Consider the following 49,032-nt stretch of genomic DNA (forward strand, 5'->3'; position numbering starts at 1 on the left):
CATAGCTACATCCTTTCAGCTTAAAAAGATGCGGCATCAAACCTGGGACGCTTCAAATCAGTTCCATCACCGCAGCGCTGAACAACGTCGCGCTGAGCTTACTCGATGACCATGTGCGCCACTGCGTCGTCCGTGCCGCGCAAACCGATGGGCCAGAAGCCGAAGAAAAACTCACCGAAGCCGCCGATGCCATCGCCCGGCTCGTTCGCTCCTAAAAATCGACCAGGGATCGTGGGGAACTTTCCTGCCTCCGCGGCCTGGGTGGACCCCAGCCATGGGTAAGAGCAGGTCAGCGGCTTGCTGACCTGCTCCCAACCTGAGCTGGCCCTGGCACCGACCCTCTGGGCGCTGGGCGCACGAAGGTGCGTTCAAAAAAGCCAAGACCGTGGGCGGCTGGGTAGAAGACATCTGGAGCAAAACAGTTCCCCTTGCTGCACCCCAAAGGTACCCTTGGGGGGGGTATGCCTATCGTGGACGCGGGGTCCTGCCCAGTCAGCTGCTCATGGCCCACAGCGCCCGACACACCAGACGTGGGAAGGTGCCATTTCATGACAAGAACACCATTTCAGCGCCGCATGCTGAATCTCATGGCGATTGCCGCCCTGGGGGCCGGTGTCGTCTCGTGTGCTGACCAGCCGCAAGACACCGCGATGACCGATATAGATGGGGTCGCGGTGACCGCCGGGGCGAATCAACCAGAAGAAGTCAACGGCGTGGATCTGCATTTTGTGGCGATGATGACTCCACACCATCAACAAGCCGTGGACATGAGTGAGATCATCCTGGCTGCCGAGGGCACCAGCAGCGCCACCGATGACCTAGCACAGCGAATCAAAGTCGGCCAGCAAGAAGAAATCGACCTCATGGTCGGCTGGGCTGATGCCTGGGACCAACACGAGCTGATGGCCCATCATGCCCCACACATTGCCAATGGCATGATCACCCCCGAGCAGATGGACCAACTAAAAACCCTGCAAGGTGATCAGGCCGACACCCGGTTTCTGCAATTGATGCATTTCCACCACGAAGGGGCCATTGCCATGACCCAGGACCAGATCGACAACGGCGGCTACCAGCCCCTAGTTGACCTAGCCCAACAGATGATTGAGATCCAAACTGCGGAGATGCGCGAAATGGAAGACCTCCTGGAGGCCAAAGGTGAGGGCCTGCTGGCCGAGTAACGCCCCGCCCCCACCGCGACGCGCAGCCTTGCAACCCTGGCTACTGCTGAAGTCTTTAATTTCCCCTTGTTGGATGCCCACCGCATAAGGAGTCTCCGGCGTGACCACACTGTCCAACGCTATCGCCATGACGAATAATAGTATTTTTGCAGAAATCGCCCTGGACGGCTCCATGCTCCTGGCGGTGCCGGTGGCCATCCTGGCAGGCCTCGTCTCATTTTCTCCCCCTGTGTCCTGCCCCTGGTACCAGGGTATCTGGGCTATGTCACCGGCATGTCCGGAGTCAACCTCGAAAACCAACAACGCGGCCGGATGTTTATTGGCATGAGCCTCTTCGTCCTGGGGTTCACCATCGTCTTTGTGCTGCTGGGCCTCGTGTTTTCCTCAGCCTTCATCTGGCTCCAAGGCGACGGCCAGTGGCTCACCCAAGTACTGGGCCTCGTCGTCATCCTCATGGGCGTGGTGTTCATGGGCGGACTCTCCAAACTCCAACGCGACCATCGCCTCACCTACCGACCCCAAGCCGGATTACTGGGCGCCCCCATGCTCGGGGTCATCTTCGGCCTGGGCTGGGCCCCCTGTATCGGCCCCACCATCTCAGCGGTACTGTTATTATCCTCCGCTGGCTCCCCCAGCCCCACCCGCGGCGGCCTCTTAGCATTTGTCTACTGCCTAGGCCTCGGCCTCCCATTTCTGCTCATCGCCCTCGGATTCAACAGATTTATGGGCACCATGGCCTTCTTCCGCCGACACCAACGACTCATCATGCGCCTCGGGGGCGGCCTACTGATCCTCGTCGGCGTGCTAATGGTCTCAGGCATTTGGAACCTCTGGGTCACAGAACTCCAAACCTGGTTCGCCAACGAAGTCCGCCTCCCCATCTAAACCTCAACACCACCGCACCTGAACAACATAATGTAGCGGCCCCACGGGTACACCCTCTCTGACACTCCCCACCTCGGATTTTTTCAATACCACTGCACATAGTCGCTGCTTCGCCTATACCCCTCTGGGGTATATTAGCCGCATGGGTATAGCACTACGGCGCAGCCGAGCATAATCACGCAACCACATGATGCACTGGGCACAGCCCCAAGAAGGCACGCTGACCTATGTGGCACTTGGTGACTCGGCTGGCGTTGGCGTCGGAGTGGATGAACCCGGTCAGGGCTATGTGGGCGTGATCGCCAGACGACTTGCGGAGGTCACCGGAGAAACAGTTCGCGTCGTGAATCTTTCGACCTATGGGGCAAAAGCCAAGAATGTGCTGGACGCGCAGCTACCAAAGCTTGCTGAGGTCATGGCACCGGATTTCGCGACCTGCGTGATCGGCAGCAACGATGTGGCCTGGTCACCAGCTTTCAAGGCTGACGACTTCGCGCGCGATATGACAGCGATCGCATCGAAACTGTCCCAGGGAACGGTGATGGGTCTGGTGCCGAATTTCCTACATTGGCCATACGACCGCCGCGCGAACAAAGCGAACCAAGCGATACTGTGACTTCGTCTGCTGAATGGCGGGGTTCTTCGGTCGCTTCGTGGCGGGGTCAGGTGACACCGATGACCAGGGTGCTCTGTGCGGCTTCGATGACGTCGTTGGTGATGGTGTCGAGTTCGTTGATCTTCAGGACCCGCTGGATCTGGGGGAAGAGGCGTTCGAGGAGCCGGAAGTTGCCGCGGGTGATCCGTGCGATGGCTTGGGCGTCGGTGAAGTCGTCGGGGTCGAGGGTCTTGCCGAGGGATCGCCAGTGTCGCTCGAGGACGAACAGCAGTTCGTCTTGTCCCAGGGGTCGGTACTGGTGGGCGAAGCCGACTCGGCTGTAGAACTGGGGGTAGTGGCTGAACTGCTTCTCCAGGCCGGGCATGCCGATCAGGATCAGGGCGATGTCGTCGCGGTCGTAGCGATCGCGCAGCAGTTCCAGAGCGGCGGGACGCAGTCGTTCGGCCTCGTCGACGATGATCAGCTCCACGTAGTTCCTGCCGTGTCGCCATCCCCAGGCCTCGGGAGTGGCCGTGCCGGGAGGTACGAGGTGCTGCTCGATGCACATGTTGGTGCGGGTGATGGCTTGGGTCAGCTCGTCCTTCAGGGTCCGCGGGGTGGTCAGCACGCTGGGGGTGTAGAGCACGGTGCGGCTCCGGTTCAAGGCGGCGTAGATCTTGGCGTCGTTGTCGGAGCGCGGCCCCCAGTAGGTCAGCAGGTCATGAGCCTTCTCGTAGTGTGCGTAGCGGCGCGCGGAGAGTGTCTTTCCTACGCCGGCTGATCCGAAGCACAAACCGATGGTGTGCCCGCGGCGCACGGCGTCGGCGAACTCGGTGAAGCGGCGGTGCTCCTTGGTGACGATGAAGCGCTGGCTCACCTGAGGTCCTCCTTGTAGATCTTCAACGCCGACCTCGGCGCCGGAGCCGGTGCTTCGGTGATCCGTGGCGTCTCGGTAGGTGCGGCCACGAGGGCGATGCGTTCGTTGATGCCGGCTCGCAGCGCCCGGCGGCGGGCGTTGCGCGCGGCCTGGATCTCCTTGAGGCTGACCTTCTGGTCGTGGTGCTCTTGGTTGACGGCCTTGCAGACGAATTCGTCGTGATCGAAGACGCGGATCTCGGTGATGTCGCGGGGGTCGTAGCGGATCACGACCGAGCGTCCGACGTAGCCGGCCAGAGTTGGCGAGACGTAGCGCAGGCCCTGGAAGCGGATGCCATCGCGGCGCACGACGCGGGTCTTGGCGACGGTCAACAGCAGTCTGTCAAGGTCTTCCAGGCTCTCGGGCATTCGGGGCAGCCAGCCATCGGCGATCCACGCGCTGCGCGGGGAGGTTCCGAGCTCGCTGTGCGTGCGGTCGTTGTAGGTGGCCACGAACGCCTCCAGGGCGCTATCGAGGGCGGCTAGGGACAGTTTCGGTGTCGGCCAGGGGTGCCCTTCGGTGATGTGTCCGGGCAGGGTGGCGAGTAGCTCGGTGTTGATGGTGCCGAAGAACCGCTCGATCTTGCCCCGTCCCTGGGGTCGGGCGACGGTGGAGTGGATCAGTCGGATGTGGAGGTCGACGGCAGTGTGGGCGAGCTGGTCACTGGTGAAGTCGCTGCCGTGGTCGACGTAGAGCACGTCGGGCAGGCCGCACATCGGCCAGGCCGGGTCGGTCTTGTGCCAGATCGCTTGGCGCAGCGCCAGGGCGGTGTTCATCGCCGACGGTGCGCCCAGGAAGACTGTGTAGCCGCAGACCGCCCGGGAGCAGTCGTCGAGGATCGTTGTCAGCCATGGCAGTGCGGGCTTGCCGTCGGTGCCCACCACCAGGATGTCGAGCATGGTGTGATCGGATTGCCACATCGCGTTGGGCAGCTCTGCTTGCCGGCGTAGCACCAGCTCGTGCTTGTCGCGGTAGGACGCTGCGCCCTCCAGGGCGAGGGTGACCATGCCGGGATCCAGGGTCCGCACGATGTCCCACACCACCGAGTAGGAGGGGACCGGCCACCTCCGGGCGGCGCAGATGCCCGTGACTTTGCGATGGATCGTGGCGATGGCCGGCCGCGGCTTGCTCAGTGCCAGGCCCTCGATCAGGTCGACGAGGTCGGGCGGAAGGCGGCGGGAGCCGGCGTCCGCCCGTGAGGCTGTCTCCAGTCCGGCGTAGCCGTCGGCGCGGTAGCGGGCGTGCCAGCGCTCCAGGGTCCGCAGCCCTACATCGGTCTCGCGAGCTAAGCGCGCGAGGGGCACCTGGTCCTCGACGTGGAGCTTGAGGATTCGCCACCGCGCTCGAGCGTCCACGGCGCACCTACTGCAAGGCGTTCTCGCGCCCGCGCTCGGCGCGCTGAAGGGCGCGGTAGACCGTGGAGCGGCCCACGCTGAACAGCTCGGCCAGCTCGCCCACGGTGTGCTCGTCGGCAGCATGTAGCTGGACGAGGTGAGCTTCTTGCCGGGGGGTGAGTTTCGGTGACTTCCCGCGCAGCCGGCCCTTGGCCTTGGCGACCTTCATCCCCTCGCGGGTGCGGGCACGGATGAGGTCGGCTTCGAACTCGGCGACCATCGCCAGCACGTTGAACAACAGTTTCCCCATCGGGTCGGTCGGGTCGTACACCGATCCGGCGATGCTCAGCTTCACTTCCCGCGCCGCGAGGTCGTCGGCGATCTGGTGGGCATCACGGACTGAACGCGCCAGCCGATCGAGCTTGGTGACCACGAACGTATCGCCGTCCCGGCAGGCAGCCAGCGCCTGCCGCAGGCCCTCACGGTCGGCGTTGCGGCCCGTGAGCCCGTGATCGACGTAGATGCGCTTGGGATCGACGCCGAACGCCGCGAGTCCGTCACGCTGCGCGGTCAGGTCCTGCTCGTCGGTGGAGACTCGGGCATAGCCGACCTTCAAGGGGGACATGCTCCCCAGTGTGTCATATAGCCTCCCTTCACCGGACAGTTCACCGGACGGGTCTTACGGGACAGCCCGCCAGGCGTGCCGTCGTTCCTCTCGATAAGTAGCGGTGGTGTCCGGTGAGGGTTCCCCATGCGGGACCCTCGGAAGTGTGCCGTCGAGGGACCGTCGCGAGGTGATCGATGGTGATCGGGTCACCGGCGGCGCGCAGCCGCAGCAACGGGACCAGCAGGGCGGTCTCCTCGGACCGGACGAGCCGGTCTGCCAGGTGGGTGGTCTGTCAGGTCGGTGGTGAGGATCGTCTCATTGAGTGCGTCCAGTTCTATTGGGGTGAGTGCGCGGTCAGGCGCAGCAGGACAGCTTCGAGACGTCGGTGGTGAAGGCCTTGGCGACGATGCGGATGCCTTCGGCCATGGTCAGGTATGGGGCCCACGCGTCGGCGACTTCTGCGATGGTCTTGCCGAGGATGTGGACGCCGGCGGCGGCGAGCTCGCCGGCGTCCTTGGCGACAGCGGTGAGACCGAGGATCTCGCCGGTGTCGGCGTTGGCGACCATCTTGATGAACCCACGCATGTCCCGGTTCACCAGCGCACGGGGCACGTACTCCAGTGGCAGGACGCGGCAGTCGCAGCGGATCCCGGCCGCGATGACCTCCTTCTCGGTCATCCCGACCGCGCCGATGGCGGGACCGGTGAACGTCACCCGAGGCATCCGTGTGTAGTCGACCGAAGTGTTGGCGTCGGTGAAGGCGTTCTCGGCGACGATCGTGCCGTGCCGGGCCGCGACATAGACGAACTCGGGGTGCCCGGTGACATCCCCGCCCGCCCAGACGCGGGGGTTGGCGGTCTGCAACTGGTCGGTGACCACGATCTGTCCGGCCTCGCCGGTCTTCACCCCCACGGCCTCGAGGTTGAGCCCCTCGGTGACCGGGCGGCGTCCGAGCGCGACGAGGATCTCGTCGGCACGGAACTCCTGCTCGCCGCCCGAGACCTCGGCCATGACGACGACCTGCCCGGTGACGGTATCGCGGGCAACGCGGGAGGGAACAGCGCGGCGGACCACCCGGATGCCCTCGTCGGCGAAGACTTCCTGCAATGATCTGGAAACCTCCGGCTCCTCCTTCGACGCCAGCCGAGAACGCACCAGCAGGGTCACCTTCGAGCCGAGCCGGGCGAACATCTGGGCCAGCTCCAGCGCCACGTAGCCACCGCCGAGCACCAGCAGCGAGTCGGGGCGCTCGGACAGTTCCATCGCCGACGTCGAGGTCAGGTACTCGACGCCGTCCAGCCCCTGGATGAGCGGGACCCAGGGACGGGTGCCGGTAGCGATCAGGTAATGGGCGGACTCGATGGTTTCCACGGTGCCTTCAGCGGCGGTGACCTCCAGCACAGGCGCATCCGGGGTGCCGGCGAAGGCCGCCTGGCCCTGGCGGACCGGCCAGCCGTAGGCTTCGGCCACGTCGAAGTACTTCTCACCCCGCATCGCCTCGACCAGGTCCTGCTTGCCACCCACCAGCCCGGGCATGTCGACCGCGCCCGCGGTGGCGGCGATCCCCGGGAACCGGGAGCCCGCGTCCGCGGCCACGTGGCGGGCCTCGGCGGCCGCTATCAGCGCCTTGGACGGCACGCACCCGGTGTTCACGCAGGTGCCGCCGAACGTGCCGCGCTCGACCATCACCACCGACTTGCCCAGCGTGGTGGCGCGGATCGCTGCGGCGAACGCCGCGCCACCCGACCCGATCACGGCCAGATCAATCTTCGACTGCATCCCGAACCCTCCCCGGACTGTTGAGAAATCCTCCTGATGCGGCGATACTAAAGCTTCCAGTACAGGGGAAGGTCAAGGGTGAGACCTGTGACACACGAGGGGTGAGGATGCGGATCGGGGAGCTCGCTGAAGCGGCCGGCACGACCACGAAGACTCTGCGGTTCTATGAAGACCAGGGGCTCTTGCCCCCGGCCGAGCGCACGCCCGGCGGCTACCGCGACTACACGACCGAGAGCCTCACCCGGATCGACTTCATCCACCGCGGCCAAGCCGCCGGACTCTCCCTCGCCCAGATCCGGCAGGTCCTCGACATCCGCGACCACGGCCAAGCTCCCTGCGATCACGTACGCGACCTGCTCGACGCACGCCTGACCGACATTGACCTGAAACTCAGACAGCTCCACGACCTGCGCGACACCCTCGCCGGGCTACGCGACCAGGCCGAGCACGTTGAGCCCGACACGTGCAGCTCCGACCAGGTCTGCCGGTACCTGTAGCCAAGCCCGACGCCGCACGGACACGCCATCGAGGGGTGGTGGTCGACCGAGCCCCAGCCGCACAGCTGGAACGTTCCGCCTCGACCTACTGACACGAAAGTGTCAGCGGCGTAGTGGGCATCGGAACTGCGCCCGAGGGACTCACAGCACGTATCGATCCGGGTGGGTCGACAGGGGTGAGGGTCGCCAACCCCGGTAGTCGTATGGGGATCCTCTTGCGGGACATTGTTCTTACTCCCAGCAAGCCTTGCCTGCGGGAGCGGAGACCGCCGCGGAGCGCCTGACGAACCCCGCCATTTAGCTCACAAAGTCACACGATACGCCACGCAGCGGGCTTGCAGAATCACGCCATTGCTGACCTTGACACTGCAACCAAAGCATTGTCGCTTCGCGAGTACCTAGGGACGTTCGCCGGCGACTACTTTCACCCCAACGCGACGGGCCACGCCCTGTATCTGGGAACAGCTCACCGACCAGCTCACTGCTTCTGCCTCATGATGGCCAGCTCAAAGACAAGATCTCACTAGCATCTGGGCAGCATAGCGTGCTAGCAGGTATACCCTCTTTTACGCGCGCATCTATCCGCCTTGGTCAGCTCCGGGACTCTAGGTGGTGCATTTGGGTAGCAAGAGTTAGGTGACAGGCAGGCCGCCACATGAAGCTGCGAAATCCCGCCAAACGAAGTTAACAGTCACACACTAAGGACGCCGATTACCGCTGCCGAAAAACCGCCACTTATCGTTGCGACTCACAGCCTGGGCGTTGAGCACCAGCGGATGAGCCACCGGCGTCTCCGCATACGGAATCAGGTCGCGATACGCCTCGGCGAAGCATCCGACCTGACGGGCTCGTCCTCCGCGGGCCATACGCAGCACCGCACGGAAACTGGCCGTGATGGGCACCTGCGGGAGCTCCTCCAACGCGGCCGTGACCTCCTCGAGGGCGTCTGCCATCCGCTCCGGCTCCACGGAGGCCAGCGCGGTGCCCAATCTGATGACACGCCTGAGACCCATCACCAGCATCAGCTCGCGGGCATGAGGCGTCGCCTCCCCCACAGGCGCGGACTGGTGCGCGGCAAGCGTCTGCTCCCGAGAGCTCAGCGCCGCGAGAACCTCCGAACGCACCGCAGTAATCCGATCCGGAAGCGCGCTCAGGGCGAGCATCACGTTCAGTTCTGCGACCGCTTGCCCCAGAATCAGTAGCCCATCCGGATCTGCATCGACGTTCCGGCACTGGTTGAGGGCCGCAACCGCTTCATCGAGCTCGCCGCGCTGCAGGGCGATCAAGGACAGCGCGCCCTGGCGCAGCGGGCCGGCCTCCCACCCGGAGATCTCGGTCTCGAACTCGGGAAACACCGTGATCTCGCCCACCGTCAGCGCGGTGACAAACAGGCGGATCAGCAGCCCGCGCGAAGGCTGCCAACGGGCGGCGGCGAGCAGGTGCTCCACGGCGAGCGGAAAGTCACTGCGCTCCAGCGCCTCATCCGCGTGGCTGACCAGCTCGGCCAGCAGGGGCTGGTGATCGGACTTACCTGGTACCAGCTGTGCCGCCCGCACTCGATGCTGCAGCGCCGCAGGGGAGTCCACGACGCCGGCGATGAGCTCGTGCACCATTGCTGCGTCTTCTTCGGAAGTCCGCGCCATCACGGCGCGGGCGACCGGTTGATTCAGCGCCTTATAGCCCAACCGGTTCGCGTCCCAGGTCACCAGGCCCGACTCCAGCAGCTCCGCCAGGTCCACCTGCCCCGAGAGCACGGTCTGGATCTGCGTCCTGCTCAGTGGCGCTCCCACGGCACACAGCAGAGCGACCGCGTTCTGCAGTGGCTCGTCGAGCTCCTGGATGCGCTCGGAGACCTCCGTGGCCAGCCGGCGCTGCGAGGGCCCATGGGCCACCGCGGTCAGGGCGCCAGAGAGATCGCGGTGTCCGATGGGAGATTCGCTCAGGTGCTCTGCCAGTTCCGACACCAGCCCTGGGTAGGCGCCGGTTTCGCAGACGACGAGGTTCAGCACCTCCTCGCCGACCGGTGTATGGATGCGTTGAGTCAGCAGCTCGCGGGTATCTCCGCGCGTCAGGGGCCCAACTCGATGAACGTTCCTGTGCTGCTCGTGCGCGCGAACCCGGCCATGCGGGCCACAGTGCTGCGGCGGGAGGGGCGGGCCGTGAGCACTGCCAGCAGGGGGCCTTGCTGCGCTGCTGTAGCGGCGTCGAGGAGCGCAGCGGCCGAGGCGTCGTCGGCTTTGTCGAAGTTGGCGAGTTTCAGGACCATCGGGCTGGTCTGGGACTCGGCCTCTTCCACAACCACCTGGACGAGTTCCTTGGAGGTCAGCCCGCGGACCTTCTCCGGGCGCAGCGCCATCAGGTGGCGCAGCAGCGAGCCGGCGTCATGCAGATGCCCCTCATCCAGTGCCATGCTGAAGTGGCGCCACCCGCTCAGCGGCCGCAGCGCCTCACGCACCAGCGCAGACTTTCCGATGCCCGCAGGGCCCTCAACGAAGACCACCTGAGGCCGGCCGTGGTAAGCCTGCTCCGCCGCCGCACGGATACGGTCGATCTCAGCCTGCCGACCTACGAACATATCCTCTGCGCCCGTTACGACTCGTCTCCCTCGGTGCCTCGTTGCGCCTGTCATTCCTGAAGAACGGTCTTCAGCTTACCCGCCAGAGTTCACCAGCCGGTTCACTGGGGATGACGAGTATGTTTCGTTACGGTGGACCCATGGGCACCGCGTTCTATCTCCTTCAGGGTCTCGCGCAGGACACCTCCGACTGGGACCGTGTCATTGAGCATCTCCCTGAGGACGTCGAGATTATGCGCGTCGATGTCCTCTCCCTCGGCTTCGACGGCGACCGCTTCAGCCTCAGCAGAGCGGCCGAGGAACTCCACCAGAAGCTTGGCCACTCTGAAGCCGTGATCTGCGGGCTCTCCTACGGGGCGGTGATCGCTGCCGAACATGCGATCTCCTACCCAGGTTCATCGCATCGGTATGTACTTGCCGGCCTCCAGACCAAGACACGCCGGGGCCCAGGCCGAATCCTGCGTATCGCGTACCCCCTCGTGCACCAGTTCATGCAGATGCGCAGCGGGCGCAGACTGTCCCGGGCTAAGGTCCGCAGCATGATGAGCATGTACGCGCGGCTGGACCTGCGCGACCGCCTGTCCCTCATCACCAGTCCCGTCCTGCTGATGACTGGGCGGCTGGATCGCGTGCACTTCCGTCCGGCCCGGGATGTCCTGGCGAGGGTGCCGCAGAGCGAGTTCGTCGATCTCGCAGCAGCCGGACATGAGAGCAACAAGAGCGCTCCCTAACAGCTGGTGCGCTTCGCCCGCCAGCCCCTGGTCTGAGGAGGATCACACTTCCGCTGTGCCGGTCCTGCGCCCACGGTGTCAGGCACAGCTCGTAGAATGGACACCTGCGCACTCGCTGCGCGCCCGACTGCACCCAGGCCCCGGAGATTTCATGCCCACTGTTTCCCCCTTCTCGGGAGCTGCCGGGCTCCGCGTCGTCATGCTGTCCCTGCACACATCTCCACTGGCCCAGGCGGGAACGGGCGACGCCGGGGGACTCAACGTTTACGTCAATGCGCTCTCCAAGGCGCTCGCCTCCCTGGGCGTCTCTGTGGACCTGGTGACCACTAATCTCGATCACCACGAATCCACGCAGGAGGACCGTTCCACGACACTGCCTGATGGCCGTCGCCTCCACGTACTGCGCGTGTGCCCGACGTGCCGGGAGGATAAGAACCGGCTCCTGGAGTGCCTGGAGGATTTGGCCGCCCGCGCTGTCAGCGCGGTGCAGGCCGCCGACCCTGCGCCTGTGCAGGTGATCCACTCGCACTACTGGCTCTCGGGCCTCGCGGGCCGCAGCATGGCTGCCGCCCTGGACGCGGTACTGGTTCACACGATGCACACCATCGGCGCAGTCAAACGAGAGCGGGATCCCTTCGCCCAGGAGGATCCGCGCCGAGACCAGTCAGAGGCGCTGATCGCGGCGGAGGCGGCCATGCTCACGGCCAACACCCCGCGCGAAGCGCAGGATCTTCAGCGGCTCTTCGAGATCCCCCCCAGTCGCATCCGATTGCTACGCCCCGGCACCGATCTGAGTGTCTTTCACCCGCCCGTCGGCGAAGATCCGCGTTCTGGGCCTCTGCAGGACCGCCCGCTGCGCCTGACCTATGCCGGACGCCTTCAGCCGCACAAGGGACCGCAGGTCGCCGTCGCCGCCGTGGCTCGTCTTCGCCAGCTCTACCCTGAGGTACCAGTGCAGCTGACGATCGCGGGGCGCCAGTCCGGCCCTGACGCTCTGGACATTGAGGACCTGACCGCCCAGCACGGAATCGCCGACGAGGTGGTGCTCTCTGAGCCGCTGCCCCACCCAGAGCTGGCTGAGCTCTTCCGCCGCAGCGACGCGGTGCTGGTTCCGTCCTACAGCGAATCGTTCGGGCTGGTGGCGCTGGAGGCGATGGCCTGCGGCACCCCCGTACTGGCGCACAATGTCGGCGGACTCGCGGAGCTGGTCCGGCACCGTCGCACCGGCCGGCTGATCGACACGTTGGACCCTGATCAGTGGGCACAGCAGATGAAGTGGCTCATTCTGCACCGAAAAGCATGGAGCCGTTACAGCACAACCGCTGCGCACCTGGCCCGACAGTACTCCTGGTCGGCCAGCGCCCAAGCGGCGCTCGGCGCGTATCGTGAGGTTTCGGCGCTCGTTCAGCACTGACCGGGGGTGAGGCCCCGCGTGCTCAGCGGAGCCTGGCAGCTACCCACTGGTGACCCGGCGCGGTGTAGAGCCACGGCGTCCACGGTCTTGCCCACACCAGCAGCAGCGTGAGCGCCAGCGTGCACAGGGTCAGCAGCATCACATGCGCACCCGGACCCAGCTCCAGCCGGGAGAAGACATAGTCGCGAAGCAGGACGATCACCGGGAAGTGCGCCACATAGACGACGATGGAACTGCGGCCCGCCCATTCGACAAACCGTACGGGCCCGACTCGGGGAATCCGTGGAGCGATCCACAGGATCACGGCGATCCCCAGGGCAGAGACCCCCGCCGCTTCGAAGGTTCCCACACGGAGGGCCCGTTCCTCGACACCCAAGTGGGCGAAATACGCGCAGGCAATCAGCATGGGCACCACGATGAGCCAATGCGCCTTCACCCACTTCTGCACATACCCCCCGGCCCACGCTCCGAGGAAGAAGAAGGATCCGTACCAGACCATGCTGGTGCGGAAGTCTTCGTGCTGAATGTAGAGGTAGACCATGAGCACGAAGACCCCCAGATAGAGCCACGTGTGGGTCTGCGGGAATCGCACCGCCAGGGGTTTGAAGAAGGACGCAATCAGGTAACAGGCAAGCAGCGCCATCAGGAACCAGAGATAGTCCCCGGTGATCCAGTACTGGGTCCCCTGCGGCCAGCTGATGCCGGTGCGCACAAAGACCCCGTAGAGCAGCAGCCACACGACCAGCGGCCAGCCGATCGCAGCGATTTTTCCCCAGGCATAGATCGGCAGAGGTTTCGCCAGGGAGCGCTGCAGGAGCATGCCCGAGAGAAACATCAGCAGCGGCATACGAAACGGGGTCAGATGCCGGTTAGCATCGGTCCACCACTGCACGGAAGCACCACCGTGAGTATTCACGTGCAGGATGACCACCAGGATCACCGCGAGCCCTCGCAGCAGATCCATCCACTGCATTCGCGAGGCGTTGCTGGTTTTCACAGGGTGCAAGGTTACTGCACTACCTCTCGAGACCAACGTACTCAGCACATTCGGCGTGGTGAGGCGTGCTGCCGTCCGCGTCGACACGGCGCATCACCCACAGGCCCTGCTCGTCGGCCAGCACGGGTTCGAAGCCGAGACGCTCCGCCCGCTCGAACGCCTCATCCGGGGTGAGCGGGTCGCTACCGCCCAGTTCGCGTTCGTGGGCGTCAATGATCATCCAGTTGACCCGATCATCGTCGAGTGTGCCGGCCAGCCCCACATAAGCCCGGTCCACCAGGTGCGGAGCGGCACTGTCCGCGGCCTCCACGCATGCCCCGTCGGGAATGAGCTCCACAGCCTGCCGATGTGCATCCGTACGCGCCGGCTCCGCCCAGCTCTGTCCCGTGTAGGTGAAGTGCAGCGGGAAGATGTGATGGTGTCGCGGGACGGTGAATTGCAGGACTGCGCCGCCGACCAGGCTCAGCACCAGAAGGCCGGCGGGCACGACGACGGCGACTCGGTTGGCAATGCGCGAACCGCCGCGCAGAGTTCTGACTCGGCGAAGCGTATCGAATGCCGCCAGCAGGAAGATGACCGCCAGGATCGCGTCATAGTGGTACACGAGCCCCCAGACCGTTAGCCGGTCATTGAAGAGTCGTGAGAGCAGGATCGGCAGACCGATCAATACATACGGTGAAGCCAGTGGCAGCAGCCACAGCGGCACAAAATGAGCCACCAGCAGCGCAATCTTCAACGGATGGTCCACCAGGACAGGCAGGGCATTCCAGGGCTGGGTCAGCAGGAAGACCGCCGCGGCGGAGGCGCTGGCGCCCAGTGCGCTGTACTCCCAGTAGCTGAACTCTCCGTCAGCGGCGAAGTACGGGATGATCACGTCCACGGCCAGCCAGAGACCCGCCGCACCGCACACTCCAAGAATCAGCGCCTGGACCCAGTGCCGCTTCAGCATCAGCACCAGTGCGATGGCCACCAGAGTGGCCCCCATGTCTTCACGCACTAGCAGCAGGACCAGACTCAGGGAGACAGCCAGCCACGGGCGCCGGCGCTCAACGGCCCAGATCACCCAGCCGATGAGCGGCACTCCGAAGGCGATTTCGTGGAAGTCCCAATTGATGAAGGCTTGGAACGGCCACCAGAGCAGCAGAGCCACCACGCTCAGCAGAGCCACCCGGTGGCTGAACCATCCGCGCACGACAAGATAGACGGGCACCGCCGTTGAAACCAGCAGGACTATCAGGGCCGCATTGAGCACACGGGGGTCATCCCACACCCAGTACAGCGGCGCCAGCGTGGCGACGATGGGATGGAAGTGGTCCCCAAGGATGTGGAAGTTCTCGCCCTTGATCGGCACATAGGGGGCGTTGAACCGGGCGTACTGGCGGACTGCCTGGTCAAAGATGCCCAGGTCATAGCCGAGCGCCTCAAAGTTTCGGAAGCGAAGCAGCGAGTGGGCCAGATACAGCAGCCCCGCCGTGGCCATCACCGCCGCCAGGGATGCGGCCTGTGACAGCGGCAGGCGCTTCACCCCCGCCTCCCGGGACCTGCAGGAGAGTCAGGTTCAGGTCTCTGGCGTGGCGCGCTGGTCTCATGCTCGGCGGCCCGGGCACCGTCCTCTGCCGAAGGCTGAGCGCCGGTGGGCGCCGGCACCTGCGGCATGGCACCGGAATGAAACTGCTCCGCCGTCCGCGGCGTCGTCGTCGCGGATTCCGGAAGGGGTGAGACTTCGAGCCTCACACGGTCATAGACGTGCAGGGTGAGCACCCGCTGGGTGCGAGGAATCCGCAGCATAATCGGCGAGGCCCACCATCCTCGCGTCCAGACCCACCGGCTGGAGGGAAGCAGCGCGATCACCAGCATCGCCACCACGGATGTTCCCAGCGATAGACGCAGCATCTCTTCATCCAGGTCCAGGAAGGACCAGACCGAGAGCTGGTCCTGAGCGCCGTAGCAGATGAAGAACCCGACGGTGAAGACGACCCACTTGGTCTGCCAGTCATTGCGGATGCCGATCACTGCAAACAGCGGCAGCAGCCACAGCAGGTACCAGGGGTGGATGATCGGTGAGAGGACCACCAGCGCGGTGAAGGCCCACGTCATACGGTGCAGGATGTGCTTATCGCGGCCCACGAACATGAGGATCAGCACGATGATCACTGAGAGCAGGCGTCCGATCACCCGTACGGTGTCCAGGGTCCAGGAGGCATCCAGCCCAAAGGTCTGCAGGATGGTGCTCAGCACATCGTCGATGATGCCCATCGGGGACCAGAAGGACTTGCCCGTGTCCCCCGTGCCGGCCAGGACCAGCAGCCAGCCGAAGCCGTAGCCATTGATCAGGCCCACGACGAGCAGAATCACACCGGAGATGCCCGCCGTGGCGAACCAGCACAGGAACCGCCAGAACCAGGCGTGGACCCCCGGGTACTTCCGGATCAGATGCGCAGCCCACAGCAGGCCGATGAACGGCAGCAGCACCATGGAGATGATCTTCATGCCCACCGAGACGGCGACCAGGACCGCAGCCAGCACCCCGCGCAGCCACGTCCTGTCCGCAGTGGCGGCGGCGTAGATGCCCGCCAGAGCGAAGCCCATCATGAGCGCGTCGTTGTGAGCGGAGGAGATGAAGCTGATGATGAACAGCGGGTTCGCCGCAGACAGCCACTGGGCCCGGCCGGGGTCCCCTCCGTAGAGCCGCGCCAGCTTGGGCACGTAGATCATGATGAGCACGACGCCGATCACGCAGGCCAGTCGAAACAGGAAGACCGCGGGATCGACCGCGAGGCCCGTCATGCGCATCACGGCGGCTTCGATCCACAGAAACATGGGACCGTAGGGCGTCTCCGAATGCGCCCACATCATGTCAGTGCCGAAGTGGAACCAGTTGTCCAGCTGGGAGACGCCGACCTGGTAGGGATCCTGCCCGGCCAGCACCAGTCGCCCCTGATTGACGTAGGCGTAGACGTCGCGGGAGAAGATCGGCACGCAGAACAGATGCGGCAGTGACCACACGGCGGTCGCGATGTTGACGATCCGCAGCGAACCGCTGCGCCAGCTGCGCTGCTCGGCCTCGCGTAGAGCTCGGCCGAGCAGTAGCCAGGCGTGGAACATCACCCAGCAGCCCAAGGTCAGCGCCACCGTGGAGAGGGCGACGCCGGCAGGTTCCGTGCGCAGCGGAATCACCCACCACGAGCGATTCAGCGCCGAGGCGTTGGCCAGCCAGCCGACGCCGAAAGAGCCGAAGAGCACCAGCATGGACCCCAGGAAGCCCTGGATCAGGGCGCGCGGGGTCCCCGGGCTGCTCAGGCGGGGACGCTCGGCGTCGACGGGGTCTTCCGAGGCAGGCTGACGGACAGCCGCGGTGGGCTGCTGAGGATCACGGGGCACCCGTTGAAAATATCACCGCCTCGGCGGTTGACCCCTCAGATCGAGGGGTATTTCGCCGGCTCGGACTGCGCAATGTGCTCCAGCACACGGACCACCTGAGCCGAGTAGCCGAATTCGTTGTCGTACCAGACGTAGAGAATGGCCTGGCTGCCATTGACGATCGTGGCGAGGCCGTCCACCACGCCGGCTGCTCGGGAGCCCACAAAATCGGTGGAGACCACCTCGGTGGAGTCGATGTAGTCGACCTGACTGTGCAGGGGACCTTCGAGGGACTCCTTGCGCAGGAACGCGTTGAGCTGCTCCTTGGACTCCACGGGACTGTTCAGCTCCAGGTTGAGCACCGCCATGGACACATCCGGGGTGGGAACGCGGATAGCGTTGCCCGAGAGTTTGCCCTGCAGCTCTGGAAGCGCCTTGGCCACAGCCTTCGCAGCCCCGGTCTCGGTGAGCACCATGTTCAGAGCCGCCGAGCGACCACGGCGTTCACCCTTGTGGTAGTTGTCGATGAGGTTCTGATCATTGGTGTAGGAGTGAACGGTCTCCACATGCCCGTGATCGATCCCGTAGACGTCCTGCATGAGCTTGACCACCGGGGTGATGGCGTTGGTGGTGCAGCTGGCCGCGGAGAGGATGGCGTCGTCGTCGGCGATGTCGGTGTGGTTGACCCCGTAGACGATGTTCTTGATGCTGCCCTTCCCCGGCGCCGTGAGCAGCACGCGTGAGGCGCCGTGGGCCTGCAGATGCTGTCCCAGCCCTTCTTCGTCGCGCCACTTTCCGGTGTTGTCCACCACGATGGCGTCGTGGATCCCGTGGGCCGTGTAGTCGACCTCCGTGGGATTGTTCGCGTAGATGACCTTGATGTAGGTCCCGTTGGCGATGATCGCCTGGTTCTCCTCATCCACGCGGATGGAGCCGGCGAAGGGCCCGTGCACCGAGTCGCGACGCAACAGCGAGGCACGCTTGGCCAGGTCGTTCTTGCCCCCACCGGGACGCACTACGATCGCCCGCAGTCGAAGCCCGGAGGCCGAGGAGGCGTGCTCCACGAGGATTCGTGCCAGCAGCCGTCCGATGCGGCCGAAGCCGTAGAGGACCACATCGCGAGGCTCTGCACGGCCCTCGCCCTTCTTCCCGACGACGTCGGCCAGCTCTGCGCGAAGAAACGCCTCCAGCGACTCGGCGTTGGAGGCCTTGTATCGGTTGTTCAGCCGTGCCAGGTCAATGCTGGCGGCCCCGAGATCCAACTGGGTGAGCGTCTGCACAATGGGCAGGGTCTCAGAGATGGGGAGTTCGTGTTCATCCACCTGGCGCGCAAATCGGTGGGCCTTGAGGATGTCGATCGCCGACTGGTTCACCAGGCGACGACCATAGATGCCGGTGACCACGTTGTTTTCCCGGTAAAGCCGACCGATCAGCGGAATCATGGCCTCCGCTTGGGCTTCGCGCTCGATCCAGCTGTTGAGGTGGTCACTCACAGGTGCAGACATTTGAGGGGCGGTTCCTTTCAAGACGTCGTTGTCTTTGCCGGTTCAGAGTCTACGGGGTGAGCTGGAGGAATTTCTCACGGGGTGTGTGCAAGGGGCGGGCCGGCCGGTAAGCCGGGTTCTGTCGTGGACCATCATCCATCTGGGTCCCGTGTTGCCACGGGCCTCAAGCAGCCAACCCGGATGCTCGGGCGGGCAGCCCTGATAGCGCATCCTGTTCGGCCTTGCTCCGAATGGGGTTTGCCGAGCCGCCGCAGTCACCTGCGGCGCTGGTGGTCTCTTACACCACCGTTTCACCCTTACCCGGTCTGGGACCAGCCGGGCGGTCTGTTTTCTGTGGCACTGGCCTGCGGATTGCTCCGAGTGGGCGTTACCCACCATCCTGCCCTGTGGAGCCCGGACTTTCCTCGACGCTGCGTGATCATCACGTGCAGCGCCGCGATGGTCTGGCCGACCCGTCCCTTGCGTCATCCATCCTACGCGCTGAGTTCCGTGGTCCCACGCCCTACCGGGCGCCGGGCACACGAGCATCAGAGGAGATCAGGCTCTGCTGGCGCAGATCCTCCCAGAAGGCAGCAGGAATCTCCTCCTTCAGGGCAGCCAGGACCTCAGCAATGCGCTCGGGTCGGCTGGCGCCGGGGATCACCGCGGCCACTGCGGGGTGGGGCGTGGAGAACTGCAGCGCTGCGGCTTTCAGGCTCACACCGTGCCGCTGGGCGATCTTGCTCATCACGGCGATCTTCTCGCGAACGTCGTCGGGGATCTCCTTGTAGTCGAAGTGGTCTCCGCCCAGGAGCGCGCCGGAGTTGAAAGGACCGCCCACAATGATCCGCGCACCGGTCTCCTGGGCCTTGGGCATCATCCGCTGGAGAGCGCGCTCGTGCTGCAGCAGCGTGTACTGCGTGGCCGAGAGGCTCATGGTCGGCGGAGTCTCCTCCAGATCCAAGGCGAGCTCGATGGGCTCGGTGGTGTTGACCCCCAAGCCCCACCCGGAGATCACACCCTCGGACTGTAGACGGGAGAGCACCCGGAAGGCCCCGGTGCGGGCCTGATCGAAGAGACTGATCCACGCGTCACCGTAGAAGTCACGCGAGGTGTCGTGAACGAAGACAAAGTCCAGCCTGTCAGTCTTCAAGCGCTCCAGGCTGTCCTGGATCGAACGCTCGGTGGCCTCGGCGGAGAAATCGGTGATGACCTTCTTCTGGTGTCGGAACGCGAACAGTCCTTCCTTGGTCTCATGCTCGTCCGTGACCAGACGCCCGACCTTGGTGCTCAGCACGAACTCATCGCGGTTCTTCTCGGAGAGCACCTGCCCCAGGCGCTCCTCCGCAAGTCCCGCGCCGTAGAACGGTGCCGTGTCGAAGTAGCGGACCCCCTGATCCCAGGCGGCGCGAACAGTATCCAGAGCCTCCTCCTCGGGAATCTCCCGGAACATATTGCCCAACGGGGCCGTCCCGAATCCGATCTTGTTCTGCAGCAGCTCGTTGAGATCGCCCGTGATGTCTGCTCCTTAGCTGTTAGGGGGCGGTGCCGGAGGGTACAGCGGCACCACTGACGGCAACGACGCCCGTGAGGGTTTTCTCCGTCGTCGACCGTGACGTTGGGCACCGGAGGTCGACGACGTTGTTAGGGTGTTGCGGTGCTGATTTTCCTGCCGCCCTCCGAAGGCAAGACCGCCCCCGACGACGACGGCTCCAGGCTGGAGCTGACTGACCTGTTTCTGCCGGAGCTGGCCCCGGAGCGGGACGCGGTGATGGAGGCACTGATCTCCGTCAGCGCCTCCGAGGACGCCCAAGCGGTCCTGAAGGTCGGGGCAAAGGTCATGGGTGAGGTGCGGGCCAACACGGGCCTGCGCCAGGCACCCACGGCGCCTGCATGGCAGGTCTACACGGGGGTGCTCTTCGACGCCCTGCAGGCCGAGACTCTGAGCAGGGCACAGCTTCAGCGCGCCGCCTCCCAGGTGTTTGTCTTCTCGGGACTCTTCGGCCTCACCGGGTTGGCCGATCGCATCCCCGCCTACCGACTCTCTATGGATGTGTCACTGCCGCCACACGGGCGCCTGGGGACGTTCTGGAAGAAGGCGCTCGAAGCGCCGCTGAGCGAGACAGTCGGCGACCAGCTGGTCGTCGACTGCCGTTCAGCCACCTATGCCGGCGCTTTCAGGGCTCCGGCGCAGCAGACCCTGATGGTCAACAACTTCACGGAGAAGGACGGGGTGCGCAAAGTCGTCACTCACTTCGCCAAACACGCTCGGGGAGAACTCGCCGGAATGCTCCTGCGTGCGACGACACCGCCGGAGACGATCGACGACGTCGTCGCTGTCGCCTCTCAGCGCTGGCGGGTCGAGGTGAGACCGGCCCAGAAGAGCTCGCCGCACCATCTGGACCTGATCAGCGAGGGATGCTGACTCCTACGCCGGTCAGCGCTGAGGCTGGATGGCGCTGGCGGCGGGATCCCACTGGTTTCCGGCTGCTGAAGCGTCCATCGCCTCGTTGCTGAGCCTGTCGGCGTCGCCGTTCTTGGCCCGGGGAATCCAGGTGTAGGTGACCTGGAAGGGAGAGAGGATCTGGGATGCCTCGTTGGCCAAGCGTTTCATGTCCTCGTGCTTGATCTTCCAGCGACCGCTCATCTGTTCCACGACGAGCTTCGAGTCCATTCGCACCTCGACCTGGGCCGCGGGATTCAGCTGCTGGACCAGGCGCAGTCCCTCGATGAGCCCGGTGTATTCGGCGACGTTGTTGGAAGCGGTCCCCAGGGGAACCGCCACTGCGGCCAGTATTCGCCCCTGCTGATCACGCACGAGCGCACCTGCTCCGGCGATGCCGGGATTGCCGCGGCTTCCGCCGTCAGCTTCGACAATGAGTTCAGAGGGCGTGGGGGAAGACCGCGCGGCGGGGTTCTGTTCAGTCACAGCCGTCTACCTTACTCGGTGTGTCGGGGCTGCTGCGCCGAGACTGCCGTGTCTGAAGTGGCAGGGCGCCCCGGCCTGTTCACCGGTAGGCAATCTCCACGTCGGCATGGTCCTCACGCCCCGAAGCCCAGAGCAGCAGTTCCTGCGGCTCGCCCGTGACGAGCATCGGCTGCTGATCGGTCCTTCCTCTGGTGACAGCCCCGACGCGGGGACTCAGGAAGGTGATACGACGGCCTTGGCTGCGAGCTGCCAGGGGGAAGAACAACTTCACGCCGGTGCCCCACAGTGCACGCTGCAGCTGCTCAGAGACGTGCTGGGCAGGCACGTTCTGGCGCGCGCTGGCTTGCCCCTCCCCTGCGTCGTCGCCTCCTTGGGCGCGCAGGACGTCCTGGCCGTGGATGTAGAACTCTGCGGTGTTGACGAGGTTGTCCACCGGAGCCCAACGCTGGGGGAACAGCGGAGGCGGGCCGGCCTTCACCCGGTCGACAAGATAGTCGTACCCACGCGAGGCCAGACGGTCCATCGCGCTCTGCGCGCGGTGTTTCCACCCGGGAAGCTGCTGGCCCACCATCAGGTCCGGGCGGGAGTCGCGGACCACGATGTGCAGAGCGAGGTCTGCCGCTCGCCATCCCTCACACAGCGTCGGCGCATCAGGATCGACGCTGCGCAGGGCCGCCGCCAGCGCCATGCGCTGCTGTACGGCCACGGGACGGTTCGCCACAGAGGCGGACTCGGAGAACGTGCCATTGGCGGGCGGGGCCCCAGATGCAGACATGGCGTCAGTATAGGAGCGCACCGCCGGTCCGAACAGGGTTCAGCCGCACTTGGAGGTGCCGTACTACCGGTGCCGCGCTACCGTCCGGGGGTGATGACGAAGTCCCAGGGATCGGTATTAATCCCGGAGACTGCCACACTCACGTCATACCCGCGGTCAGCCAGGGCCCGGTCAAGTGCCTGGGCGGCTGCGGGCAGCCACATCCACTCCGAGGCGAAGTGGGAGACGTCGATCAGGAACGGCCGGCCGCCGACCCCAGCGGCCTCACGCGCCTCGGAAGCGGGGTGATGCCGCAGGTCTGCGGTGATGTAGACATCTGCTCCGGCCTCACGCGCCGCGGCCAGCAGCGAGTCCCCTGCTCCCCCGCACAGAGCAACCCGCTGAACGAAGGCGTCACGGTCCCCTGCCACACGCACGCCCCCGGCCACAGCGGGCAGAATGCCGAAGACCTTGGCGGCGAACTCACCCAGGGTGGTTCCGGCCGGCAGCGTACCGATACGTCCTAGACCCTCCTCGGGGAGCCCGGACTCGGCGGCCTGGAGGGGTGCGGAGTCTTCCAGGCCCAGGATCTCTGCGAGAACATCGTTGACACCGCCCACCGCCGAGTCTCCATTGGTATGGGCAGTGAGCAGGGCACATCCGGATTCGATGAGCCGGTGGATGACCTCGCCCTTGAACGTGCCCGCCTCAACCGTGGTGACCCCGCGCAGCAGAAGCGGGTGATGGGTGATGAGCAGATCAGCGCCGGCGTCGCACGCCTCCTCCACCACGGCAGATACCGGATCCACGGCAAAATGGATGGTGGAGACGGGCCGGTCGCGACGTCCGACCACCAGACCCACCGCATCCCAGGACTCAGCCAGGGAGGCGGGCCACAGCTCCTCGACGATGGAGAGGACAGTTTCCAGATCTGGGGTCTCAGCCATAGGTCTTTTCTACCCTGCTTCCGCGGCCATTGCCCCTCGACAGGCCGAACATGACACCTGGATACAGTGGTGGAATGACGACCACGCCCCCTCCCCGCCCCTACCCAGAGATGCCCTGGGCTCGTACAGCCGCCGGTGCCAATACCTATGACGCGGAGACCGGCAGCGTCTTGCCCACGATCTACGAACGCACCACCGCGGGGGCACTGGCCCACCAGGCGCTGAACCTGGGACAAGGGTTCCCCGATGCCCAGGGTCCCGACTGGCTGCTCGAGGCTGCGGCCCATTCCATCACCCACCACGAGATTGGACCGCCCAACCAGTACGCTCCCGGACTCGGCATCCCCGCGCTGCGGGAGGCCGTAGCCGAGCACTACCGGCGCCGCAGCGGCCTGGTGCTGGATCCCGAGACCCAGATCATGGCAACTACCGGAGCCACCGAAGCCATCGCGGCCACCATTCTTGCCTGGGCACGCCCCGGAAGCGAGGTGGTGGCCTTCGCCCCCTTCTACGACTCCTACGGTGCCTGCGTAGCGCTGGCGGGCGCCCGTCTGCGCACCGTCCCCCTGCGCGCTCCTGACTATCGTCCGGATCTCAAGGCCCTGGAGACGGCACTGACGCCGAATACCTCCATGATCCTCATGAACACCCCGCACAATCCCACGGGCACCGTCTTCAGCCGCGAGGAGCTGGCCAGGATCCTGCACTTAGCTGCTGAGCGGGACATCGTGGTGATGTGCGACGAGGTCTACGAGCACCTGATCTTCGATGACGCGTCGCATACCCACTCGCCGATCCTCACCGTTCCCGGGGCAGAGAATGTGGCGCTCGCCGTCGGCTCGGCCGGCAAGTCCTTCTCCGTCACGGGATGGAAGGTGGGCTGGCTCACCGGCAGCGCAAAGCTCGTCAACAGAGTGCGCGGCGTCAAGCAGTTCCTGAGCTTCTCCTCGGGACCGGCGTTTCAATGGGCCGTAGCCCAAGGCTTGCAGGATGATCAGGGGTTCTTTGCCGAGAATGTCGCCACCCTGAAGAAGGGACGAGACCTTCTCCACTCCGGGCTCGAACGAGCGGGACTGCGGGCCCACAGCCCCGACGCCGGCTACTTTGTGGTGGCAGACGTCTCCGGGGTCAGCGAGCACAGTGCTGAAGCTTTCTGTGCCGAGCTGCTGACCCACGCTGGCGTAGCCGCCATCCCCGTGTCCTCCCTCATCAGCGCTGAGACCCCTGCTGAGGATCCGCTCAGAAAGCTGGTCCGGTTCGCCTTCTGCAAGGATCACTCCACCCTGGAGGAGGCGGTGGAGCGGATCGTCCGGTTCACGGAATGATTCCCTGCACTGGCCGGTTGAGCTGGGCATGAGCGAGACACCGACTACAGGACATCGCACCATGGTGCTGGCGGCAGGGTGCTTCTGGTGCCTGGACTCGTTGGTACGCCGTCTTCGCGGCGTCACAAGGGTCCGCAGCGTCTACACCGGAGGATCGGCAGAGACCGCGACCTACCGCGCGGTGTGCTCCGGGACCACCGATCATGCCGAAGGGGTGCAGATCACTTTTGATCCCGAGCAGCTCCCGGCAGAGGTGCTGCTTGACGTCTTCTTCACCTCCCATGACCCCACGTCCCTCAACCGGCAGGGCGCCGATGTGGGCCCCCAGTATCGCTCGGCCATGTTCTTCAGGGATGAAGCCGAGCGTCTCGAGTTCCAGACCGCCATTAAACGCGCTCAGAGCCACTATGACCGCCCCATCGTCACCACCCTGGAGCCCCTGGGTGAAGTCTTTGAGGCCGAGCCTGAGCACCAGGACTTCTACGCCCGCCGTCCGGATGTCGGCTACTGCTGGGTCGTCATCGACCCCAAGGTCGCCGCGCTTCGTCGCAGCTACGAACCCTGGCTGCGCGAGGAGCCCCTGGCCGGCTGAACACCGCGGCGGGAACCCTCCTATCCTGTGCCGCTGCGCGAGGGATAGGGTGAGACCAAGACCACTGACCTTCTCAACCAATACAGTCCCACTACAACCACAGATCGCATGAGGTGACTACTCCGTCATGACAATTCTGAACAACATCACTGAGGCCGTCGGCAATACCCCGCTGGTCCGGCTGAACCGTCTGGACGCGGATCTGCCGGGCAACGTTGCGGTCAAGCTGGAGTTCTACTCCCCGGCCTCCTCGGTGAAGGACCGCATCGGCACTGCCATCATCAACGCTGCCGAGGACGCCGGGGTCCTCAAGCCCGGCGGCACTATCGTGGAGGGCACCTCGGGCAACACCGGCATTGCGCTGGCCATGGTGGGCGCAGCGCGCGGCTACCGGGTGGTGCTGACCATGCCCGAGACGATGTCCACCGAACGACGTGTCATGCTGCGGGCCTACGGCGCTGAGATCGTGCTGACTCCGGGTGCCGATGGCATGCGAGGCGCGGTGGAGCGCGCCAAAGCGATCGTGGAAGAGACGGAGAATGCCATCTGGGCCCGGCAGTTCGCCAACGAGGCCAACCCCCAGGTGCATTACGCCACCACCGGCGAGGAGATCTGGCGGGATTCCGAGGGAGCTGTGGACGTGCTGGTCTCCGGCATTGGCACGGGCGGCACCATCACGGGAGCCGGGCGGAAGCTGCGCGAGTACAAGCCGGATCTGCACATCGTGGCTGTGGAGCCGGAGGATTCCCCGATCCTCTCCGGCGGTCAGGCTGGTCCCCACAAGATCCAGGGCATCGGCCCCAACTTCGTACCGGACATCCTGGACACCGAAATCTACAACGAGGTGGTTCAGGCCAACCTGGAGCGTGCTATCACCACCGCGCGCGAGCTCGGCACCAAGGAGGGCATTCTGGGCGGCATCTCCACCGGCGCGAACGTCGCGGCCGCTCTGGAGGTCGCTGCACGTCCGGAGATGCAGGACAAGCTGATCGTGACCCTGGCCTGCGACTTCGGTGAGCGTTACATCTCGACCCTGCTCTACGAAGACATCCGAGGCTGAGGCATATGGGTGTGATTTCACGACTGCGTGAGGACATCGCCAACGCACGCCAGCACGACCCCGCTGCCCGCAGCAACGCCGAGATCGTTCTGGCCTACTCGGGCCTGCACGCGATCTGGTCCCACCGGGTGGCGCACAAGATGTGGCAGGTCAAACCACTGAAGACTCCCGCGCGCCTGCTCTCCCAGGTGACTCGGGGGCTCACGGGCATTGAGATCCATCCGGGCGCGACCATCGGACGGCGGTTCTTCATTGACCACGGCATGGGTGTGGTGATCGGCGAGACGACCGAGATCGGTGATGACTGCATGCTGTACCAGGGCGTGACGCTCGGCGGTACCTCCCTGGAGCAGACCAAGCGCCATCCGACCCTGCGCAATGGTGTGACCGTGGGCGCTGGGGCCAAAGTCCTGGGACCCGTGGAGATCGGCGAAGAGTCAGCAGTCGGCGCCAACGCTGTAGTCGTCAAGTCCGCGCCGGCGCACTCGGTGTTGGTGGGCGTGCCGGCCAAGGACCGCAAGCGCCGCGAGGAAGAGCATAAACCACTCGTTGATCCGGCCACGTATGCCCTCGACCCCGCGCTGTTCATCTAGCGCGGGGTCGAGGAGTAAGGGCCCACTCAGCTGGAAGGGCCCCTGGCAGGCCTCGCCTGACAGGGCCAGCTCAGGGGATCCCGCGCTGTTCATCTAGTGCGGGATCTCGCGCTCATTAGGGCACCAAAGGTCAGGGGCCGCACTCTGTGGAGAGTGCGGCCCCTGACCTTTTTCACGAGAAGGTCGCTGCTACGACGACGACTCCACGTGATCGCGCACATTGCGTTTGACGCGCGCCAGCATGGCGCTCATCCCCCGCAGCCGCAAGGGCGTGATCGCTTTGCCCAGGCCCAGTCGCTGGTGGACATCGTCAGGCACTGCGAGGATCTCCTGATACCTCAGGCCTGAAAGTCCCTGCTGGAGGATCGACGCGAACCCCCTGGTCGTAGGCGCTTCTGCCGGGGCGGAGAAGATCAGTTCCGCGGTGCCTTCACCAGGAACGTCGTCGTCGTGGAACTCAATGGTCAGGAACAACGGAGACTGGCACTCCACGACCTGCTCCATCGAGTCCGCGTAGTTCTCACGCAGGTGCTCCGGCAGCTCAGGGAGCTCCCGGGAGAGCTCTAGGAGCAGTTCCAGCTTCTCCTGGTCGCCGACAGCGTGGAAGTCCTCAACGATCTCGGCCAGGGGCTGGGGCAGTCCGTCAGTCTCACTCATGGCACCAGCTTACGGGCCCCGCAGGGAGATCCGCTCAGCGGGAGGGCGCCTGGCCGGGCTCAGTGCCGGTGGTGATGGGCAGGCGGACGGCATTGCCCCACTCGGTCCAGGAGCCGTCGTAGTTGCGCACGTTCTCATAGCCGAGCAGATGCTGCAGCACGAACCAGGTGTGGGAGGAGCGCTCACCGATGCGGCAGTAGGCGATGACCTGGTCGGCCTCCCCGATGCCGGCCTCGTTCTTGTAGATCTGCTCAAGCTCCTCGCGGGACTTGAACGTTCCGTCGTCGTTGGCGGCCTTGGCCCACGGCACGTTGGCAGCTGTGGGGATATGGCCGCCGCGCAGCGCACCTTCCCCTTCGAATCCCGCCGCCACCGTGACCTCACCGGAATACTCCTGCGCCGAACGCACATCCACCAGAGGCTTGCCCAGGTGCTCCAGGACGTCCTCGCGGAACGCGCGGAACGTGGCGTCGTCGCGGGTCGCCGGAACGGGGTACTCAGCCGGCGTCACGCGGGGCGCCTCAGTGGTGAGCTCCCTGCCCTCTTCGATCCACTTGGCGCGGCCGCCGTCGAGCAGACGCAGATCCTGGTGGCCGAACAGGGTGAAGACCCATAGCGCGTAGGCGGCCCACCAGTTGGAGCGGTCCCCGTAGAACACCACGGTGGTCTCCGGGGTGATGCCCTTTGAACCGACGAACGAGGCAAACTCCTCAGGGCCGATGAAGTCACGCGTCACCGGGTCATTGAGATCGGTGTGCCAGTCGATCTTGACCGCGCCGGGGATGTGCCCTGTGTCGTAGAGGAGCACATCCTCGTTCGACTCCAGGACCACCACGGTGGGGTCGTCAAGGTGCTCGGCCAACCAGTCGGTGCTGACCAGTGCGTTCGGGTTGGCGTACTGAGAGAGGTCCTTGGCTGCCACGTGAGACACCTTCCGTCGGAAATGAATGCTTCTCTGATGCCCCAGCCTAATCAGCAGCGCCCGGGCTGCCCAGGGGTGCGTCACATGCAGACACACTCACCAGGCCGGGCGCCGGTGTGGCGTCCCCCGGGGTTCAGTAGAGTAGAGCGCATGCTCACCACCGCAACGCCGCTGTCCCAGCGCACTCCGCAGGTCACCGTGGAGGACCTGCTGGCAGGTCTGAAGCCCTCATTCCGGTTCTCCGAGGTGTCCTTCGACAGCTACATCCCGGACCCCGCCCATCCTTCCCAGGGTCAGGCCGTGGAGTCGCTGCGCAGCTTCTCTCAGACGGTGGGAACCTCCGCTTCCTCTGGCGGTTTCCTCTCAAAGCTCTTCGGCGGCAAGTCCACAGCAGCTGAGCAGCCGGCGGGCATCTACCTCGACGGTGGCTTCGGAGTCGGCAAGACCCACCTCTTGGCGTCTCTGTACCACGCGGCCGGAGCTCAGGGAGTGCCGGAGAGCCAGCGTGCTTTCGGCACATTCGTCGAATACACCAACCTGGTGGGCGCACTCTCCTTCCGCAAGACCGTTGAGGTGCTCTCCCATTATCGGCTCGTGTGCATTGACGAGTTCGAGCTCGACGACGCCGGTGACACCACTCTCATGTCCCGTCTTCTGCGCGAACTGGCCGACGCCGGCGTGAAGCTCGCGGCAACCTCCAACACCCTGCCCGGCTCGCTGGGCGAGGGCCGATTCGCCGCCAGCGACTTTAAGCGTGAGATCCAGGTCTTGGCCGACCAGTTCACCGTGATCCGCGTCGACGGCGAGGACTACCGCCACCGCGGCCTGCCCGAAGCTCCTCCCCCGCTGTCCTCGAACGAGCTGGAGGATTTCGCCGCCGAGCACTACCCCCAGGCTGAGACCGTGGTGGATGACTTCGCCGCACTGTGTGAGCACCTCACCGACGTTCACCCCAGCCGCTACCGCCAGATGATCGCCGGGGTGGACGTGCTGGTCCTCAAGGACGTGGAGACCATCGAAGGACAGTCGCTGGCCCTGCGATTTGTGGTGCTGGCGGACCGGCTCTATGACCAGGATGTGAAGATCATCGCGTCAGGGCAGCCGTTTGACCGACTGTTCACCGAAGAGATGATGGCCGGCGGGTACATGAAGAAGTACCATCGGGCAGTTTCGCGCCTGACCGCGCTGGCGCGTTCGGGCCAGATGGGAGAGCAGGCCCTCTAGTCGCACTCGGCACGTAAACACCAGTTCACCTGGCATTCACAGCCTGGTGCTTCGATGAGCACGGTTCAGGCGCTTCAGGAAGGCGCACGGCAGAAAGGGCACGGTCCAATGGTCAAAGATCCGTTCAAAGAGATCGGTGTGGGCTCGCGACAGAATCTGCGCGAGTTCATCGACCAGCTGCGGGAGGGCGGATACACCGTGGCCGACGGCCACACCCCCGACCCGGATCTGATCGATCCCCAGGGCAATGCCGTGGAGACCTGGCAGGAGAACTACCCCTACGAGGAGCGGATGAGCCGCGATCTCTATGAGATCGAGAAGTACCATCTGCAGGTCGAGCTGCTGAAGTTCCAGTACTGGGCCGAGGACTACGGGCTCAAGCACGTCATTGTCTTTGAAGGCCGTGATGCCGCCGGCAAGGGCGGGACCATCAAACGCTTCACCGAGCACCTGAATCCCCGCACCGCACGCGTGGTGGCGCTGAACAAGCCCTCGGACCGGGAGCGCGGCCAGTGGTACTTCCAGCGCTACATCTATCACCTGCCCACCGCCGGAGAGATGGTCCTCTTTGACCGCTCCTGGTACAACCGAGCGGGTGTGGAACGCGTCATGGGCTTCTGTTCCAACGATGAGTACGAAGTCTTCATGAAGCAGGCACCGCAGTTCGAGCAGATGCTGGTCGACGCCGGCATTCACCTGACCAAGTTCTGGTTCTCCGTCACCCAGCGCGAACAGCGCACGCGGTTTGCCATCCGTCAGATAGACCCGGTGCGGCAGTGGAAGCTCTCCCCCATGGACCTGGAATCCCTGGACCGGTGGGAGGACTACACCGAGGCGAAGGAAGAGATGTTCCGGCGCACGGACACCGACCACGCTCCCTGGATCACCATCAAGTCCAACGACAAGAAGCGCGCGCGCCTCAACGCGATGCGCTACTTCCTCTCGCAGTTCGAGTACGAAGGCAAGGATCACGAGGTCGTGGGTGAACCCGACCCGCTCATCGTGCGTCGCGGACGCGACGCCGTGGGTGACTGACCTGGTCCGCGGGCGGGACACCCCTCCATGCTGCGTACTCCTCAAGCAGCAACACTCATTTCTGTGCCACCACCAATCTCCGTACCAGTTCCTCAATGCCCGGTGTTGTTTCGCTCGAGCCCCTATAGAGGGTGGTGCTGAAACAACAGCGGGCCCTGGCTGACCTCGGAGGTTACAAACACGCAGAACGTTTCATCTCCGACGCCGGCCATCACGCCTGAAGCTGGTTCCGCGGGCGGATAACCGCACCGACCCCCAGCGGTTCACAGCGTCGCGTGGCTACGGTGAGACGTTGGTCGCACACGTTCAACACCGCGGCACGTAGGATGGACCGCGAACTCAATCCCTGACTGACCTTGAATGAGGAGTGTGCTTGTGGGCGCTGACATTGGCGTAACCGGACTGGCAGTGATGGGCGCGAACCTCGCGCGGAACCTGGCGCGCAACGGCTTCACCGTGGCGCTGCACAACCGCTCGGTGGCTCGCACCGATTCGCTGCTGAACTCCTACGGGCACGAGGGAAACTTTGTGCGCACCGAAACCCTGGCTGAGCTGGTCGAGTCTCTCGAGCGGCCGCGCAAGGTGCTCATCATGGTGAAGGCCGGCGGCCCCGTCGACGCCGTCATCGACGAGCTCACTCCCCTGCTGGAGGAGGGCGACATCATCATCGACGCCGGAAACTCCTTCTATGAGGAGACGCGCCGGCGCGAAGAGGCCCTCCGCGAGAAGGGGCTGCACTTCGTCGGCGTCGGCGTCTCCGGCGGCGAGGAGGGCGCACTCAACGGCCCCTCGATCATGCCCGGCGGATCCCGGGAGTCCTATGACTCCCTGGGCCCCATGCTGGAGAAGATCTCCGCGAAGTACCACGGCGAAGCCTGCTGCGCCTGGGTCGGCACTGACGGCGCAGGCCACTACGTGAAGATGGTCCACAACGGCATCGAGTACGCAGACATGCAGGTCATCGGCGAGGCCTATGACCTCATGCGCTCCCTGGCCGGACTGGAGCCGGCCACCCAGGCCGGAGTCTTCCGCGAGTGGAACACCACGGACCTGGCCTCCTACCTCATTGAGATCACTGCCGAGGTGCTCGAGCAGGAGGATGAGCTCACCGGCCGTCCGCTGGTGGACGTCATCGTCGACTCGGCCGGCCAGAAGGGCACCGGCCGCTGGACCGCGATCTCCGGCCTGGAAGTCGGCTCACCCGTGACCGCCATTGCTGAATCGGTCTTCGCCCGCTCCATCTCCTCCCAGCGCGACCTGCGCGCCGAGACCTCGCGGGTCTTCTCCGCCGGCATCAACGAAGCCATCACCGCTTCCGAGCTCTACGGCGAGGACGATGCGCAGCAGGACTTCGTCGAGGACGTGCGCAAGGCGCTCTACGCCTCCAAGCTCGTGGCCTACGCCCAGGGGCTGGACATGCTCGTGGCCGCGGGCGAGGAATACGGCTGGGACCTGGACCTGAAGTCCATCGCCTCGCTCTGGCGTGCCGGATGCATCATCCGTGCAGACCTGCTGGACACCATCATGAAGGCCTACGATGTGCCCGCCGCCCAGCGGCCCAAGAACCTCCTCCTCGCCGAGGAGTTCACCGAGGCCCTCAACGAGTGCCTGCCCGCCTGGCGCCGGGTGGTGGCCGCGGCGGCCACCTACGGCGTGCCGGCCCCGGTGTTCAGCTCCTCGCTGGCCTACTACGACAGCCTGCGCCGCGATCGCCTCCCGGCATCCCTGACTCAGGGGCTGCGCGACTACTTCGGCGCCCACACCTACCAGCGCGTGGACAAGCCCGGAACCTTCCACACGCGCTGGAGCCAGGACCGCAGCGAAGCCGAAGTATAGGCTCCGCCGCACGACTCGATCGAGTACCCAGGGGGTTCCTGCCGCACGGCAGGAGCCCCCTGGGCGTTTCGGGACTCTCTTCTTCCCGGTGACCGCGGCGCCGAGTATTCCAGCAGCGGGTCAGTCGGCGTCGTCGGCGGCCTCGATCTCATCCAGGTCCGCCGACGACGTCGCCTCGGGCCCGATCTGACCGGGCTCGGCGCGGGTGTAGAGGGCCTCCACCCACGCCCGTACGTGCTGATCCCACCGTTCGGGGTTGTGGTTCCATTCCTTGACGTGGCGCGCCCTGGCAAAGGGAACGAAGGTCACCATCGGGTTCTTCTGCGCGAGGTCACGGCTGGGGCCGTAGGGCACCACGTGATCGTCGATGCTGTGCAGGATCAGCGTCCGCAGGTGCAGCTGGTCGGCCCGGTCAATCCAGTTGAGGATCTTCAGGTCTACCGGCGATGCCAGACCCGTCACGCGGCGTCCTGCCTTGTTGGAGATGAACCAGCGGGTCATCCTGCCCACCGGCTCCGGGATCTTCAGAGCTCGTGCCTGATAGGCCAGCACATCGATCCAGTCAATCACCGGTCCGGTGAGCACCAGGCCGCGAATTCGCGCGGCGAGCGGAGATCGATCGGCTGCCTGCAGGCAGATGGCCCCGCCCATCGACCAGCCGAAGAGCAGGATGTCCTCTGCCCCGTGGTCAAGGGCGTACTGCATCGCTGCCTCCACGTCCTCCCACTCGGTGACGCCCAAACCATAGCGTCCGTCCGGAGCGGCGGGTGCCTCACCGTCATTGCGGTAGGAGATGAGCAGCGAGTCCACGCCGAGCTCGGCGGCTGCCGGCAGGGCTTTGATGCCTTCCTGGCGGGTGCCGCCGCGGCCGTGGACCATAATCGCCCACACGCCTCGGCCGGCCAGCGGGGCCTGCGGGTTAGTGCTGGGCACGTACCAGGCAGGGGCAGTGCCGCCTGGCAGGTCAATGCGGACCTCTTCGGAGGCGAAACCCAGGTCCTCCGGGGTCAGGTGCGATACCGAGGACCACCAGCCGCGCACTGCGGTGCGCAGGTCTCCCCCGACCACGTGCTCAACCCGGCGAGCAATCGTGCCGTCACGCGGAGTGAAGCTGGTGATGGGCCCGATCCGGGCGAAGGACTGTCCCCCGTGGAAGTGCAGCCCGTAGGTGCCGTCCACGACTGTCTCATCGGTGGCGGGGAGGATCACCTCATCGCCCTCGGGACCCTTGACGACGGCGAGGATCTCCAGGTCCTCCACCCGTTCCTTCACCGGCGTGACGACGACGCGGGCAAAGTACCCTGCCACTGCCGAAGCCGCCGTCGCCAGGGTCATCCCCGCCGCCAGGCCAGTGCTGGCACCCAGGAGTGTGGCCCGGACCCAGGGGGTTGGCTCGGGCTCCCTCCTGATCTTGCGCAGCAGCGCCTGCCCATGGCGTTCTACTCGAGCTTGAATCAGTTCCGTCCGGTCCGCTCCGCGCCTGAATCTGTGCTTCACATCGTTCGCCAACGTGCCTCACCGCCTCATCCCTTGGGGGTCACCACCACGCCCAGCTTACGCAGATCAGCGGCTCGGTGAGAGGATAGACGCATGAGTGACGAGCAGAGCCCCCAGCAGCAGGCAGCGGCCGGCGACCCCGATCCGTGGCGCCAGAAGCTCACCGATTTTGAGTACCACGTGCTGCGTGAGGGCGGAACGGAACGCCCCTATACCGGCGAGTACTGGGACAACAAGGAAACCGGCGTGTACTCCTGCCGGGCCTGCGGCGCCGAGCTGTTCACCTCCGAGACCAAGTTCGACTCCCGTTGCGGCTGGCCCAGCTTCTACCAGCCGGCAGAGAATTCCAATGTGACCTACCTCAAAGACACGTCGCTGGGCATGCAGCGGATCGAGGTCCGCTGCGGCACCTGTGACTCCCATTTGGGCCACGTCTTCGAGGGCGAAGGGTTCGACACTCCCACCGACCTGCGCTACTGCATCAACTCGATCTCCATGCGTTTCGAACAGCGTTCCGGCAACGGAGATGAGGCCTGAGTGGGCGCGACCGAGACGACGACGTCGGCATCCCTCGATGCTTCCTTCGCCTCCGACAACGTTGCCGGAGTCAGCCCGGAGATCCTCGAGGCCCTGCAGCGGGCCAACAGCGGTGCGGCACTGCCCTACGGCGGAGACCGTGAGTCGGCCCACCTTCGCGAGTGGGCCAAAGCGGAGTTCGGCGAGCAGGCTGAAATCCTTCCAGTGTTCAACGGCACAGGTGCCAATGTGGTGTCCCTGCAGGCCCTGCTGCCCCGCTGGGGCGCGGCGATCTGCACCGAGGAAGCCCACGTGAACAACGACGAGGGCGCAGCCCCGGAGCGTCTCGGCGCCATCAAGCTGCTCCCGCTGGCCTCACAGGACGGCCGACTGACGCCCGAGGATGTCCAGGCCGCCACAGCACGCCGCGGAGATGTCCACGCGGCCCAGGCCCTGGCCGTGACCCTGACCCAGTCCACCGAGCTCGGGACTCTCTACACCCCCGAGCAGATCGCAGCGCTGACCGAGACTGCTCACTCTGCAGGACTCGGCGTGCATATGGACGGCGCCCGGATCTCCAACGCCGCGTCCGCACTAGGAACCAGCCTGGCGGCGCTGACCACAGATGTCGGCGTCGACGTTCTCTCACTAGGAGGTACCAAGAACGGTGCACTGGCCGCTGAGGCCGTCGTCGTCATTAACCCGGAGCGGGTCCCCGGCGTGGAGTACATCCACAAGTACTCGATGCAGCTTGCCAGCAAGCAGCGTTTCGTCGCAGCGCAGCTGCTGGAGCTCTTCGGCACCGACCTGTGGCGCACCAACGCCGCGCACGCCAATGCCCAGGCCCGGGTGCTTGCCGAGGGTCTTGCCTCTCTGGAGGGTGTCACCCTCGCCCGGCCCACCGCGGTGAATGCGGCCTTCCCCGAGATGCCGGTGGAGATGGCGGCGCGCATCCAGTCCCGGTATCTCGCCCACACATGGGAGACCGCCCCCAGCGGTCTGCCCGTACTGCGGATCATGTGTTCCTTCGCCACCACAGACGCCCAGATCTCTGAGTTGCTCCAGGTGGCGCGGGGGGCCTGAGTGCCCCGCCGTGCGGCGTGCCTCACGCTCGGTCCGCCCTGCGGTCCCTAGTCTGGGGGTGTGAGCGCATTCGGCCCCCTGGGGGAGAACTCTTTCCCACGCCCGCCCGGCCCTCAGATCAGGACTCCGAGCATCGACGGACTGCCTCAGTCCTTCCTGGCGGCCCTGGGCGAGCTGCGCCGTGCCCGGCCGCGCGGTGAAGCGCTGGTGGAGGAGGTTCCTGCCCCGGCGAAACTCGCCCCCTATGCGGTGGCTCTGCGCGCCGAGATCCATGCGCCGGGCGTGGACGTCATCGGCGCCCATCCGGTGGCGCGCCTGCGTCCCACCGCCAACGAAGAAGAGATCCTGGCCACGGGACGGTTCATCCTCCTGCACGATCCGGCGGGCCAGGAAGCGTGGGGCGGAACCTTTCGGGTGGTGATCTACATACGCGCAGAGTTGGAGCCGGAGATGGGCAACGATCCACTGCTGGCCTCCGTCGCATGGACCTGGCTGTCCGATTCCCTGGGGCAGCACGGTGTGGAGTACACCCGCGCCGGCGGCACGGCCACCAGAATCCTCTCCGAGTCCTTCGGCTCCTTGGAGTCCCGCCAAGCCAGCAACGACGTCGAACTGCGCGCCTCATGGACGCCCTCCAGTGCGCATGTGGGTGCCCACCTGGAAGCCTGGGCGGATATGGTCTGCTCCTTCGCCGGTCTGCCGCCCCTGCCCGACGGCGTCGTCGCGCTCCCTCACATCCGGAGGAGCTGAACGTGCCGGAGACAGACACACAGAAGGACCTTCCCCTGCTCACTGAGCCCGACGGCGGCGTTCCCGCCGTCATCAACACTGAACGCGGCTTGGCCCGCTGCGCTGACGCACTTGCTGCCGGCACGGGCCCCGTGGCCGTCGACGCGGAGCGAGCTTCCGGATTCCGCTACGGACAGCGCGCGTTCCTTGTTCAACTCAAGCGAGCCGGTTCGGGCATCTGGCTGATCGACCCCGAACCCTTCGACACGCTCCTGCCCCTGCAGCGAGCCCTGGGTGAGGCCGAGTGGATCCTCCATGCTTCCACACAGGACCTGCCCTGCCTGGCGGAGCTGGGCATGCACCCGCACAGCCTTTTTGACACCGAGGTCGCCGCGCGCATGGCCAACCTGCCCGGTGTCGGGCTTGGCGCCGTCGTCGAACACCTGCTGGGCGTTCGCCTGGCCAAGGAGCATTCTGCAGCCGACTGGTCCAAACGGCCACTTCCAGCCGACTGGCTGCGCTACGCGGCCCTCGATGTGGAACTGCTGATCGATCTGCGGGAGCGCCTCTCTGACCTGCTCCACGAGCAGGGCAAGACCGCATGGGCTCAGGAAGAGTTTGAGTACCTGCGCACTCACAAGCCTGCGGCAGTCCCTCGCGAGGAGCGATGGCGCAAGACCAAAGGCATCAACAAGCTCAAGTCCCCCAGAAAGCTGGCCGTGCTGCGTGAACTCTGGCGCGCCCGGGAGGCACTGGCGGAGAAGAAGGACATCGCCCCCGGCCACCTGCTGCCAGACTCTGCGCTCATCTCCGCCGCTGACGCGCTTCCTCGCACCGTACCGCAGCTGCTGGGCGTCACCGGATTCCAGGGAAGGGCCGCCAAGCGGGAGGCGCCGCGCTGGCTGCGCGCGGTGCAGACCGGTCAGGCCACCGAGGACCTCCCGGTCCGCCAGCGCAGCGGAAACACGCCGCCGGCGCCGCGGACCTGGAAGGACCGAAACCCTCTTGCTTTCCGGCAGTTCCGTACGGCTAAAGAACGCCTGGCCGTACAGGCCGAGCGCCTCAACATCATGGCCGACACGCTGCTGGCCCCGGCAGTTCTGAAGCAGCTGTGCTGGACGCCGCCGGAGACAATCGACCTCGACACGGTCAGTGAGGCGCTCGCATCCCATGGTGCCCGCCACTGGCAGATTCGCAACACCGCCGCCGTGATCACCGTGGCCATGCTGGACCCCGATCCTCTCGAGGAGCTGTAACCGCTGGAGGACCAGTAGTCACCGAAGTGACCCCTCGGTAGAGTGTGACGCATGACAAGTTTTTCTCAGTACGCAGCGCTTGCCGAAGCCTTCTCCAGCGAGGTCGTCACCCACTCCACAGTTGAGGATGTCCAGCTGCCCGGCGAGGCCGGCACACTCGCGCTGATCCGACTGGACAACGATCACCCCAAGCGCCCGTCGACTCTGGGGCCCCGCTCGCTGATCGAATTCGGGGAAGCCGTGCAGTCCCAGGCCGAACGCGCTGAAGCCGGCGAGATCGCGGGACTGGCCGTCATCGGAAAACCGGGAGTCCTGGCGGCCGGTGCGGACATCGTCTCCGCTCAAAAGCTGGAGGAGCATCCCCAGGCCCGAGAGTTTGGGATCCAACTGGCCGCCCTTGGTCACGACGCCTACAACGCCCTGGCAGATTTCCCCGCCCCGACCTTTGCCTTCATCAACGGCACAGCTCTGGGCGGCGGCCTGGAGCTCGCACTTGCGGCCGACTACCGCACCGTCGCTGCAGGAGCCAAGGCCATCGGACTTCCTGAGACCTTCCTCGGCCTGGTCCCGGGCTGGGGCGGCATCTACCGGCTGCCGCTGCTCATCGGCCCTGAGAAGGCCGCCGCGGTGATCTTCACCAACCCCCTGAACAACAACACCACTCTCCGCAGCGTCCAGGCCTATGACCTCGGAATCGCCGATGCGCTGCTGGAGGATGACGGTTTCGAGACAGCCTCGATCGAGTTCGCCGCACGCGTGATCTCCGATGAGGCTCAGCGCGTGAGCATTGACCAACGGCGACAGCACGACGGCGGCCCGGAGGCCTGGGAGCGCGCCGTTGAGACGGCACGGGACACGGTTGCGACCAAGACCGGGTCCACCGCCCCGGGGCCACTGCGTGCCTTGGAGATCTTCGAACAGGTTCCCCGCCGCAGCCGGGAGGAGGACCGTGAGGCCGAAGTCGCTGCCCTCGGCGAACTGCTGGTCACCGACGAGTTCCGCAACGTGGTCTACGGGTTCATGGAGCTCGTGCAGAAGCGCGCTAAGAAGCCCGCCGGTGTTCCCGACGTTGTACCCCAGCAGGTGAGGAAAGTCGGCGTCGTCGGTGCCGGACTCATGGCCTCTCAGCTGGCACTGGTCTTCGCTCAGCAGATGCAGGTTCCCGTGGTGCTCACCGATCTGGCGGCAGAGCGCGTGGACAAGGCGCTGTCCTGGGTTCGGGAGCAGGCAAGTAAGCAGGTGCAGCGCGGACGGCTCAACCCCGAGCAGGCTGAGGCCGTGGTGGCACGAGTCACGGGATCCACTGATACCTCCGTCTACGCCGATGCGGACCTGGTGATCGAGGCGGTCTTCGAGCAGCTGGAGGTGAAGAAGCAGGTTTTCGCTGATCTGGAGGCAATCGTCTCCGCTGATACCATCCTGGCGACCAATACGTCCTCCCTCTCGGTCACCGCGATGGCCGAGGAGCTGTCTCATCCGGAACGGGTGATCGGTTTCCACTTCTTCAATCCCGTGGCGGTCATGCCGCTGATCGAGATTGCCCGCACCGATGAGACCTCTGAGGCCGCCATCGCGACAGCATTCGACGTCGCCTCGAGACTGCGCAAGACTCCGGTGCTGACCAAGGACGCCACAGCATTCGTGGTCAACCGTGTACTGCTGCGGCTGATGTCCGAGGCCCAGCGTGCTTTCGACGACGGCACCGATGTGCACGCGGTGGACGAGGCGCTGAAACCGCTTGCGCTGCCGATGAGTCCGTTCGAGCTGCTTCAGATGGTTGGCCTGCCCGTGGCCCAGCACGTCACGGAGTCTCTGCGGAGCTCCTTTGGTGAGCGCTTCTACGTCTCCGGCAACCTCCAGGCGCTGATCGACGCGGGGGTCACCACACTCGTCGAGCGCGACGCGCAGGGGATGAGTTCCCTCACCCGGGATGCCCGTGAGATCGTCACCCAGGGCACCGCGCCGCAGAGTCCCGAGCAGGTCCGTACCACCGCACTGGAGGCCCTGGCGCAGGAGATTGACCTGCTGCTTCAGGAGGAGGTGGTCTCCTCTCCCAAGGACCTGGACCTGTGCATGATCCTCGGAGCCGGGTGGCCGTTCCACCGCGGCGGCATCACCCCCTACTTGGATCAGCAGGGCGTCAGCGAGCGAGTCACGGGCCGGCGCTTTGGGCACCGGTAGTCGCTCCTGACTAAGCTGGGCGACTATGAGTTCTTCCTGCTGCTCCCGCCGTGAGATCCTGCGTACCGGTGCCGTAGCCGGGGCCTCAGCCCTAGTGCTGACCGCCTGCGGCGGATCCGATGAGGAGGTCCCCGCGGCGGAGCCGGCCCAGTGGCAGGATGCCCTGGTTGAGGGCGATGTCCCCGTGGGCGAGTCGGTCCGAGTGGCCTTCGGTGAGAACAAGGTCCTGCTGCACCGGGCCACCGAAACGCAGGTCTACGCTTACTCCGCCGTATGCACACATCAGGGGTGCACCGTGAATCCGGAGCCCGAGCGCTTTATCTGTCCCTGCCACAGCTCCGTCTACGACCTGGAATCGGGCGAACCCGTCGCTGGCCCGGCACCGAGGGCCCTGGAGCGGTACGAGGCCCGCGTGGAGTCGGGCATCATTCAGGTGCGCATCTGAGGCTGCCTGAGGCTCTGCCACAGGTTTAGCGGTGGCGGACACCGCCCCCCGGAGCGGGGACCTGCTCAGCGGTGGCGGAAGACCGGGATCTCACCGGTGGGCATATCCTCACCCGGGAGCCGCCGGGCGAAGGGCACCTTGGTGCCCAGCACCTGAGCCACGGTGTCCTGAGCAATCTGCGCCGAGGTCAGCCCCACGCGCTCCAGGACTTCGTTGCGTGAGCCGTGCGCGAGGAACTCCACAGGCAGGCCCACCTCATTGAGCGCAGTGTCCACGCCGTTCTCACGCATCACCTGCCGGATGCGGGAGCCGACGCCGCCGGCCTTCACGCCGTCCTCGATCACCACCACGATGCGGTGGCGCGCCGCCAGCGAGATGACCGATTCGGGCACCGGCAGCACCCACCGGGGGTCCACGACCGTGGCGCTGATGCCTTGATCCTCAAGACGACGGGCGACGTCCAGGGAGAGTTCGCCCATGGTGCCCACCGAGACGATCATGACGTCGTTAGCGTAGGGGGCGTCGTCCGCGCCCTGCCCGGGAACCGGGGTGTGGGTGGACAGGAGGACATCGACCCCGTCGGAGAGGCGCTCCACCGCGTCGATCTCCCCGTTGACCGAACCTTTGGAGAAGCGGACCACGGTGGGGGCGTCGCTGACGGCCACCGCCTCCCTGAGCTCTTCCCGCAGCCTGGTGGAGTCGCGCGGCGCCGCGATCTGCAGCCCTGGGACGATCTGCAGCAGGGACAGGTCCCACATGCCGTGGTGGCTGGGGCCATCAGGTCCGGTGACTCCGGCACGGTCCAGCACCAGGGTGACTCCAGCCTTGTGCAGCGCCACGTCCATCAGCAGCTGGTCGAAGGCGCGGTTGAGGAACGTCGCGTAGATCGCCACCACAGGATGCAGGCCGCCGTAGGCAAGCCCAGCAGCAGAGGCAACGGCATGCTGCTCAGCGATGCCGACGTCGAAGACACGGTCAGGGTGCTTCTGGGCGAAGGTGCGCAGGCCCACGGGGATCAGCATCGCACCGGTGAGGGCCACGATGTCCTCACGTTCGTCGGCGATGGCGGCGATCTCCTCCTCGAAGACGCTGGTCCAGGACCTCGCGGAGCCCCGGTTGACGGGCTCGCCGGTCTCGGGGTCGATAATCCCGACGGCGTGGAACTGATCGGCCTCATCGGCTCGGGCCGGAGCGTAGCCCCGCCCCTTCTCCGTGATCGCATGAACGATGACCGGCCCGCCGTAGTTCTTCGCGTCGGTGAGAGCCTCTTCCATGGCCTGCTGGTCATGGCCGTCCACCGGCCCGATGTACTTCATCCCGAGATCTTCAAACAATCCCTGGGGCGCCCAGAAGTCCTTGGCGCCCTTCTTCGCGGCGTGCAGGGAGCGGTAGACCATCTGAGACATGGCCCCGCCGTTGACGAGGCGTCGCTTGGTGCTGTCCATAACGGACTCGTAGATCGGATGCGTGCGCACCTTATCGAGCACACCGCGCCGCAGGGTCGACAGGTGGTTGGCAAGTCCGCCCACGGTGGGGGCGTAGGACCGGCCGTTGTCGTTGACCACAATGACTACGCGGCGCTCCTTGTCGGCCGCAATGTTGTTCAGGGCCTCCCAGGCCATACCGCCGGTCAGAGCGCCGTCGCCGATGACCGGGACCACGAACCGGTCCCCCTCCCCTTGGAGGACGCGGGCCCGGGAGATGCCGTCAGCCCATGCCAGGGAGCTTGAGGCGTGAGAGGACTCGACGACGTCATGGATCGACTCTGCCCGTTCCGGGTAGCCCGAGAGTCCCCCCTGCTGACGCAGAGTGGAGAAGTCCTGACGTCCGGTGACCAGTTTGTGGACATAGGACTGGTGGCCCGTGTCGAAGATGATCGAGTCGCGCGGCGAGTCGAAGACCCGGTGCAGCGCCAGGGTCATCTCCACCACGCCGAGGTTGGGTCCCAGATGCCCACCTGTGGCGGAGACATGGGTGATGAGGAACTGCCGGATCTCCTCGGCCAGGCGGCCCAGCTGCTCATCGGTGAGCCGGCTCAGGTCCTGCGGAGACTGGATCGTCTGCAGAATCGTCATCCGGCCAGTTTACTGCCCTTTGAGCTCCGCGACCTCTTCTTTGAGCTCATCCACCTGTTGGCGCAATTCCAGGACCTTGCGGATGCCCGGCAGGGTGACGCCTTCCTCCGTGAGCTCCAGGACTTCGCGCAGTCGCTGTACCTCGTCGTGGGAGTAGCGGCGCTGCCCGCCCTCGGAGCGCTCCGGGGAGACGATGGCTTGTTCGTCAAGGCGGCGTAGGGCGGGCGGCTGCATTCCCAGAATCTCGGCGACCTGGCCAATGGTGTAGAACGGCGCGGAGGTGTCCTCCAGCAGACCGCCCGCCTGCTGGGTACGGGATGAGGCGTCGTCGTCGGTCATGGTTCGTGAAGGTCCTGAGGAAAGAGAGTGTTCAGCCTCCCAGTGTAGCGCCGGTGGATTCTGCCGTGGAGGCTCCGGAGGCATGCGTCATAGGCGCGGGCAGGCCAGAGACCCTGACTTCGTGCTCGTTGGCCTCCACGTCGAAGCTTCCATGCTCCCCCAGGGAGATGCCGTGGACCCTCAGGGCCCCGAAGAGGCTGGGAGCCGCTTCAGCCCTGACTGTTCCGGCGGGCACATCGACCTCGAGGCCCAGACCGATGCGGAGCATCTCATAGGGCACCGCGGCAGCCCACGCCTGAGGCGAGCAAGAGGTGGGATACGGAACGGGCACCGGCATGTCGTTCCTGGAGAAGCCACAGAAGAGTTCGGGGAGCCGTCCGCCGAAAGCCTCCAGCGCATCGGCCAGGCCGGAGAGGACCGCCAGGGCGGCGTCCCGCCGGCCGTAACGGGCCATGCCCGCCGCCCCGAGGACGGTGTCATGGGGCCAGACTGAGCCGTTGTGATAGCTGGCCGGGTTGAACGCGACCGAACTCTGGGAGCGAGTGCGGATGCCGAAACCGCTGAAGAGATCATCGCTGATGAGTGTTTTGACGACGTCGTCGGCATGCTCCTCGGCCACAATTCCCGACCACAGGCAGTGTCCGATGTTCGAGCTCAGGGCATCGACCTGATTCTTCTCACCGTCGAGAGCCATCGCGTAGAAGCCCGGCCCGGGCATCCAGAAGGCGTCGTGGAACCGCGCCTTCAGCTCCGCGGCGCGTGCCCGCCAGACGGCGGCACGCTCGGGGCCGCCCCAGGCCTCCTCCAGTTCAGCGACGGCCAGATACGCCGCGTAGGCGTAACCCTGGACCTCCGCCAGGGCAATCGGGGGGCGCGCTTGGATGCCGGCCGCGCCCGCGATGGCGTCGTGACTGTCTTTCCATCCTTGGTTGGCGAGGCCCTTATCGGATGACCGCTGATACTCAATGAAGCCGTCGCCGTCACGGTCGCCATAGCGGTGCAGCCAGTCGGCGCCGGCGCGCACGGCCTGCTTCAGCGGAGCCAGTTCTTCCGCAGAGACTCCCCAGCGCAGGGCGCGTCCAGTGAGCATCAGGAACAGCGGTGTGGAGTCGATGGACCCGTAGTAGACGCTGTCCCCTCCCAGGGCGAGAGAGAGGTCAGCACCGTGCCGGACCTCGTGCAGGATCTTGCCGGGCTCCTCCTCGGTCATGGGATTGACGGCACCACCTTGCAGACGTGCCAGAGTGGTCAGAGTGCCCATGACCAGCCCTGGGGCGAAGGGAAGCAGCATCCAGCTCGTCAACAGGGAGTCCCGTCCGAACAGCGCCATGAACCAGGGAGCGCCCGCAGCGACGACGTCGTCTTCGGGGTGGTCCGGGTCCGTGATGCGCAGCGCCCCGAGGTCCTGCTCGCTGGTGGCCAGGGCTGCAGCCAGCACGGTGTTCTCCACCTCAATCCGCGGAGCGGTCTCCCGCCAGGAGTGCATGCGTTGAGCCGGACGGGTGGATTCCACGTCCTGGTCCGTGGGGAAGGCAGCTGCCATCTCCTCCCCGCTCGTCGAAGGGAGCACACTGACCGTGGTGCTCCACTGACCGTGAGCGGGGACCACTGTGCGATAGGTGAGGGTATGCGGAGAGGCGATGGCGCCCTCTGCACTGACCCGCACGCCGCGTCTTTCGGTGCCCCGTTCCGAGACGAAGATCAGATCCCCACCGGCTTGGCTGTGGGTCACGGCTCCGGTGGTGAGACGGCGCCGCTCCTTGACCTGGAAGAGGTCTGCGAAATCGGCGTCGGCGGCGATGGTCAGATGGATCCCGGCGGCTTCCGGACCGTAGTTGCGCACCGTGATGTCCTCACGCATTCCCTGACCAACCAGTCGACGGCGCTCAACGATCAGCGTCGGCTCTACGAGACCCTGGCGCGTTGGCGCGCGGCTGATGAATCGCTGCTCAAAGGGCTCCCCCGGAATCACCGTCAGGGGCTCCAGCAGTTCACCATCGATGCGAACTTCCCAGTGCGAGATGACTCGCGTGTCACGCACGAAGAGTCCCTCAGCCCGGCCGGGCTGGATATCTCCATGGATTTCAGAGACGCAGAAGGTGGAACCCTCCACAAGCGTGACCTGCGTCTGAGGCAGGGAAACGGTCGGCAGTCCGGTGGGCCTGGCCTTTTCCTTGGTATCGAGCGTCATGGGAACGACCTCCGAGATGTCATCCTTGCACACTGAAAGGATATTAGTTACAACTTAATTTGCAAGTTGCTTCTCGCACCTGATGCAGGTCACCAAGTTTCATTGGCACGCTTGATTTCATTTCGGAGGCAATGCTCCCCCATGTCTATAGCAGCTCACACCCCGGAGAACGCTCCCCAGCTCGATGACTCGCCGCGACCCCTGCGGATCGGCATGGTGGCCCCGCCGTGGTTCGAGCTTCCGCCCAAGGGCTACGGCGGCACCGAGGCAGTAGTCGCCTCACTCGTGGATCAGCTCTCCCTGCGGGGTCACGAGGTCACGCTGGTGTCCTCGGGATTCAACGGCACGCGGGCTGACCAGCACATCAGCGTTTTCGAAAGGCCGCCCTCGGAGCTCTTGGGCCAAAGCCCCATGCCTGAGGTCATAGCGGCTGCAGAGACCGCTCGTGCGCTCGAGAGCCTGGATCTCGACATCGTCCACGACCATTCCCTCGCCGGCCCCCTGTTGGCCCGCGGCCGCAGCATTCCCACGGTCACGACCATGCACGGGCCCGTCGTAGGACTCAGCGGCGAGTACTTCCGCAGGCTCGGCACCTCCGTGGACATCATCGCCATCTCGGATGCTCAGCGCCGCATGGCTCCCGACCTGAACTGGATCGGCACGGTGCATAACGCCGTCGACGTTGCGAGCTTCCCCTTCCGGGCGGAGAAGGAGGACTTCCTGCTGTGGTTGGGACGCTTCAGCCCGGACAAAGGCGCGCATCTGGCCATTGACGCAGCACGGGCCGCCGGTCGCCGCATTGTCCTGGCCGGGAAACTTAACGAGGCGCCCGAACGCCGCTACTTCGAGGCCGAGGTCAGGCCGCGCCTGGGATCAGACGCAGAGTACCTCGGCGAAGCAGACGCGGTCCTCAAGCGGGAACTCTTCTCCAAGGCATCCGCCCTGCTGTTCCCCATCCAGTGGGAGGAGCCCTTCGGCATGGTGATGGCCGAGGCGATGGCCTGCGGAACGCCCGTGCTCGCGACCCGACGTGGCAGCGTTCCGGAGGTGATCCTCGATGGTGTGAGCGGAATCATCGTCGACACCACGGACAAACTGCCAGAAGCCATCGAGCGGTCCCAGCAGCTGATCCCCTCCCAAGTGCGCTCCTGGGCGGAGGCCCGGTTTGACCTGCCGGTGATGGCCGAGGGTTATGAGCGCATCTACCGAGCCCTGGTCGAAGGAACCGCGAGCATCCAGGACATCGCCGCGCACGTGGCTTGAGCCTTCACTCGGAAGGCAAAGAACAGCAGCGGGCCCCACCTCCTCATCGGAGGTAGGGCCCGCTGTGCTGGGCGCTTCAGCCGCCCCGCTGGTGAAGAACCGGTTTAGTTCTTGCTCACCAGCTGACGGAGCACGTACTGCAGGATGCCTCCGTTGCGGTAGTACTCGGCCTCACCGGGGGTGTCGATGCGCACGACGGCGTCGAAGGTGACCTCGGTGCCGTCTTCCTTGGCTGCGGTGACCTTCACGGTGGAGGGAGTGGTGCCGTTGTTCAGCTCGGTGATGCCGGAGATGCTGAAGACCTCGAAGCCGGTCAGGCCCAGAGTGTCGGCAGACTCGCCCTCGGGGAACTGCAGCGGCAGCACACCCATGCCGATGAGGTTGGAGCGGTGGATGCGCTCGAAGGACTCGGCGATCACGGCACGCACACCCAGCAGGCGGGTACCCTTGGCTGCCCAGTCACGGGAGGAGCCGGAGCCGTACTCCTTGCCGCCGAGCACCACCAGGGGCGTGCCCTCTTCGGCGTAGTTCATGGCGGCGTCGTAGACGTAGGCCTGCTCGCCACCCTTGGTGAAGTCGCGGGTGAAGCCACCCTCCACGCCGTCCAGCAGCTGGTTCTTGATGCGGATGTTCGCGAAGGTGCCGCGAATCATGACCTCGTGATTACCGCGGCGGGAGCCGTAGGAGTTGAAGTCCTTGCGCTCCACACCGTTCTCCAGCAGGTAGCGTCCTGCCGGGGTATCCGATTTAAAAGACCCTGCTGGGGAGATGTGGTCGGTGGTCACCGAGTCGCCCAGCTTCAGGAGCACGCGGGCTCCCTCGATGTCGGAGACCGGCTCGGGCTCCAGCTCCATACCGTCGAAGTAGGGAGCCTTCCGCACGTAGGTGGAGTTCTCGTCCCACGCGAAGGTTGCACCCTCGGGGGTGTCCAGCGACTGCCAGCGGTGGTCACCGTCGAAGACGGTGGCGTACTTGGAGGTGAACATCTCCGTGTCGATGGACTCGTCGATGATCTTCTGCACCTCGATCGGGTCGGGCCAGATGTCCTTGAGGTAGACATCGTTGCCGTCGGCGTCCTGGCCCAGGGGCTCGTTCTCGAAGTCGAAGTCCATGGTGCCGGCAAGGGCGTAGGCGACCACCAGCGGCGGGGAGGCCAGGTAGTTCATCTTCACGTCGGGGTTGATGCGACCTTCGAAGTTACGGTTGCCGGAGAGCACGGAGGTGACCGCAAGGTCCTCCTCCTGCACCTTCTTGGAGATCTCCTCCTCCAGAGGACCGGAGTTGCCGATGCAGGTGGTGCAGCCGTAGCCGACCACGAAGAAGCCGATCTTCTCCAGGTACTCGATCAGACCGGACTTCTCGTAGTAGTCGGTGACGACCTTGGAACCCGGGGCGATGGAGGTCTTGACCCAGGGCTTCTGCACCAGGCCCTTCTCCACGGCGTTGCGGGCCAGCACACCGGCGGCCAGCATCACGTTGGGGTTGGACGTGTTGGTGCAGGAGGTGATGGAGGCGATCGAGACGGCGCCGTGGTCCAGAGTGAACTCGCGGCCGTCGGGCATCTTCACCGGCACCGGGTGGGAAGGGCGGCCGCTTACGGGCTCGGAGCCGGCGTCCATGGGACGGGGCTCGTCCTTCGGGGACTGTTCCTCACCGGGGGTGTGGGCCGGAGCGTCGGAGCCGGGGAAGGACTCGGCCGAAGCCTCGTCTGCCTTGCCGTTGACCGAGTCTGAGATGCCCAGTGCATCCTGGGTGGCCTTGACGTAGTTGTGGATGTCCTTGCGGAACTGTTCCTTGGCATCGGTGAGCTCGATGCGGTCCTGGGGACGCTTCGGACCGGAGATGGAGGGCACCACGGTGGACAGGTCCAGCTCGAGGTGCTCGGAGAAGCGCAGCTCACGTGCCGGATCGTGCCACATGCCCTGCTCCTTGGCGTAGGCCTCCACCAGGGCGAGCTGCTCCTCGGTGCGGCCGGTCAGGCGCAGGTAGTCGATCGTCACGTCGTCGATGGGGAACATCGCGGCGGTGGAGCCGAACTCAGGGCTCATGTTGCCGATGGTGGCGCGGTTGGCCAGCGGCACGGAGGCCACACCCTCACCGTAGAACTCCACGAACTTGCCCACCACGCCGTGCTGGCGCAGCATCTGGGTGATGGTCAGCACCACATCAGTCGCGGTGGCGCCGGCCGGGATCTCGCCGGTGAGCTTGAAGCCCACCACACGCGGGATCAGCATGGAGATCGGCTGGCCGAGCATGGCCGCCTCGGCCTCAATGCCACCCACGCCCCAGCCCAGGACGCCCAGGCCGTTCTCCATGGTGGTGTGGGAGTCGGTGCCCACGCAGGTGTCGGGGTAGGCACGCAGCACGCCGTTAACCTCGCGGGTCATGACCACGCGCGCCAGGGACTCGATGTTCACCTGGTGGACGATGCCCATGCCCGGGGGGACAACCTTGAAGTCATCGAAGGCAGTCTGGCCCCAGCGCAGGAACTGGTAACGCTCACCGTTGCGCTGGTACTCGATGTCCATGTTCCGCTCGATCGCATCGGAGTTACCGAAGAAGTCGATCTGCACGGAGTGGTCGATCACCATCTCCGCCGGTGCCAGCGGGTTGATCTTGTTGGGATCGCCGCCCAGGTCGGCCACGGCCTCGCGCATGGTGGCCAGGTCAACCACACAGGGCACACCGGTGAAGTCCTGCATCAGCACACGACCGGGGGTGAACTGGATCTCGGTGCTGGGCTGGGCGTTCTCATCCCAGCCACCCAGAGCCTTGATGTGATCTGCGGTGATGTTTGCGCCGTCTTCTGTGCGCAGGAGGTTCTCGAGAAGAACCTTCAGGCTGTAGGGAAGGGACTCATAGCCTTCGACCTTGTTGAGACGGAAGATTTCGTAGTCGGCGCCGTTGACGTTGAGAACGCCTTTTGCTCCGAAGCTGTCCACTGTGCTCACGCGGGACTCCTTGTCTAGTTGCCAGACGTAGCCCACAACGCTGAAACCGATGCAGCGGCGCCGGTTGGATGGCCTTGATCGCCTCGATCACGACGCGCAGGAATGATCCCGAGGCGACGTCGACGTCGAGTCAGTGGTGCGATCAGGCCCCGGAGCAGCTCTCAGGTCAGCGCCAGGGGCTGTATCGCTCTCCATCCTACCCATAAGCGGCTCCCTGCTTGTGACCCCGAGTTCTGAACTGAAGTGCAACGCTTTCGACTTGCCCGCGGCGATCCGT

At 65.4% G+C, this 49,032-nt stretch carries 41 protein-coding genes, 1 other RNA gene and 2 pseudogenes; 22 read left to right on the forward strand and 22 right to left on the reverse strand.

Annotation, left to right across the window (positions count from 1 at the left end):
• Window positions 1-65: 65 nt before the first annotated feature.
• The 4 genes and pseudogenes from RH857_RS09535 to RH857_RS09550 all read left to right on the forward strand — a co-directional run bounded on the left by RH857_RS09535 (window position 66) and on the right by RH857_RS09550 (window position 2,682).
• Window positions 66-215 (forward strand): metal-sensing transcriptional repressor, encoded by a 150-nt coding sequence (locus tag RH857_RS09535; protein ID WP_374761148.1) that lies wholly within the window; start codon window positions 66-68, stop codon window positions 213-215.
• 333 nt (window positions 216-548) lie between these two features.
• Window positions 549-1,181, forward strand: coding sequence for a DUF305 domain-containing protein (locus RH857_RS09540; RefSeq protein WP_310537750.1), 633 nt, complete (start codon window positions 549-551; stop codon window positions 1,179-1,181).
• 127 nt (window positions 1,182-1,308) lie between these two features.
• Window positions 1,309-2,066 (forward strand): annotated as a pseudogene (locus tag RH857_RS09545) (cytochrome c biogenesis CcdA family protein).
• Between the two features lie 187 nt (window positions 2,067-2,253).
• Window positions 2,254-2,682 (forward strand): SGNH/GDSL hydrolase family protein, encoded by a 429-nt coding sequence (locus RH857_RS09550; RefSeq protein ID WP_310537751.1) that lies wholly within the window; start codon window positions 2,254-2,256, stop codon window positions 2,680-2,682.
• A 46-nt stretch (window positions 2,683-2,728) separates the two neighbouring features.
• Here RH857_RS09550 and RH857_RS09555 read toward each other — a convergent pair whose 3' ends face one another.
• From RH857_RS09555 to merA, 4 genes are all read right to left on the reverse strand, one after another.
• On the reverse strand, window positions 2,729-3,538 hold the full coding sequence (locus RH857_RS09555) for an AAA family ATPase (RefSeq protein WP_131333169.1): 810 nt from the start codon (window positions 3,536-3,538) through the stop codon (window positions 2,729-2,731).
• Entirely contained in the window at window positions 3,535-4,932 is a 1,398-nt protein-coding gene (locus RH857_RS09560; RefSeq protein ID WP_310537752.1) for a TnsB C-terminal domain-containing protein, read from the reverse strand. The genes RH857_RS09555 and RH857_RS09560 overlap by 4 nt, the downstream gene beginning before the upstream one ends.
• Before the next feature lie 7 nt (window positions 4,933-4,939).
• Complete coding sequence (locus RH857_RS09565; RefSeq protein WP_010534181.1) at window positions 4,940-5,536, reverse strand: recombinase family protein; 597 nt, start codon at window positions 5,534-5,536, stop codon at window positions 4,940-4,942.
• 336 nt (window positions 5,537-5,872) lie between these two features.
• On the reverse strand, window positions 5,873-7,297 hold the full coding sequence (gene merA / locus RH857_RS09570; RefSeq protein ID WP_065361614.1) for a mercury(II) reductase: 1,425 nt from the start codon (window positions 7,295-7,297) through the stop codon (window positions 5,873-5,875).
• 107 nt (window positions 7,298-7,404) lie between these two features.
• On the opposite strand from merA, the gene RH857_RS09575 reads away from it, so the two are divergent.
• The gene (locus RH857_RS09575; RefSeq protein ID WP_019157843.1) at window positions 7,405-7,794 is read left to right on the forward strand and encodes a heavy metal-responsive transcriptional regulator; all 390 of its coding nucleotides are present in this window, start codon (window positions 7,405-7,407) and stop codon (window positions 7,792-7,794) included.
• Window positions 7,795-8,492: 698 nt separating this feature from the next.
• On the opposite strand, the gene RH857_RS09580 is transcribed toward RH857_RS09575, so the two are convergent.
• Both RH857_RS09580 and RH857_RS09585 read right to left on the reverse strand, forming a co-directional pair.
• Complete coding sequence (locus tag RH857_RS09580; RefSeq protein ID WP_310537754.1) at window positions 8,493-9,803, reverse strand: hypothetical protein; 1,311 nt, start codon at window positions 9,801-9,803, stop codon at window positions 8,493-8,495.
• Window positions 9,804-9,862: 59 nt separating this feature from the next.
• Window positions 9,863-10,369 (reverse strand): ATP-binding protein, encoded by a 507-nt coding sequence (locus tag RH857_RS09585; RefSeq protein ID WP_310537755.1) that lies wholly within the window; start codon window positions 10,367-10,369, stop codon window positions 9,863-9,865.
• A gap of 140 nt (window positions 10,370-10,509) precedes the next feature.
• Between RH857_RS09585 and RH857_RS09590 the strand changes: the two genes are divergently transcribed.
• Complete coding sequence (locus RH857_RS09590) at window positions 10,510-11,100, forward strand: alpha/beta fold hydrolase (protein ID WP_310537756.1); 591 nt, start codon at window positions 10,510-10,512, stop codon at window positions 11,098-11,100.
• A 151-nt stretch (window positions 11,101-11,251) separates the two neighbouring features.
• Entirely contained in the window at window positions 11,252-12,514 is a 1,263-nt protein-coding gene (locus RH857_RS09595; protein WP_310537757.1) for a glycosyltransferase, read from the forward strand.
• Window positions 12,515-12,536: 22 nt separating this feature from the next.
• Here RH857_RS09595 and RH857_RS09600 read toward each other — a convergent pair whose 3' ends face one another.
• The 6 genes from RH857_RS09600 to RH857_RS09625 form a co-directional block, all read right to left on the reverse strand.
• Window positions 12,537-13,511 carry an acyltransferase family protein gene (locus RH857_RS09600; RefSeq protein ID WP_310537758.1) on the reverse strand — a complete coding sequence of 325 codons (975 nt, stop codon included), beginning with the start codon at window positions 13,509-13,511 and terminating at the stop codon, window positions 12,537-12,539.
• Between the two features lie 19 nt (window positions 13,512-13,530).
• Window positions 13,531-15,036, reverse strand: a complete 1,506-nt coding sequence (locus RH857_RS09605) for a DUF2079 domain-containing protein (RefSeq protein ID WP_310537759.1) — start codon at window positions 15,034-15,036, stop codon at window positions 13,531-13,533.
• Window positions 15,033-16,892 carry a polyprenol phosphomannose-dependent alpha 1,6 mannosyltransferase MptB gene (gene mptB / locus RH857_RS09610; protein WP_310537760.1) on the reverse strand — a complete coding sequence of 620 codons (1,860 nt, stop codon included), beginning with the start codon at window positions 16,890-16,892 and terminating at the stop codon, window positions 15,033-15,035. Before mptB ends, RH857_RS09605 begins: the two co-directional genes overlap by 4 nt.
• A gap of 35 nt (window positions 16,893-16,927) precedes the next feature.
• Entirely contained in the window at window positions 16,928-18,376 is a 1,449-nt protein-coding gene (locus RH857_RS09615) for a glyceraldehyde-3-phosphate dehydrogenase (RefSeq protein WP_310537761.1), read from the reverse strand.
• 91 nt (window positions 18,377-18,467) lie between these two features.
• Window positions 18,468-18,831: RNase P RNA component class A (gene rnpB, locus RH857_RS09620), an RNA gene on the reverse strand.
• 47 nt (window positions 18,832-18,878) lie between these two features.
• Window positions 18,879-19,874 carry an aldo/keto reductase gene (locus RH857_RS09625; protein ID WP_310537785.1) on the reverse strand — a complete coding sequence of 332 codons (996 nt, stop codon included), beginning with the start codon at window positions 19,872-19,874 and terminating at the stop codon, window positions 18,879-18,881.
• 138 nt (window positions 19,875-20,012) lie between these two features.
• On the opposite strand from RH857_RS09625, the gene RH857_RS09630 reads away from it, so the two are divergent.
• Complete coding sequence (locus RH857_RS09630; protein WP_310537762.1) at window positions 20,013-20,780, forward strand: YaaA family protein; 768 nt, start codon at window positions 20,013-20,015, stop codon at window positions 20,778-20,780.
• Between the two features lie 42 nt (window positions 20,781-20,822).
• Here the strand turns inward: RH857_RS09630 and RH857_RS09635 are convergent.
• From RH857_RS09635 to RH857_RS09645, 3 genes and pseudogenes are all read right to left on the reverse strand, one after another.
• Window positions 20,823-21,284 (reverse strand): annotated as a pseudogene (locus RH857_RS09635) (reverse transcriptase-like protein); the annotation flags it as partial.
• A 79-nt stretch (window positions 21,285-21,363) separates the two neighbouring features.
• The gene (locus RH857_RS09640) at window positions 21,364-22,059 is read right to left on the reverse strand and encodes a TIGR03085 family metal-binding protein (RefSeq protein ID WP_310537763.1); all 696 of its coding nucleotides are present in this window, start codon (window positions 22,057-22,059) and stop codon (window positions 21,364-21,366) included.
• A gap of 77 nt (window positions 22,060-22,136) precedes the next feature.
• Entirely contained in the window at window positions 22,137-22,985 is an 849-nt protein-coding gene (locus RH857_RS09645; protein ID WP_310537764.1) for a Nif3-like dinuclear metal center hexameric protein, read from the reverse strand.
• A 74-nt stretch (window positions 22,986-23,059) separates the two neighbouring features.
• Between RH857_RS09645 and RH857_RS09650 the strand changes: the two genes are divergently transcribed.
• From RH857_RS09650 to epsC, 4 genes are all read left to right on the forward strand, one after another.
• On the forward strand, window positions 23,060-24,310 hold the full coding sequence (locus RH857_RS09650; protein WP_310537765.1) for an aminotransferase class I/II-fold pyridoxal phosphate-dependent enzyme: 1,251 nt from the start codon (window positions 23,060-23,062) through the stop codon (window positions 24,308-24,310).
• 28 nt (window positions 24,311-24,338) lie between these two features.
• A complete protein-coding gene (gene msrA, locus RH857_RS09655; protein WP_310537766.1) occupies window positions 24,339-24,902 on the forward strand; it encodes a peptide-methionine (S)-S-oxide reductase MsrA in 564 nt (187 codons plus the stop codon).
• Window positions 24,903-25,029: 127 nt separating this feature from the next.
• Window positions 25,030-25,962, forward strand: a complete 933-nt coding sequence (gene cysK, locus RH857_RS09660; protein WP_310537767.1) for a cysteine synthase A — start codon at window positions 25,030-25,032, stop codon at window positions 25,960-25,962.
• Window positions 25,963-25,967: 5 nt separating this feature from the next.
• Window positions 25,968-26,555 (forward strand): serine O-acetyltransferase EpsC, encoded by a 588-nt coding sequence (gene epsC, locus RH857_RS09665; protein ID WP_310537768.1) that lies wholly within the window; start codon window positions 25,968-25,970, stop codon window positions 26,553-26,555.
• A gap of 189 nt (window positions 26,556-26,744) precedes the next feature.
• On the opposite strand, the gene RH857_RS09670 is transcribed toward epsC, so the two are convergent.
• Both RH857_RS09670 and RH857_RS09675 read right to left on the reverse strand, forming a co-directional pair.
• Window positions 26,745-27,212: a SufE family protein gene (locus tag RH857_RS09670; protein WP_310537769.1), complete on the reverse strand. Its 468-nt coding sequence runs from the start codon at window positions 27,210-27,212 to the stop codon at window positions 26,745-26,747.
• A gap of 34 nt (window positions 27,213-27,246) precedes the next feature.
• The gene (locus tag RH857_RS09675) at window positions 27,247-28,143 is read right to left on the reverse strand and encodes a sulfurtransferase (RefSeq protein ID WP_310537770.1); all 897 of its coding nucleotides are present in this window, start codon (window positions 28,141-28,143) and stop codon (window positions 27,247-27,249) included.
• Window positions 28,144-28,284: 141 nt separating this feature from the next.
• Here RH857_RS09675 and zapE point away from each other — a divergent pair, with 141 nt between their 5' ends.
• From zapE to gnd, 3 genes are all read left to right on the forward strand, one after another.
• A complete protein-coding gene (gene zapE, locus RH857_RS09680; RefSeq protein ID WP_310537771.1) occupies window positions 28,285-29,358 on the forward strand; it encodes a cell division protein ZapE in 1,074 nt (357 codons plus the stop codon).
• 108 nt (window positions 29,359-29,466) lie between these two features.
• On the forward strand, window positions 29,467-30,393 hold the full coding sequence (gene ppk2, locus RH857_RS09685) for a polyphosphate kinase 2 (protein ID WP_310537772.1): 927 nt from the start codon (window positions 29,467-29,469) through the stop codon (window positions 30,391-30,393).
• 375 nt (window positions 30,394-30,768) lie between these two features.
• On the forward strand, window positions 30,769-32,229 hold the full coding sequence (gnd, locus tag RH857_RS09690; protein ID WP_310537773.1) for an NADP-dependent phosphogluconate dehydrogenase: 1,461 nt from the start codon (window positions 30,769-30,771) through the stop codon (window positions 32,227-32,229).
• A gap of 120 nt (window positions 32,230-32,349) precedes the next feature.
• On the opposite strand, the gene RH857_RS09695 is transcribed toward gnd, so the two are convergent.
• On the reverse strand, window positions 32,350-33,564 hold the full coding sequence (locus RH857_RS09695; protein ID WP_310537774.1) for an alpha/beta hydrolase family protein: 1,215 nt from the start codon (window positions 33,562-33,564) through the stop codon (window positions 32,350-32,352).
• 255 nt (window positions 33,565-33,819) lie between these two features.
• On the opposite strand from RH857_RS09695, the gene msrB reads away from it, so the two are divergent.
• Genes msrB through RH857_RS09725 form a run of 6 tightly spaced genes read left to right on the forward strand, consistent with a single transcriptional unit; the run spans window position 33,820 to window position 39,936 of the window.
• Window positions 33,820-34,263: a peptide-methionine (R)-S-oxide reductase MsrB gene (gene msrB, locus RH857_RS09700; RefSeq protein WP_310537775.1), complete on the forward strand. Its 444-nt coding sequence runs from the start codon at window positions 33,820-33,822 to the stop codon at window positions 34,261-34,263.
• Complete coding sequence (locus RH857_RS09705; protein WP_310537776.1) at window positions 34,264-35,325, forward strand: threonine aldolase family protein; 1,062 nt, start codon at window positions 34,264-34,266, stop codon at window positions 35,323-35,325.
• Window positions 35,326-35,385: 60 nt separating this feature from the next.
• Entirely contained in the window at window positions 35,386-36,075 is a 690-nt protein-coding gene (locus tag RH857_RS09710; RefSeq protein WP_374761147.1) for a DUF3000 domain-containing protein, read from the forward strand.
• Between the two features lie 2 nt (window positions 36,076-36,077).
• Complete coding sequence (locus RH857_RS09715) at window positions 36,078-37,310, forward strand: ribonuclease D (RefSeq protein ID WP_310537777.1); 1,233 nt, start codon at window positions 36,078-36,080, stop codon at window positions 37,308-37,310.
• 51 nt (window positions 37,311-37,361) lie between these two features.
• Window positions 37,362-39,491 carry a 3-hydroxyacyl-CoA dehydrogenase NAD-binding domain-containing protein gene (locus RH857_RS09720; protein ID WP_310537778.1) on the forward strand — a complete coding sequence of 710 codons (2,130 nt, stop codon included), beginning with the start codon at window positions 37,362-37,364 and terminating at the stop codon, window positions 39,489-39,491.
• A 25-nt stretch (window positions 39,492-39,516) separates the two neighbouring features.
• Window positions 39,517-39,936, forward strand: a complete 420-nt coding sequence (locus RH857_RS09725; RefSeq protein WP_310537779.1) for a Rieske (2Fe-2S) protein — start codon at window positions 39,517-39,519, stop codon at window positions 39,934-39,936.
• A 65-nt stretch (window positions 39,937-40,001) separates the two neighbouring features.
• Here the strand turns inward: RH857_RS09725 and dxs are convergent, their stop codons facing one another.
• From dxs to RH857_RS09740, 3 genes are read right to left on the reverse strand one after another with little or no spacing between them, the layout of a single operon-like run.
• Entirely contained in the window at window positions 40,002-42,011 is a 2,010-nt protein-coding gene (dxs, locus tag RH857_RS09730; RefSeq protein ID WP_310537780.1) for a 1-deoxy-D-xylulose-5-phosphate synthase, read from the reverse strand.
• Between the two features lie 9 nt (window positions 42,012-42,020).
• Complete coding sequence (locus RH857_RS09735; protein WP_310537781.1) at window positions 42,021-42,350, reverse strand: MerR family transcriptional regulator; 330 nt, start codon at window positions 42,348-42,350, stop codon at window positions 42,021-42,023.
• A 31-nt stretch (window positions 42,351-42,381) separates the two neighbouring features.
• A complete protein-coding gene (locus RH857_RS09740) occupies window positions 42,382-44,541 on the reverse strand; it encodes an amylo-alpha-1,6-glucosidase (RefSeq protein WP_310537782.1) in 2,160 nt (719 codons plus the stop codon).
• A gap of 141 nt (window positions 44,542-44,682) precedes the next feature.
• Between RH857_RS09740 and RH857_RS09745 the strand changes: the two genes are divergently transcribed.
• Window positions 44,683-45,804, forward strand: coding sequence for a glycosyltransferase family 4 protein (locus tag RH857_RS09745; protein WP_310537783.1), 1,122 nt, complete (start codon window positions 44,683-44,685; stop codon window positions 45,802-45,804).
• A 104-nt stretch (window positions 45,805-45,908) separates the two neighbouring features.
• Here RH857_RS09745 and RH857_RS09750 read toward each other — a convergent pair whose 3' ends face one another.
• The gene (locus RH857_RS09750; protein WP_310537784.1) at window positions 45,909-48,755 is read right to left on the reverse strand and encodes an aconitate hydratase; all 2,847 of its coding nucleotides are present in this window, start codon (window positions 48,753-48,755) and stop codon (window positions 45,909-45,911) included.
• Between the last annotated feature and the right edge of the window lie 277 nt (window positions 48,756-49,032).

The sequence above is a fragment of the Nesterenkonia flava genome, assembly GCF_031432335.1.
Taxonomy (GTDB): Bacteria; Actinomycetota; Actinomycetes; order Actinomycetales; family Micrococcaceae; genus Nesterenkonia; species Nesterenkonia flava.

Excerpts from the sequence above, each read along its gene's own strand:
- RH857_RS09645 (WP_310537764.1), bottom strand. The coding sequence starts at position 22,985 with ATGGCTGAGACCCCAGATCTGGAAACTGTCCTCTCCATCGTCGAGGAG.
- RH857_RS09595 (WP_310537757.1), top strand. The coding sequence starts at position 11,252 with ATGCCCACTGTTTCCCCCTTCTCGGGAGCTGCCGGGCTCCGCGTCGTC.
- RH857_RS09550 (WP_310537751.1), top strand. The coding sequence starts at position 2,254 with ATGATGCACTGGGCACAGCCCCAAGAAGGCACGCTGACCTATGTGGCA.
- cysK (WP_310537767.1), top strand. The coding sequence starts at position 25,030 with ATGACAATTCTGAACAACATCACTGAGGCCGTCGGCAATACCCCGCTG.
- RH857_RS09720 (WP_310537778.1), top strand. The coding sequence starts at position 37,362 with ATGACAAGTTTTTCTCAGTACGCAGCGCTTGCCGAAGCCTTCTCCAGC.
- RH857_RS09615 (WP_310537761.1), bottom strand. The coding sequence starts at position 18,376 with ATGTCTGCACCTGTGAGTGACCACCTCAACAGCTGGATCGAGCGCGAA.
- RH857_RS09735 (WP_310537781.1), bottom strand. The coding sequence starts at position 42,350 with ATGACCGACGACGACGCCTCATCCCGTACCCAGCAGGCGGGCGGTCTG.
- RH857_RS09650 (WP_310537765.1), top strand. The coding sequence starts at position 23,060 with ATGACGACCACGCCCCCTCCCCGCCCCTACCCAGAGATGCCCTGGGCT.
- msrA (WP_310537766.1), top strand. The coding sequence starts at position 24,339 with ATGAGCGAGACACCGACTACAGGACATCGCACCATGGTGCTGGCGGCA.
- RH857_RS09670 (WP_310537769.1), bottom strand. The coding sequence starts at position 27,212 with ATGAGTGAGACTGACGGACTGCCCCAGCCCCTGGCCGAGATCGTTGAG.
- RH857_RS09740 (WP_310537782.1), bottom strand. The coding sequence starts at position 44,541 with ATGACGCTCGATACCAAGGAAAAGGCCAGGCCCACCGGACTGCCGACC.
- RH857_RS09565 (WP_010534181.1), bottom strand. The coding sequence starts at position 5,536 with ATGTCCCCCTTGAAGGTCGGCTATGCCCGAGTCTCCACCGACGAGCAG.
- RH857_RS09575 (WP_019157843.1), top strand. The coding sequence starts at position 7,405 with ATGCGGATCGGGGAGCTCGCTGAAGCGGCCGGCACGACCACGAAGACT.
- RH857_RS09745 (WP_310537783.1), top strand. The coding sequence starts at position 44,683 with ATGTCTATAGCAGCTCACACCCCGGAGAACGCTCCCCAGCTCGATGAC.
- zapE (WP_310537771.1), top strand. The coding sequence starts at position 28,285 with ATGCTCACCACCGCAACGCCGCTGTCCCAGCGCACTCCGCAGGTCACC.
- RH857_RS09695 (WP_310537774.1), bottom strand. The coding sequence starts at position 33,564 with ATGACCCTGGCGACGGCGGCTTCGGCAGTGGCAGGGTACTTTGCCCGC.
- merA (WP_065361614.1), bottom strand. The coding sequence starts at position 7,297 with ATGCAGTCGAAGATTGATCTGGCCGTGATCGGGTCGGGTGGCGCGGCG.
- ppk2 (WP_310537772.1), top strand. The coding sequence starts at position 29,467 with ATGGTCAAAGATCCGTTCAAAGAGATCGGTGTGGGCTCGCGACAGAAT.
- RH857_RS09640 (WP_310537763.1), bottom strand. The coding sequence starts at position 22,059 with ATGTCTGCATCTGGGGCCCCGCCCGCCAATGGCACGTTCTCCGAGTCC.
- epsC (WP_310537768.1), top strand. The coding sequence starts at position 25,968 with ATGGGTGTGATTTCACGACTGCGTGAGGACATCGCCAACGCACGCCAG.
- RH857_RS09725 (WP_310537779.1), top strand. The coding sequence starts at position 39,517 with ATGAGTTCTTCCTGCTGCTCCCGCCGTGAGATCCTGCGTACCGGTGCC.
- RH857_RS09590 (WP_310537756.1), top strand. The coding sequence starts at position 10,510 with ATGGGCACCGCGTTCTATCTCCTTCAGGGTCTCGCGCAGGACACCTCC.
- msrB (WP_310537775.1), top strand. The coding sequence starts at position 33,820 with ATGAGTGACGAGCAGAGCCCCCAGCAGCAGGCAGCGGCCGGCGACCCC.
- RH857_RS09540 (WP_310537750.1), top strand. The coding sequence starts at position 549 with ATGACAAGAACACCATTTCAGCGCCGCATGCTGAATCTCATGGCGATT.
- dxs (WP_310537780.1), bottom strand. The coding sequence starts at position 42,011 with ATGACGATTCTGCAGACGATCCAGTCTCCGCAGGACCTGAGCCGGCTC.
- RH857_RS09585 (WP_310537755.1), bottom strand. The coding sequence starts at position 10,369 with ATGTTCGTAGGTCGGCAGGCTGAGATCGACCGTATCCGTGCGGCGGCG.